This is a genomic window from Pseudomonas farris, assembly GCF_019145235.1.
In the GTDB taxonomy this organism is placed as follows: Bacteria; Pseudomonadota; Gammaproteobacteria; order Pseudomonadales; family Pseudomonadaceae; genus Aquipseudomonas; species Aquipseudomonas farris.
On record NZ_JAHSTV010000013.1, the window covers coordinates 1 to 57,671 of the forward strand.

The window sequence follows — 57,671 nt, forward strand, 5'->3', positions numbered from 1 at the left end:
TTTGATCTTTGTCGTACACAAAATCTGTGTTCGCTGAAGATCAAATGTGGGAGCGGGCTTGCTCGCGAAGGCGGCCTGACAGGCGCTAAAGAACTACTTGAAACGTCGCTCCACACCTTTCTCTACTAAAATCTTCGCCGAAATCTCTTCCACGGAGAAATGCGTGGAATTGATGTGGGCAATGTTCTCGCGGCGAAACAGATTCTCCACCTCGCGCACTTCGAATTCGCACTGGGCGTAGCTCGAATAGCGGCTGTTGGGCTTGCGCTCATTGCGGATGGCTGTAAGCCGGTCCGGGTCGATGGTCAGGCCGAACAGCTTGTGATGATGGGCGCGCAGGGCGGTTGGCAGTTGCAGGCGCTCCATGTCGTCTTCGGTCAGCGGATAGTTGGCCGCACGGATGCCGAATTGCATGGCCATGTACAGGCACGTCGGCGTCTTACCACATCGCGACACGCCCACTAGTATCAGGTCGGCCTTGTCGTAATAGTGCGTGCGGGCGCCATCGTCGTTGTCGAGGGCGAAGTTCACCGCCTCGATGCGCTCCATGTAATTGGAGTTGCCACCAATGGAATGGGATTTGCCGACGGTGTAGGAAGAATGCTCGGTCAGTTCCTGTTCCAGCGGGGCCAGGAAGGTCGAGAAAATGTCAATCATGAAACCATTTGACGTTGCGAGAATCTCACGAATGTCCTGATTGACAATGGTGTCGAAAATAATCGGACGAAAACCATCGTTTTCGGCGGCTTTGTTGATTTGTTGTACCATGGCCCGCGCTTTATCCGCGTTGTCGATGTAGGGCCGCGTGATTTTGCTGAAGGTAATGTTTTCGAACTGCGCCAACAGGCTTTGACCGAGGGTTTCGGCCGTAATGCCCGTGCCATCGGAGATAAAGAAAGCAGATCGTTTCATTTGCACCTTGGGCCTTAAGCTAGTGACGATTCTTGGATATAGTAGGCGCGATTTGTCGGCCGCCAGTGGCCTGCATTCTCACTTATTTTCCAGGTCCAGGCCATACAGCCGGCAAATGCTCCCCCGAGTCGCCGGCTTCTGAGCTTTTCCAACACAGTTAGTGGAGAGATCACCTTGGTAGAGTACGTAGTTTCCCTCGATAAGCTCGGCGTCCATGATGTAGAGCATGTGGGGGGCAAGAACGCATCCCTGGGCGAGATGATCAGTAACCTTGCAGGTGCCGGTGTATCGGTGCCCGGTGGCTTTGCCACGACAGCTCAGGCATATCGCGATTTCCTGGAACTGAGCGGTCTGAACGACCAGATCCACGCCGCCCTCGACGCGCTCGATGTCGACGATGTCAACGCCCTGGCCAAAACCGGTGCCCAGATCCGTCAATGGATCATGGAAGCCGAATTCCCCGAGAAGCTCAACGCCGAGATCCGCACCGCGTTCGCCACGCTGTCGGCCGGCAACCCTGACATGGCCGTTGCCGTGCGCTCTTCCGCTACCGCCGAAGACTTGCCGGACGCTTCCTTCGCCGGTCAGCAAGAAACCTTCCTGAACATCCGTGGTGTCGAAAACGTTATTCGCGCCGCCAAAGAGGTGTTCGCTTCCCTGTTCAACGACCGTGCGATTTCCTACCGCGTCCACCAGGGCTTCGACCACAAGCTGGTTGCCCTGTCGGCCGGCGTGCAGCGCATGGTCCGCTCCGAAACCGGCACCGCCGGCGTGATGTTCACCCTCGATACCGAATCGGGTTTCCGTGACGTGGTGTTCATCACCGGCGCTTACGGCCTGGGTGAAACCGTCGTACAAGGCGCGGTGAATCCGGATGAATTCTATGTCCACAAAGGCACGCTGGAAGCCGGTCGTCCGGCTATCCTGCGTCGCAACCTGGGCAGCAAAGCCATCAAGATGATCTACGGCGAAGTGGCCACGGCCGGTAAATCGGTCAAGACCATCGACGTGGACAAGGCTGATCGCGCACGTTTCTGCCTGAGCGACGCCGAAGTCAGCGAGCTGGCCAAGCAAGCGATGATCATCGAAAAGCACTACAAGTGCCCGATGGACATCGAATGGGCCAAAGACGGTGACGACGGCAAGCTCTACATCGTTCAGGCCCGTCCTGAAACCGTGAAGAGCCGCACTTCGGCCAATGTCATGGAACGTTACCTGTTGAAAGAAACCGGCACCGTGCTGGTGGAAGGTCGCGCCATCGGCCAGCGCATCGGCGCCGGCAAGGTGCGGATCATCAAGGACGTGTCCGAGATGGACAAAGTCCAGCCGGGCGACGTTCTGGTTTCCGACATGACCGACCCGGATTGGGAACCAGTCATGAAGCGCGCCAGCGCCATCGTCACCAACCGTGGCGGCCGTACCTGCCACGCGGCGATCATCGCTCGCGAGCTGGGCATCCCGGCCGTGGTCGGTTGCGGCAACGCCACTCAGCTGTTGAAAGACGGCCAGGGTGTGACCGTTTCTTGCGCTGAAGGCGACACCGGTTACATCTTCGAAGGCGAACTGGGCTTCGACATCAAGAAAAACTCCGTGGATGCCATGCCGGATCTGCCGTTCAAGATCATGATGAACGTCGGCAACCCGGACCGCGCCTTCGACTTCGCGCAACTGCCGAACGCCGGTGTGGGCCTGGCCCGTCTGGAATTCATCATCAACCGCATGATCGGTGTGCACCCGAAAGCGCTGTTGAACTACGACGGCTTGCCGCAAGAAATCAAGGACAGCGTCGACAAGCGCATCGCCGGTTACAACGACCCGGTCGGCTTCTATGTCGAGAAACTGGTCGAGGGCATCAGTACCCTGGCTGCAGCGTTCTGGCCGAAAAAGGTCATCGTGCGTCTGTCGGACTTCAAGTCCAACGAATACGCGAACCTGATCGGCGGCAAACTCTACGAGCCGGAAGAAGAGAACCCGATGCTGGGCTTCCGTGGTGCTTCGCGTTACATCAGCGAATCGTTCCGTGACTGCTTCGAGCTCGAGTGCCGCGCCCTCAAGCGCGTGCGCAACGAGATGGGCCTGACCAACGTCGAAATCATGGTGCCGTTCGTTCGGACCCTGGGCGAAGCGAGCCAGGTGGTCGATCTGCTGGCCGAAAACGGTCTGGCCCGTGGCGAAAACGGTCTGCGCGTGATCATGATGTGCGAACTGCCGTCCAACGCGATCCTGGCTGAAGAGTTCCTCGAGTTCTTCGATGGCTTCTCCATCGGCTCCAACGACCTGACTCAGCTGACACTGGGCCTGGACCGTGACTCCGGAATCATCGCGCACCTGTTCGACGAGCGTAATCCTGCGGTCAAGAAGCTGCTGGCCAATGCTATTCAGGCCTGCAACAAGGCTGGCAAATACATCGGCATCTGCGGTCAGGGGCCTTCGGACCACCCGGATCTGGCCAAGTGGCTGATGGAGCAGGGCATTGAAAGCGTTTCGCTGAACCCCGATTCCGTACTGGAAACCTGGTTCTTCCTGGCTGAAGGTCAGGCTTCGGTCTGATTCGTGAATGAAGCCTCGGTCCAGTGTTAGTGTGGGTCGAGGCTTTAAGACTCAAGTAGGGCGGGCTCCATCTGGATGCCGCCCTTTTTTGTGCAAGAGCATTATGCAAAGCAGCAGCAACCTATTTCCTGTCGCCCTGATCAGCGCCGAACGGCGCGGTGATTTGAGCGAAGACGTCTATCGTTTGAAACCCGGCAACAGCCCCGACGGCACCGTCGAACTGGCTGTGACACGCCTGGGGCTGGCCGATGAGCCGGCGGTGCGTGGCGTGCCGGTGATTCTGTTGCACGGCAGCTTTTCCAATCGACGATTCTGGTTCTCTCCCAAAGGTCTGGGGTTGGGGGCTTATCTGACGCGTCTGGGGTTCGATGTGTGGATTCCGGAAATGCGCGGTCATGGGCTTTCTCAGCGCAATCAGGATTATCGTAAAAACCGCGTCGCCGACTACGCGCGTTACGATTTGCCGGCCATTGGCGCGTTCGTGCGCGAACAAAGCGGCCAGGTCCCACACTGGATCGGTCACTCGCTGGGTGGTATTACGCTGGCGGCGGCGCTGGGTGGGGAATACATCGGCGAGCCTGTCGTCGCGTCTGCGGCGTTTTTTGGCACTCAGGTCAGCCGCACCTACTGGCCGTTGAAGTTTCCGCCGGTGGAGTGGAGCGGGCGCTTCATTCTCAAGCGCTTTGCCCAACTGTCAGGTTCACGGCTCAAGCGCGGCCCGGAGGACGAACCGATTGGCCTGGCCCTGGAAAGCATGCGCTGGTACGGGTTGTTCGGCCGTTTTGGCGATGCCGATAAGGACTGGTGGGCAGGTTTGGCCGAGGTTCAGTTGCCAGTGCTGGCCGTGAGCGCCGCGGGCGATCATCAAGACCCGACCTGGGCCTGCCGCAAGCTGTTCGATCAGGTTGGCTCCGAGCACAAGCAATTCATCACCCTTGGCCGCGAGCAAGGCTTTGGCGATAATTTCGGTCATGTGGAAATGCTTGTCAGCAAGGCTGCGCAGACTGAAGTCTGGCCGTTGGTGGCGCGTTGGCTGGCGGATCAGCAGACGCCGTTACCGGGTGGAAAGCCGGATTTGGCCGCGGCAGTTTGAGCCTGATGCTCTAACAAGGGCATTTCGCTCGGAACGGCTTGCGGCTAAGATATGACGCATTAAGCGGTTCTGGTCACTTTTGGTGATCGACTCGATCGGCGCGTTTGCAGCCGTTCAGCCTTGGCCCGCGTATGCTGCCTATTCGATTGTCTTCCTTCTTACAGGAGTTTCTCGATGAACCATTACATCACGCCTGATCTGTGCGACGCCTACCCGGAGCTGGTGCAGGTGCTGGAACCGATGTTCAGCAATTTCGGTGGCCGTGATTCTTTCGGTGGCGAAATCGTGACCATCAAATGTTTCGAAGATAATTCGCTGGTCAAGGAACAAGTCGCACTCAAGGGTAACGGTAAAGTGCTGGTTGTCGACGGTGGCGGTTCCCTGCGCCGCGCGCTGTTGGGCGACCTGCTGGCCGAGAAAGCCGCCAATAACGGGTGGGAAGGGCTGGTGATCTACGGTTGCATCCGTGACGTCGACGTCATCGCGCAAACTGATCTGGGGGTTCAGGCCCTGGCCAGTCACCCGATGAAAACCGACCGGCGCGGTGTTGGTGAGCTCAATATTGCCGTGACCTTCGCGGGTGTGACCTTCCACCCGGGTCACTATGTTTATGCGGACAACAACGGCGTGATCATTTCGCCAAGCCCGCTGAAGATGCCTGAATAAAGCGCGTTTCAATAAAGGGGTGAGGATGTTCGAGGAAGAAAACGCGCAGTGGGGGCTGGTGCATGCCCTGGTGCTGGACGGTAAAGGCGGTGCGCGTTCGATAGCCCGGACTGAACTCGATGACTTGCAGTTGCAGGCCCATGAAAGCCTGTGGTTGCACTGGGATCGTAGTCATCCGCAAACCCAGACCTGGCTGCGTAAATACAGTGGTCTGAGTGAATTTAGTTGCGACTTGTTGCTGGAAGAGAACACCCGGCCGCGCCTTTTGCCGCTGCCGGACTCCGAGCTGTTGCTGTTTCTGCGCGGGATCAACCTCAATCCAGGTGCCGAGCCGGAAGACATGGTCTCGGTGCGGATCTTCGGTTCGGCCCAGCGGGTGATCTCCCTGCGTCTGCGGCCGTTACGCGCCACCGATGAGTTGCTGGTGCAACTGGCCGAAGGAAAAGGGCCGAGAACCGCTTCCGAACTGATCCTTTATATGGCGCAATACCTCACTAACAAAGTGCAGGATCTGGTCGGCTGCCTCTCGGAAATCGTCGATGAGGAAGAAGAAAAGCTGGATACCGACGAACGGTATACACCGGAGCATGGGGCTGTTTTGCAGATCCGTCGCAGGGCGGCCGCACTGAAACGTTTTCTGGCACCGCAGCGGGATATTTTCGGTCAGCTGACGCGGATAAAACTGCCATGGTTCGTCGAAGACGATGGCGATTACTGGAACGAATTGAACAACAGCCTGACCCGTTATCTCGAGGAGCTGGAATTGACCCGGGAGCGCGTGGGGCTGGTCCTGGAGGCCGAAGACCGGCGTCTGAGCGTGCGTATGAATCGCACGATGTACCGCTTCGGGATCATCACCGGAATCTTTTTGCCGATGAGTTTTCTGACCGGTCTTTTGGGTATCAATGTCGGCGGTATTCCGTTCTCCACCAGCCCTTATGGCTTCCTGATCGCCTGCTTGCTGGCAGGCTCGGTAGCGCTGGGGCAGTGGTGGTTATTCCGACGTTTGCGCTGGTTCTGATGATGAGTCATGTGACCCGACCAAATTTAACCGCGTCTTTCACAGATATTACGAGAGGTGCGTATGCACGATCCGTTTGAACAGTCTTTGCGTGACATGCTCAAAGCTTCGCCGTCCAGCCGTGACGACGATGCCTGCCTGGGCCGCGTGCTGAAAACCGCCAACCGCCAGGTCGGTGCCGGCGATCTGTTCAGCCTGCTGGGCCGCTGGTTGCCCGCGCTGATGATCGCCCTGAATAACGGATCGGCCCATATCTCGCCGGTTTCCCGTCTTCGTAAACCTACCGCTCGCACTGCTGATAAGGCTGATTGAATATGGAACTTGATCTCTGGACTCAGAGCCTCGTCACTGCAATGACTGCGTTATGGACCAAGGTTGCAAACTTCATTCCGAACCTGTTTGGCGCACTGGTTGTGCTGCTGCTGGGTTTTGTCGTGGCCAAACTGCTGGACACGCTGCTCTCCAAATTGCTTGCCAAACTGGGCCTCGATCGCTTGATGGGCGGCACCGGGCTGACCAAGTTGCTGTCCCGCGCCGGCCTTCAGGTGCCTATCTCGACATTGATCGGCAAGATCGTTTATTGGTTCGTTCTGCTGATTTTTCTGGTTTCTGCCGCAGAATCCCTTGGACTTGAGCGAGTTTCGGCTACGCTGGACATGTTGGCGCTGTATTTACCGAAAGTATTTGGCGCTGCGCTGGTGCTGCTGGTAGGTGTCTTGCTGGCGCAACTGGCCAATGGGCTGGTGCGTGGCGCGGCAGAAGGTGTAGGGCTTGATTACGCCGCGGGCCTGGGGCGAATTGCCCAGGGCCTGGTGATCATCATCAGTATTTCGGTTGCGATCAGCCAGTTGGAGGTCAAGACTGACCTGCTAAACCATGTGATCGTGATCGTCCTGATTACCGTTGGTCTGGCGGTTGCGTTGGCCATGGGGTTGGGAAGCCGGGAAATTGCCGGGCAGATTCTTGCGGGAATCTATGTGCGTGAGTTGTATCAGGTTGGGCAACAAGTGCGAGTTGGCGAGGTCGAAGGTCAGATCGAAGAGATCGGCACGGTTAAAACCACCGTGCTGACCGACGAGGGTGAGCTAGTCTCTCTCTCGAATCGGATTCTCTTGGAGCAGCATGTGAGTAGCCGCTAACCCGGCAAATCCTGCTAATGTATGCCGCCGCAAAAATGCCCTGAAGGGCTGCGGCGGACATTGACCTGACTGTCGGCCAGACTTGTTTTGAATAAAGCTCAATCGCTCTCCACGCGCTACGACCCCCGCGAGCTCTCTGATGAGGAGTTGGTCGCGCGCTCGCATACCGAGCTGTTTCACGTAACACGCGCTTATGAAGAACTGATGCGGCGTTACCAGCGAACATTATTTAACGTTTGTGCACGGTATCTTGGGAACGATCGTGATGCAGACGATGTCTGTCAGGAAGTGATGTTGAAGGTGCTGTACGGCCTGAAGAACTTCGAGGGGAAATCGAAGTTCAAGACATGGCTATATAGCATCACGTACAACGAGTGCATCACGCAGTATCGGAAGGAACGGCGAAAGCGTCGCTTGATGGACGCTTTGAGTCTGGACCCCCTCGAGGAAGCGTCTGAAGAAAAGACGCCGAAACCCGAGGAGAAGGGCGGGCTTGATCGCTGGCTGGTGTATGTGAACCCGATCGACCGTGAAATTCTGGTGCTACGATTTGTCGCAGAGCTGGAATTTCAGGAGATCGCAGACATAATGCACATGGGTTTGAGTGCAACAAAAATGCGTTACAAACGCGCTCTAGACAAATTGCGTGAGAAATTTGCAGGCATTGCTGAAACTTAGTTCGGCGCAAATATCTCTTACGTGTAGGCAAGTTCTGATAGACTTGCCGCCGAGTTGTCCCCCGGTTTGCGGGACTGCTTCACAATCACCAGATGGGGATTTAACGGATGAAACTGAAAAACACCTTGGGCTTGGCCATTGGTTCTCTTATTGCTGCCACTTCGTTCGGCGCTCTGGCACAAGGCCAAGGCGCAGTTGAAATCGAAGGCTTCGCTAAGAAAGAACAATTCGACAGCGCTCGTAACTTCAAGAACAACGGCAACCTGTTCGGCGGTTCGATCGGTTACTTCCTGACCGACGACGTTGAACTGCGTCTGGCCTATGACGAAGTGCACAACGCACGTGCCGAAGACGGCCGTAACATCAAGGGCTCCAACACTGCTCTGGATGCTCTGTACCACTTCAACAACCCGGGCGACATGCTGCGTCCGTACGTATCGGCTGGCTTCTCCGACCAGAGCATCGGTCAGAACGGCTCCGGTGGTCGTAACGGTTCCACCTTCGCCAACGTTGGCGGCGGTGCCAAGCTGTACTTCACCGACAACTTCTACGCCCGTGCCGGCGTTGAAGCTCAGTACAACATCGACCAGGGCGACACCGAGTGGGCTCCTAGCGTTGGTATCGGTGTGAACTTCGGTGGCGGCTCCAAGCCTGCTGCTGCTCCAGTTCCAGCACCAGCTGAAGTCTGCGCCGACAGCGACAACGATGGCGTTTGCGACAACGTTGACAAGTGCCCGGACACCCCAGCCAACGTAACTGTTGACGCTGATGGCTGCCCAGCAGTTGCTGAAGTTGTTCGTGTTGAGCTGGACGTGAAATTCGACTTCGACAAGTCGGTAGTCAAGCCTAACAGCTACGGCGACATCAAAAACCTGGCTGACTTCATGAAGCAGTACCCATCCACCACTACTACTGTTGAAGGTCACACTGACTCCGTCGGTCCTGACGCTTACAACCAGAAACTGTCCGAGCGTCGTGCAAACGCCGTTAAGCAAGTTCTGACCAACCAGTACGGTGTTGAATCGTCCCGCGTTCAGTCTGTTGGCTACGGCGAATCCCGCCCAGTTGCTGACAACAAAACTGACGCTGGTCGCGCTGTAAACCGTCGCGTAGAAGCGCAGGTTGAAGCTAGCGCTAAGTAATTAGCTCGCAGCTCAGGAAAAGCCCGGCTTAGGCCGGGCTTTTCTTTGTCTGCGATTTGGGTTTCAGAGTTGGTTGTGCGCGGCTTCTAAAAGATCGCAGCCTGCGGCAGCTCCTACATGGATTTGGCATTTATCTCTGTAGGAGTTTCCGCAGGCTGCGATCTGTTAATCCCTACAAGGATGAACACCGAGCCAGTGCAGGAACTGCCGCAGGCTGCGATCTTTTGATTTCATCACAGGCCGCCACAGCACCGATCACCAGAATCGCCGGGCTTTTGAGCTGGAAGTCGCAGGCATCGTCTTCCATGGCTGCCAAGTCGCTGCGACATTCCCGTTGGTGCGGCAGGGAAGCATTTTCGATCATCGCCACAGGCGTATCGGCAGCCATTCCGCCGGCCAGCAGTTGCTCGCGAATTTCACTGAGCTTTGCCACGCCCATGTAGATCACCAGTGTGGTGCCTCCTTGAGCCAGGGCCTGCCAGTTCAGGCTGCTGTTATCCTGAGTGTGCGCCGTGACCAGTGTCACACCACGCGCGACACCTCTCAGCGTCAGCGGAATATCGCATTGGGTCGCACCGGCAAGACCCGCGGTGATGCCATTGACCAGCTCAACCTCGACGCCACGCTCACGTAGCCACTGCGCTTCTTCACCGCCGCGGCCGAAGATGCACGGATCGCCACCCTTGAGCCGCACCACGCATTTGCCGTGGCGGGTATAACGCAACATCAGACGATGAATGAAGGCTTGAGGCGTGGAGCGACAACCACCGCGCTTGCCCACAGGAATAATTCGAGCAGTCGGGCAATGCTCCAGCACCGCGTCATTGACCAGATCGTCGATCAACACCACGTCCGCTTCGCGCAACGCTCGAACCGCCTTGAGGGTCAGCAATTCAGGGTCGCCAGGACCCGCACCCACCAGCCAGACTTTTGCGCTCATAGTGTTTTCCTCACGAGATGACGGCGACTGGCTGCGCAGTGGCGGCCAGCAAACGCTTGATTTCCGGGACGCAGGAGCCGCATTGCGTGCCACAACCCAATTCTTGTTTCAAACCCTGCAAATCCAGACCACGGCTGATGCCAGCACAGACCGCGTTCTGGCTGACGTTCATGCAGTTGCACAGGGTTTTGGTACCCGATGCCGGACCGCCAGCGCTGCCCGGTGGCGCACTCAAAGGCGCCAGCAGCCAACGGCGTAGTTGTTCGTCGGCGCGACCTTCGAGCCACAGGCTTTGCAGCCAGTGTTGAGCGAGGGTTTCACCGGCCAGGCGAATCGCGGTGATCCGACCGTTCTCGATCCGTACCCGCTTGCCGATCGAGCGCCGAGGATCGTCGTAGGCCAATACTGGGCCGTCGTTGAGCCCCAGGCATTGATCGATATCACGCAACAGCTGCGGCTCTGGCGCGATGGCGCTGGCGGCGCGTATCAGCAGTGCAGGGCGCTCACGGCCGGTAAGGCTGAGGCTTGCGTAGGAAAACGCCTCGCAGAGCGGTCGTAGCGTCTCCAAGTGCTGTTGAACATCGCCCTCTATCAGGGCGAAAAGCTGCCAAGGCAATTGCACAGACTCGAGTCGTACGCCGCTGTGTTTGAGTTCCGGTTGCTTCGACAACGGGTCGAAGGCGGGAAGGGTGAGGGTATTCACACCGCCCTTGAGAAAGCGGTCGCCCCAGTGCATCGGCAGAAACGCCTGGCCCGGACGTACGTTGTCATCGCTGCTGACCGGCACGATCACCGAGCCCCGGCGACTTTTCAGATTGATCAGATCGCCCGGTTGCAGGCGATGCCGGCGCAGTTCATCCGGGTGCAGGCTCAACACGGCTTCGCTGACATGACCGAACAGCTGCGCGGCGGTGCCGGTGCGGCTCATGCCGTGCCATTGATCGCGCAGGCGGCCGGTAATCAGAGTCAGCGGGAAGCGCGCGTCGCGTTGCTCCTTGGCGGCGCGATACGGGTCGGTGACGAACTGTGCACGTCCGCTGGCGGTCGGGAAAACTCCGTCGAGGTACAGCCGCGCCGTGCCTTCGCGGGCGCCGGCGGGGAAGGGCCATTGCTGCGGACCGAGCTGGTCGATCAATTCATGACTGATCCCGCACAGGTCGAGGTCGCGGCCACGAGTCAGGTGTTTGTATTCGTCGAAGACCTGCGCCGGGGTTTCAAAGGCAAACAGACTGGTTGCTCCAGGGCGCAGATGTTTTTCCAGGCGCTGTGCGAAATCCACGGTGATCGCCCAGTCGGGCCGTGCTTCACCGGGTGCGCCGATGGCCTGACGGACGTGGGAAATGCGCCGTTCGGAGTTGGTGACCGTGCCGTCCTTTTCACCCCAACTGGCGGCGGGCAACAGCAGGTCGGCGAACGCGGCGGTTTCGGTGGTGCGAAAGGCTTCCTGCAACACCACGAACGGGCAGGCTTGCAGTGCCGCGCGCACAGCGGTTTGGTCCGGCAGCGATTGTGCAGGGTTGGTGCAGGCGATCCACAGGGCTTTGATCTTGCCGCTGCGCATCTGCTCGAACAGTTCGATGGCCGTCAGCCCGGTGTTCGCGGGCAGTTGATCAACGCCCCAGTAGTCGGCCACTTGTGCGCGGTGTTCGGCATTGGCCGCTTCGCGATGGCCTGGCAGCAGGTTCGACAAACTGCCGGTTTCCCGGCCGCCCATGGCATTCGGCTGACCCGTCAGCGAGAAAGGTCCTGCACCGGGCCGGCCGATTTGTCCGGTGGCCAAGTGCAGGTTGATCAGCGCGCTGTTTTTTGCGCTGCCGGCGGTGGACTGATTCAGTCCCATGCACCACAGCGACAGAAAGCTCGGTGAAGTGCCGACCCATTCCGCGCATTGATGCAGTTGCTCGACGCTGATGCCACAGAGTTGCGAAACCATTGTCGGGGTGTAATCACGCACCAGGTTTTTCAGCTCGGCGAGGCCATCGGTGTGGGCCTTGATGAAGTCGCGGTCGACCCAGTCTTCCCACAGCAACAGGTGCAAAATCCCATGGAACAAGGCGACATCGGTGCCGGGCAGAATCGCCAAATGCATGTCGGCCAAATCGCAGGTGTCGGTGCGCCGTGGGTCGATGACGATGACTTTCATCTGTGGGCGGCGGGATTTGGCTTCTTCCAGGCGACGAAAGAGGACCGGGTGGGCGTAGGCCATGTTGCTGCCGACGATCATCACGCAGTCGCTCAACTCCAGGTCTTCGTAGCTGCAAGGCGGAGCATCGGCGCCGAGGCTGCGCTTGTAGCCGACCACAGCAGAAGACATGCACAGCCGCGAATTGCTGTCGATGTTGTTGGTGCCCACCAGCGCCCGCGCCAGTTTGTTGAAGGCGTAGTAATCCTCGGTCAGCAATTGCCCGGAGATGTAGAACGCAACGCTGTCCGGGCCATGCTCGGCGATGGTTTCGGCGAAGACGCTGGCGGCGTGATCGAGAGCCGTGTCCCAGTCAGTGCGGCTGCGGGCCAGGCTTTTGCCGAGGCGCAATTCCGGGTACAACGCCCGTGCTGCCAAGTCGCCAGTCAGGTGCAGGGTCGAACCTTTACTGCACAATTTGCCGAAGTTGGCCGGGTGCGCAGGATCGCCGCTGACGCCGAGGATGCGCTCGCCGTCGTGTTCGATCAGCACGCCGCAGCCGACCCCGCAGTAGCAGCAGGTCGAGGCGGTGATTTGACGGTCCATCAGCTTGCTTCCCGTAGGGCCAGCAGCACGCGGCCGTTCTCGACCCGTGCCGAATGATGGTGGGCGCAGCCGATATCCGGGGCCTGGGCCTCGCCGGTTTCCAGGTCGATCTGCCAGTTGTGCAGCGGGCAGGCCACTCGTTTGCCGTAGATCAAACCCTGGGACAGCGGGCCGCCCTTGTGCGGGCAGCGATCGTCTAGGGCGAAAACCTCATCGTCGCTCGTACGAAAAATCGCGATGTCGCCTTTCGGGCCCGCGATGATCCGCGAGCCAAGGGTGTTGATCTCTTCCAGTGCGCAGATATCCAGCCAGTTCATACCGACACCTCCAGGTTCTTCACGGGAATGACCTCGAATTCTTTTTTCAGCAGCGGCTGTTCGAGGCGTTCCTTCCAGGGGTCCTGTTCGAACGACAGGGAAAATTGCAGGCGATCGTTCAATGCCTTGCGCCGCTCCGGGTCTTCCAGCACGGCTTTCTTGATGTGTTCCATGCCGACCCGTTGCAGGTAATGCACGGTGCGCTCGAGGTAGAAGGCTTCTTCGCGATACAACTGCAGGAACGCGCCGTTGTATTCGCGCACTTCTTCGGCGGTTTTCAGTTTGACGAAGAACTCCGCGACTTCGGTTTTGATCCCGCCATTGCCACCGATGTACATCTCCCAGCCGGAGTCCACGCCGATAATTCCGACGTCCTTGATCCCCGCTTCCGAGCAGTTGCGTGGGCAACCGGAGACGGCCAGTTTCACTTTGTGCGGCGACCACATGTTGAACAGGTCGTGCTCAAGCTCGATGCCCAGTTGCGTGGAGTTCTGGGTACCGAAGCGGCAGAACTCGCTGCCGACACAGGTTTTTACCGTGCGGATGGATTTTCCGTAGGCGTGACCGGACGGCATGTCCAGGTCTTTCCAGACGCCTGGCAGGTCCTGCTTTTTGATCCCCAGTAGGTCGATGCGCTGGCCGCCGGTGACCTTGACCATTGGCACGTTGTACTTGTCGGCCACGTCGGCAATGCGCCGCAGCTCTGAAGGATTGGTCACACCGCCCCACATCCGCGGGACTACAGAGTAAGTGCCGTCTTTCTGAATGTTGGCGTGGGCGCGTTCGTTGATCAGGCGCGATTGTGGATCGTCCTTGGCTTCGCCCGGCCAGGTGGAGATCAGGTAGTAGTTGAGCGCCGGACGGCACGTGGCGCAACCGTTCGGGGTACGCCAGTTCAGGTAGCTCATGGTGCCAGCGATGGTCAGCAGGTGCTGGTCGCGGATGGCCTGGCGGATTTGGCCGTGGTTGAGGTCGCTGCAACCGCAGATGGCTTTTTCGCTTTTCGGTTTGACGTCCGCCGCGCCACCCACGGTGTTGATCAGGATCTGCTCGACGAGACCGGCGCAGGAGCCGCAGGAACTGGCGGCCTTGGTGTGTTTCTTCACATCATCGACGCTGAACAGACCGTGTTCCTGGATGGCCTTGACGATGGTGCCTTTGCACACGCCATTGCAGCCGCAGACTTCGGCGGTGTCGGCCATGCTCATGGCTTTGTCCTGGCCCTGGTGTCCTACGTCACCGAGGGCGTTTTCGCCGAACATCAGGTGATCGCGGATCTCGCCGATGCCATGGTTCTCACGAATCTGCCGGAAATACCAACCGCCATCTGCCGTATCGCCGTACAGACAGGCCCCGACCAGCACGTCATCCTTGATCACCAGTTTTTTGTAGACCCCGCCGATCGGGTCGGAGAGGGTGATGGTCTCGGTGCCTTCGCCGCCCATGAAGTCGCCGGCGGAAAACAGGTCGATGCCGGTGACTTTCAATTTGGTCGACGTCACCGAACCCTTGTAGGTGGCGAAACCCAGTTGGGCGAGGTGGTTGGCGCATACCTTGGCCTGTTCGAACAGCGGCGCCACCAGACCGTAGGCGATACCACGGTGGCTGGCGCACTCGCCGATGGCGTAGACCCGAGGGTCGTAGGTTTGCATGGTGTCGTTGACCAGAATCCCGCGGTTGCACGGGATGCCGGATTTTTCCGCGAGTTCGGTGTTGGGGCGAATACCGGCGGCCATCACCACCAGATCGGCGGGGATGATGTCGCCGTTCTTGAACTGCACCGAGCCGACCCGGCCATTGCCGGCGTCGTGCAGAGCCTGGGTCTGTTCGCACAGACGGAAATGCAGGCCGCGGGCTTCCAGGGCGGTTTGCAGGAGTTGGCCACTGGTTTTGTCCAGTTGCCGTTCCAGCAGCCATTCGCCGATGTGCACCACGGTGACGTGCATGCCGCGCAGCATCAAGCCGTTGGCGGCTTCAAGACCCAGCAGACCGCCGCCGATGACCACGGCGTGCTTGTGGGTCTTGGCGGTGTCGATCATCGCCTGGGTGTCGGCAATGTCGCGGTAGCCGATTACGCCCTGCAAAGTATTACCTGGGATCGGCAGGATGAACGGGGTCGAACCGGTGGCAATCAGCAGGCGGTCGTATTCGGCCTCGGTGCCGTCTTCGGCGATGACCCGGCGTTTGACCCGGTCGATCTCCACCACTTTGCGGTTGAGCAGCAGCTTGATGTTGTTTTCCAGGTACCAGTCCAGATCGTTGAGCACGATCTCTTCGAACGTCTGTTCGCCGGCCAGTACAGGCGACAGGAGGATGCGGTTGTAGTTGGTATGGGGTTCGGCGCCGAAGACCGTGATGTCGTACAGCTCATTACTCAGCTTGAGCAGTTCTTCCAGGGTACGAACCCCGGCCATGCCGTTGCCGATCATCACTAGTTTTAGTTTTTTCATCAGGTTCTCCGGGGAGCTCGGGCCTGCCTCATCAGGGCATTCAGGCCTTGCTCGACAAAATTTTGCGCAAACAAAAAAAGGCGTCCCGCTAGTTAACTAGCGAGGACGCCTTTGTCCTTGTCCCGTTCTCTCGGGCAGCGCAGCCTTCCACGTTGAAGGTTGGGCTTTATGTATGTTGGGAAAGGTAATGCAGTGGTTGTGCCAAGTCGCACAAATGCCGAATTTATGGGCTCTCAGCGTGGGAGGAGGGTGTTTGCGTGCACCGGTTCAATGCGCTATGCCCGTTTTTGAAGCAGAAAAGTCAAAAGATCGCAGCCTGCGGTCATTCCTGCAGGAGATCGTGGGCACCCGTAGGGTTGCCGCAGGCTGCGATCTTTTGATCTTTTGGGTTCAGTGCAAAACTCAACCGTGAAACAGCAAAAACAGCAGCACCAGATTTACCAGCAACGACACCAGCGCCAACGTCCGCCAGACCTTCAGCGGTTCTCGCTCCAGCAACGGTCTGGGGCGCACGCTCAAACTGCGACGTTCTCCCTGTTCCAGTAGCAACAACCATTCTTCCGCCGTTTCAAAACGCTGATCCGGAGCCACCGCCACCGCGCGCTCCAGACTTTGCGCGATCCATTCCGGCAGGTCGGGCCGGTAGCGACTGGCGCTGACAGGCACACCAAACCGAGGGCGCTGGAACGCTTCGATTTCGCCGTAGGGATAATGCCCGGTCAGCAGGTAATACAAGGTTACGCCGACCGCATACAAATCCTGTTGCGGTGTAGGAGCGTCACCTCGAAAAGCTTCCGGTGCGATATAGCTGGGCGTTCCGGGCAGGGCGCAGGCTTGATCTTCGGACAGCCCGGGGCAGTAGGCGAGTCCGAAATCCAGCAGGCGCAACTCGCCGTCGTCCCCCAGCAGCAGGTTCTCCGGTTTGATATCGCGATGCAGAATCTGCCGTCGATGCAATATGCCGATTGCCCGCAGCAGGCGTTCGGCCAGGTCCAGCCATTGAGCCAATGGCAGCGTTGCGACACGCTCATGCAGCTCAGCCAGGGTCGAGCCGGAATATTCCCGCATCACGTAGTACAAATGCTGACGCTGACTGGCGGCATGGACTTCAGGAAAATGCCGCCCGGCCACACGCTTGAGAAACCATTCCTCCGACAACAACGCCTGCCCGGCCTGATGATCGTCACGGAGCGCACTGGGCAACGTTTTCAGCAGCCAGGGCTGTTGTTGTGCGTCGCGCACCCGGTAGAGCAGCGATTGCTGGCTCTGGCCGAGGATCCCTTCGACCTGCCAGCCTTCGAAAGTCTGACCCGGCTTCAGTGCGGGCGGGAGTGGCCATTGCTGCAGATGAATCAGTGCATCGCCAATGCTGGTTTCACCGAGGGCATCGACCCGCACCAGCAGGGCGCTGGCATTGTCCTGACTGCCAGCCAGGTGCGCCGCGCTGACCAGGGTCTGCGCGGCACTGTTCAGGTCAGGCTGATCGCGCAAAATGCCCGCAATGGCGGTGTCGCCCAGCACGGCCCAGATGCCGTCGCTGAGCAGCACGAAACTCTCATTCAGGCGCAGTTCGCCATCGAGAAAGTCCAGCACCAGGTGTTGATCCAGCCCAAGGGCCCGTTTGAGCACATGCTGCATGCCCGGCTGGTCCCAGACGTGATCCTCGCTCACCCGTTGCAGCGTGTCGGCGTGCCAGCGATAAACCCGGCAATCGCCGACATGCGCCAAGGTAAAACGCCGGCCGCGCATCACCAAGGCACTGACCGTGGTCAGCAGCGGTTGCCCGCCGCCGTTAGCCTGCAACCAGCGATTTTGCGCCAGTAGCAGACGGTCCAATGCCTGGGCGACACCCCAGGTTTCCGGGGTGGCGTAGTAGTCCAGCGCCAAGGCCTGCAACGTTGAGCGGGCTGCGAGTCCGCCATCGGCACATTGGCTGACGCCGTCGGCGATGGCGAACAGGTAACCCTTGCTTGCCGCCAGCGCCGGGGCCGGAGTGACCAGGCGCAGAGCGTCCTGGTTCTCCTCGCGGGGGCCGATGGCGCTGTGTTCGGCAAAACTCAGTTGCAGGCTCATTCAGTCCTCACACCCGTGCAGCGGTGACGGCTGCCGAACCCCAAGTGGTTCTCCAGCGGCGTTTCACACCGTGCAGACCGAACCAGGCAAGTACGCCAAGGCTGGCGAACAACCACAAGGCCAGCTGATAGCTGCCGGTGCTTTGCTTGATCGCGCCCATACCGGCCGCCAGTGCGAAGCCACCAATGCCGCCGGCCATACCGATCAGCCCGGTCATCACACCGATCTCCCGGCGAAAACGCTGCGGGACCAACTGGAATACTGCACCGTTACCTGCACCCAAACCGAGCATGGTGCAGACGAAAAGCGCCAATGCGGCGTAAGAACTCGGCAGATTGAAACCCACTGTCGCAATGCAAATCGCTGCCACGGTGTACATCGCCAGCAAAGTACGAATCCCGCCGAAGCGGTCCGCCAGTGCGCCGCCCAACGGACGCATCAGGCTGCCACCGAACACACAAGCAGCAGTGTAGTAGCCGGCGGTTACCGGGCTCAGGCCGTATTGGTCGTTGAAGTAGCCGGGCAGGGCGCTGGCCAGGCCGATGAAGCCGCCGAAGGTCACGCTGTAGAAAAACATGAACCACCAGCTGTCGCGGTCGCCCAAGGCCTTCAAGTAGTCGGACATGGACTTGGCTTTCGGGCGCTCAGGCGCATTCTTGGCCAGCCAGTAGAAGACGATCAGGGTCAGGATCAGCGGGATCAGGGCGAAGCCGAACACATTGCTCCAGCCAAATGCGGCAGCCAGCACTGGGGCGATCAGCGCAGCGAGCACGGTGCCCGAGTTACCGGCACCGGCGATGCCCATGGCTTTGCCTTGGTGCTGGGGCGGATACCATTGCGAGGCCAACGGCAGGGCTACGGCGAAGGATGCACCGGCCATGCCGAGGAACAGGCCCAGCAACAGCGCCTGCTCGTAACTGTGAATGCCGAGTTTCCAGGCGACTAACAGGGCGCAGATGACGATCACCTGGCCGATTATCCCGGCGGTCTTAGGCGACAGGCGATCAGCCAGCAGGCCCATCGCAAAGCGCAACACGGCCCCGGCCAGAATCGGCGTGGCCACCATTAGCCCGCGTTGTTGGGTGGTCAGGTGCAGGTCAGCGGCGATCTGCACTGCCATTGGGCCGAGCAGGTACCAGACCATGAAGCTCAGATCGAAATAGAGGAAGGCTGCGAACAGGGTCGGGGTATGGCCGGATTTCCAGAAGCTTGAATTCATCGCGCACCTCAGCTGTCAGGCGTATCAAGAAGGAGTCATGAGCTTGCAGGTGGGGCGCCGCAACGGCCGCACCACCAGCCCCGGTCTCTGGGGCCAAAACGGAAAAACGCCGCTACCCGATCCGCCAAGGGGGCGAATGAGGTAAGCGACGTCTTTGTCGTAGGTGGGGCAACCGCCGTTGGTTACCTTGCAGTGATTACCTAGCGAGATCTGTGCCAACAAGGGAGATCGAGTCGCGGCTATTCGCGAGCAAGCCCGCTCCCACAGGGGAGTTGTGTCGTTCACGACATTGAAGTTCGACACAAATCAAGTGTGGGAGCGGGCTTGCTCGCGAAGGCGATAGATCATTCACCGCAGGACTTCAGCCAAGCAGTTCACTCATGGCAATGATCTGCTCCGCCACCTGTATCAGCTTCTGCTGGCGGCTCATGGCCTGGCGGCGCATCAGGGTGTAGGCCTCTTCTTCGTTGCAGTCCTTCATCTTCATCAGCAGCCCCTTGGCCAGCTCGATGCGCTTGCGCTCGGCCAGTTGCTGGTCGCGGGCGTGCAGTTGCGCGCGCAGAGCCTGGTCGCTTTCAAAGCGCGCCATGGCCACGTCGAGAATCGGCTGCAAGCGTTGTGCGTGGATGCCTTCGACGATGTAGGCACTGACGCCGGACTTGATCGCGCGGCGCATCACGTCGGGATCGTGCTCGTCGGTGACTCGGTATCGATCAGGATCACGTCCGGGCGCACCGTTTCGACGCGCGCGGGCAGGTCAATGGTCAAGCCGGACTCGTCGATGACCTCGAACCCGGCTTCGGTCAGGGCCGCCTTCAGACGCCCGACTTTTTTCGCAGTGTCATTGATCAGCAGGATACGCAACATATTCGTAGGCTCCTGTCAGCGGCTGGCGAGAAGGGGAGCGCTGTCGCTCATGGCGTGCAGCGTGAAGCTGCGGGCATAGCCGGCCGGGTCCGAGCCGTCCCAGACTTTGCCGTCGATCAGTTGACTGCTGCGCATTTCCTGGCACCGGGCGGGCACACCGACAGCGGTGGCGGCCTCACGGTATAAGTCTAGTTGCTGGACCTGACGGGCCACGCCGAGGTAATCCGGGTCGTCACGCAACAAACCCCAGCGCCGGAACTGGGTCATGAACCACATACCGTCGGACAAATACGGAAAATTGACCTCGCCACCACCGTGGAAACGCACGGCGTGCGGGTCTTGCCAGCGATTACCCAGACCGTCGGCGTAGTCACCGAGCAAGCGCGGTTCGATGCACTCGAGCGGTGCATCCAGATACTCAGGCGCACTCAACAGTTGCGCGGTGCTGCGGCGATTTTCGCGGCTGGCTTCGATGAATCGGCTGGCTTCGAGGATCGCCATCACCAATGCCCGTGCGGTGTTGGGGTATTGCTCGACAAAGGCGCGGGTGCAGCCGAGGACTTTTTCCGGGTGATCGGGCCAGATCGTCTGGGTGGTGGCCATCGTAAACCCGAGATTTTGCTGTACTGCACTGGCCGCCCACGGCTCGCCGACACAGAAACCGTCGATGCGCCCGGCTTGCAGGTGCGCGACCATTTGCGGCGGCGGCACCACCACGCTGTCGACATCCTGCAATGGATGAATACCCTGGCTCGCGAGCCAGTAATACAGCCACATGGCGTGGGTGCCCGTAGGAAATGTCTGCGCGAAGGTCAGTTTTGGGCGACTTTGGTGCACATGTCGGTCCAGTGCTTCAGGACTGGTCACGTCCAGGGCCTGCAAACCGTGGGAGAGGTTGATGCTCTGGCCGTTCTGGTTCAGGCCCATGAGCACCGCCATGTCGGTGGAGGCTACGCCGCCGATCCCCAGATGCACGGCGTAAATCAGGCCGTACAGGCTGTGGGCGGCGTCGAGTTCGCCGCTGACCAGTTTGTCTCGCAGGTTGGCCCAGGACGATTGGCGCTTGAGGTTCAGGGTCAGACCGTACGGTTGGGCGAAGCCCTGAGTGGCCGCGACCACCACTGAGGCGCAGTCGCTCAAGGCCATGAAGCCGAGGTTGATTGCGGTTTTTTCCGGGGCATCGCTGCCATTGACCCAGGCCAGTGGGCCGGCTGATGGTTCGTTCATCGATTTCGCACCTTCCAAAAAAAAAGCGTCGTCCCAAGGCCCTTGCGTGGGCAAAGCCGGGTGACGACGCCATTGTCCTTCCACTCATCCCGCCGTTGGCATGAAGTGCTGATGCCTGTGACGGTGCAAGGCATATGCCATCGCTGGCTGATTTTGTTGCGCGCCTCGCGTGAAGCCCTGATGCGCGGCTATAATCGCCGCCTCTCATCGCCAACCGAGTCAAGCCTGCCCATGTACACCCTGGCCCGTCAGCTGCTGTTCAAACTTTCCCCGGAAACCTCCCACGATCTGTCCCTGGACCTGATCGGCGCGGGCGGGCGTTTGGGCCTCAACGGCTTGCTGTGCAAGGCACCGGCGAAACTGCCGGTAACGGTCATGGGCCTGGAGTTCCCGAACCCTGTGGGTTTGGCGGCCGGTCTGGACAAGAACGGCGCAGCGATCGATGGCTTTGCCCAATTGGGTTTCGGTTTCGTCGAAATCGGTACCATCACGCCGCGTCCACAACCGGGCAACCCGAAACCACGGATTTTCCGCTTGCCGGACGCCGAGGCGATCATCAACCGCATGGGTTTCAACAACCTCGGCGTCGATCACTTGCTCGCTCGCGTGGCGGCGGCCAAGTACAAGGGCGTGCTGGGCATCAACATCGGCAAGAATTTCGATACGCCGGTTGAACGTGCGGTCGACGATTACCTGATCTGCCTGGACAAGGTCTATGCCCACGCCAGCTACGTGACGGTCAACGTCAGTTCGCCGAACACCCCGGGCCTGCGCAGCCTGCAATTCGGCGATTCGCTCAAGCAATTGCTCGCCGACCTGGCCACCCGCCGGGCCGAACTGGCCCTGCGTCACGGCAAGCATGTTCCGCTGGCGATCAAGATCGCACCGGACATGACCGATGAAGAAACCGCTCAAGTCGCCCAAGCGTTGATCGAAACCGGGATGGACGCGGTGATCGCCACCAACACCACCCTGAGTCGCGTCGGTGTCGAAGGTATGGAACATGGTGACGAGGCGGGCGGTTTGTCCGGTGCACCGGTTCGCGACAAGAGCACTCACACGGTGAAGGTGCTGGCGGCGGAACTGGCCGGTCGCTTGCCAATCATCGCCGTGGGCGGGATCACCGAAGGCAAGCACGCGGCTGAGAAAATCGCCGCGGGTGCGAGTTTGGTGCAGCTCTACTCTGGCTTCATCTATAAAGGCCCGGCGTTGATTCGTGAATCGGTGGATGCCATCGCCGCGTTGCGTTGAACCCTGTGGGAGCGGGCTTGCTCGCGAAAGCGTTGGGTCAGTCAACATCATTCTTGAATGTTAAATCGCTTTCGCGAGCAAGCCCGCTCCCACAGGTAATGTGTTTGCAGTTCGAGATTGAGTTTCTGGCAGACATAAAAAAGGGCTCCTCGAAGGAGCCCCTGGGCCGAAGCCCGCCGTCCGGATGGGACGTGCGTGGTTAAGTCGTTGCGTAATCAGATTGTCGTGTCGGAGTGTGTGCCCTGTATTAGCCGACGGCGTGAAGTTCGTTGAGTCTGTGGATTCCCGCAGTGCCGGTCATACCGTCCCAGTTGTCGCCGCGTCCTTCTCGCCAGCCATTGATCCAGGCTTGGCGTACCGACGGTAGAGTAAAAGGGCAAAGCTCACGGGATTTACCACCAACGCCATATTGATATCCGCGCAAAAATGCTCTTTCCAACGGATCACGCTTAAGTCTTCTCATAGGGTGTTGCCCTCACTTGTTGACTGTATTTATCGCGTCGACCTCAATCGAGGTCAGGCAGAAAAATCCTGCCGTTGGCGGCTCGCTGCCGGCGTCGCGAGCCAAGGTGTTGACGCCGTTGCGACGTCAACCTGTGTTGAGTTCTAACCAATGCGTCACATCGAGGGAATGATCGTTTTGTCATAAGAACGTAACCATAAAGATGCTATGGCCATAAGTAACACGATATTTGTCCCGCGTTTATTGGCCAAACCCCGGTATGATCGGCCCTGCGCTGGATGAGAGGGGTGAGGCCTTTAACGAGAATGACACCCGTTCACTTGGGGACTATTCGACGAAGGGTCGACTTATGACATTTTGTTGCATCAACTTTTATATCTGTCCTGGCATCTAAGCTCTTTTAACCGGAGCAGTCAGGGTGGGACGGCACACCTTCGTGCCACGCGGGCGTTCTGTCAGAAAAACGCCTGATTGAAAACCGGATCGGCAATGCGTTGCCGATTCACTTAGCTAAAGGCTCTGGAATTACCATGTCCGATCGTTTCGAACTCTTCCTCACTTGCCCCAAAGGCCTTGAAGGCCTGCTCATCGAGGAAGCCGTCGGGCTTGGCCTTGAGGACGCACGTGAGCACACCTCGGCTGTGCGCGGCATGGCCACCATGGAAACCGCCTATCGCCTGTGCCTGTGGTCGCGTCTGGCGAACCGGGTACTGCTGGTGCTCAAGCGCTTCCCGATGAAGGACGCCGAAGACCTCTATCACGGCGTGCTGGATATCGAGTGGCAAGACCACATGCTCAACGATGGCACCCTGGCCGTCGAGTTCAGCGGTCACGGTTCGGGCATTGATAACACGCACTTCGGCGCCTTGAAGGTCAAGGATGCGATCGTCGATAAACTGCGCACCCCGCAGGGCGACCGTCCGTCCATCGACAAGCTCAACCCGGACCTGCGCATTCACCTGCGCCTGGACCGTGGCGAAGCGATTCTGTCCCTCGACCTGTCCGGTCACAGCCTGCACCAGCGCGGTTATCGTTTGCAGCAGGGCGCGGCGCCGCTGAAGGAAAACCTCGCGGCGGCGATTCTGATCCGTTCCGGCTGGCCACGGATTGCCGCCGATGGCGGCGCGCTGGCTGACCCGATGTGCGGTGTCGGTACGTTCCTGGTCGAAGCAGCGATGATCGCCGCCGACATGGCGCCGAACCTGCGTCGCGAGCAATGGGGCTTCACCGCCTGGCTCGGTCACGTGCCTGCGCTGTGGAAAAAGCTCCACGAAGAAGCCACCGAACGCGCCGCAGCCGGCCTGGCCAAGCCACCGCTGTGGATTCGCGGTTACGAAGCTGACCCACGCCTGATTCAACCGGGCCGCAATAACGTCGAACGTGCCGGCCTGAGCGAGTGGATCAAGATCTATCAGGGCGAAGTCGCGACATTCGAGCCGCGCCCGGACCAGAACCAGAAAGGCCTGGTGATCTGCAACCCTCCGTACGGCGAGCGTCTGGGCGATGAGGCGAGCCTGCTCTATCTCTACCAGAACCTCGGCGAACGTCTGCGTCAGGCGTGCCTGAACTGGGAAGCGGCGGTGTTCACCGGCGCCCCGGACCTGGGCAAGCGCATGGGTATCCGCAGCCACAAGCAGTATTCATTCTGGAACGGCGCCTTGCCGTGCAAATTGCTGCTGATCAAGGTCACGCCGGACCAGTTCGTCACCGGCGAGCGTCGTACTCCGGAACAGCGTCAGATCGAGCGCGAGCAAGCTGAAGTCGAAGTTCCCGACAACGATGTGGCACCGGGCAAGTACGAGAAGTACAACAAGAACGGTAACCCGATCAAACCGGCCCCGGTGGTGATCGAGCAACCGCGCTTGAGTGAAGGCGGGCAGATGTTTGCCAACCGTCTGCAAAAAAACCTCAAGGCGCTGGGCAAGTGGGTCAAGCGTGAAGGCATCGACTGCTACCGCGTCTACGATGCCGACATGCCGGAATATTCCATGGCCATCGACCTGTATCACGACTGGGTCCACGTTCAGGAATACGCCGCACCGAAATCCATCGATCCGGAAAAAGCCTCGGCGCGGATGTTCGATGCTCTGGCGGCGATCCCGCAAGCGTTGAACATCGACAAGAACCGCGTGGTGGTCAAACGTCGCGAGCGTCAGAGTGGCACCAAGCAGTACGAACGCCAGAGCGCACAGGGCAAGTTCAATGAGGTCAACGAAGGCGGCGTGAAGCTGCTGGTGAACCTCACCGACTACCTCGACACCGGGCTGTTCCTCGACCACCGGCCGATGCGCATGCGGATTCAGAAAGAGGCGGCCGGCAAGCGCTTCCTCAACCTGTATTGCTACACCGCGACCGCCAGCGTTCATGCGGCCAAGGGTGGCGCGCGCAGCACCACCAGCGTCGACCTGTCGAAAACCTACCTGGATTGGGCGCGTCGCAACCTGTCGCTGAACGGTTTCTCCGACAAGAACCGTCTGGAGCAGGGCGATGTGATGGCCTGGCTCGATGCCTGCCGTGACGAGTACGACCTGATCTTCATCGACCCGCCGACTTTCTCCAACTCCAAGCGCATGGAAGGGATATTCGACGTGCAGCGTGATCAGGTGCAGTTGATCGATCTGGCCATGGCGCGTCTGGCGCCGGGCGGGGTGTTGTACTTCTCCAACAACTTCCGCAAGTTCCAGCTCGAGGAAAACCTCACCGAGCGTTATGCCGTTGAAGAAATCACCGCCCAGACCATCGATCCGGATTTTGCCCGTAATGGCAAGATCCACCGTGCCTGGAAGATCACTGCTCGCTGACACTTGAGCCTGATTGGATCCACAGAGCCTTGATTTTTAAAGGCTCTTGGGTTCTTTCAGTGCTGGTCAAATTAGTGGCTAATAGCTATAACTCAACGCATGGCCAATGGGCTTTTCCGGCACCTGGCGTTTTGAGTTGTATCTATGTCGCTGCACGCCGTGCGCCCCAAGATCCTGGGTTTTATCCGCGAAGATGTTTCGGCCTGGCTGGTCGCGCTGCTGGCGTTGCTCGTCGGCGGGATTCTCACGGGATTGCTGGCTTGGGCGACGTTCAATCAATTTCATCAGCAATTGCGGCAACGTTTCCAGCTGCTCGCCAGTGAACGTTACAGCCGCATCGAAGAACGCTTCGAAGATCAGGAGCAGCGCCTCGACGGCCTGCGCCGGTTCTTCGTCAATTCCGGATCGGTGTCCCGCGAGGAATTCGACGGTTACGCCAAACCTCTTTTGCGTCGCACCCAGGCCTACTCCTGGGCTCCCCGGGTTTCCCGCGCCGAACGTCCTCTGCTTGAACGCGTGGTGCGAGAAGAAGGCTTGAGCGGTTTCACCTTTCGCGAACTTACCGCCGACGGCCAGTTGCAACCTGCCGTAGAGCGCGACGAGTACGTACCGGTGCTCTACACCCAAACCCAAAGCCGGCTGCCCGCGCCGCTGGGTTACGACCTGCTGACCCAACCCCTGCGTCGTTCGACTCTGGAACGGGCTGATCGCAATGGCCGTATGGCCGTGTCGCAGCCGCTGCATCTGGTAGGCATCGAGCCGGCCTATTCGCGGGGCGTGTTGCTAGTGGCTCCGGTCATCTATCAGAACCTCCCGAATGCCGCGCCCGCCGGGTATGTCATGGCGGTGATCAGCATGCGCCAGCTGTTGGCGGACGGGCTGCCGGAAGAGAATCATGATTCTCTCTCGGTGCGTATTCTCGACTTGTCCACCGAGGATCAACACGAAGTGTTGTACGAGTCGACCAACACGGCGGGGGCCAGTGACTTGTCCTCCACGCGATTGCTACGTCTGGCCGACCATGATTACCAAGTGGATATGCGCCCCAGCGCCGCGTTCCTGAAAGCCAACCATTCCTCGGTGACCAGCCTGGTGGTGCTCGGCGGTTTGCTCAGCCTGCTGCTCAGTGTGTTTCTCTATGTGCTGGTCAGCCAGCGCCAGCGGGCGCTGAAAATGGTGGCGCAGCGGACCCAGGAACTTCACGACCGTGAGCAAGAGTTGCGCGGCACGCATAGCCAGTTGCGCGGTGTGCTGGATGCCGCGACTCAGGTGGCGATCATTGCCACCGACCTGCGCGGAATCATCTGCACCTTCAACGCTGGGGCAGAGCAGATGCTTGGTTACTTCAGTGCGCAGGTTGTGGGCCACATGACCCTGGAAAATCTGCACCTGCCCCGGGAACTCGACGCGCGCTCGGCGGAGTTGAGCACGCGCTATGGCAAGCCGATCCCGACGTGTCAGGCAATGCTGGTCGAAGGCGGGGAAGAGGGCGGTCACGAAGCCCGGGAGTGGACGCTGGTGCGTCACGACGGCAGTCATTTGACGGTGAACATGCTGGCGACCCCGGTACTCGACGAGCAAGGCTTGTGGGTCGGGCACCTGGCGATTTGTATCGACATCACCGAGCGCAAGCGCGTCCACGAAGCCCTGGCGGCACGGGACCTGTTGTTGAAGAAACTCAGCGCCCATGTGCCCGGCGGGATCTACCAGTTCAAGATGGAATTCGATGGGCGCTTCAGTGTGATCTACGCCAGCGACGGTATGCGCGATATCTACGAACTCGAGCCGGACGTGCTGTTGCTCAACGCCGAAGCGGTGTTCGCGCGGATTCATCCCCAGGACGCACGTCGGGTCCGCGCTTCGATCCTGGCCTCGGCTGACACCCTCAGCCCTTGGCGTGAAGAGTACCGCGTGCAATTACCGCAGCGTGGTCTGCGCTGGGTCCGCGGTGAAGCGACGCCTGAAGAACTGCCCGGTGGCGGTGTGCTATGGCATGGTTTCATCTCGGACATCTCCGACCTCAAGCGGGTGGAAGAGGAGTTGCGCGCACTGTCGGTGACCGATTCCCTGACCGGGATCCATAACCGTCGCTACTTCCAGGAGCGCCTGACCACCGAAATGGCCCGGGTCGAGCGCGGCGGTGGCGAGTTGTCGGTGATCATGCTCGACATCGATCACTTCAAGCGCATCAACGATCAGCACGGTCATGCCGTGGGTGATCGGGTATTGCAGGCCGTGTGCGAGCGCATTGGCGGTCGCTTGCGGTGCACTGATGTATTTTGTCGCCTGGGCGGCGAAGAGTTTATGGTGCTCTGTCCGGATATCAACGGCGAACAGGCTCATGTGCTGGCCGTGGAGTTGTGGCAGGGGTTGCGCAGTGCGCCGATCGACGAGGTCGGGATTGTCACCGCGAGTTTCGGGATTGCCAGCTGGCGGGCCGGAGAAGGCGCGGATGCGCTGCTGTTGCGGGCAGACTCAGGGGTGTATGCGGCGAAACAGGCGGGAAGGGATCGGGTTGAGGGGCAGATGAGTTAACCCAGGCTGCATGCAAACCCTGTGGACTGATCGCAATGCTGTGCTTTGACCCAAATCAATGTGGGAGCGGGCTTGCTCGCGAAGGCGGTGTGTCAGGCAACATTAATGTCGACTGACACGCCCTCTTCGCGAGCAAGCCCGCTCCCACATTTGATCTCCAGTGTCTGGACGATCGGGTTACAACACCGAAGCCGTTTCCGGCAGTTTCGGCTGGCGATACAGATCCAGCAGCACCTGATCCAGCACCGAGGAGGCGCCAAACGGTGCCTTGTCGTTGAGGATCGCCACCACCGCCCAGGTATTGCCATTGATGTCGCGGCTGTAGCCGGAAATGGCGCGCACGGTGTTCAGAGTGCCGGTCTTGACGTGGGCTTCACCGCGCATCGCGGTGGTCTTCAGGCGTTTGCGCATGGTGCCGTCGGTGCCGGCGATTGGCATCGAGCTGATGAACTCGGCGGAATACGGGCTGCGCCAGGCGGCTTGCAGCATCGCGGCCATTTCACGGGCACTCACTCGCTCGGCACGGGACAGGCCGGAGCCGTTCTCCATCACCAAGTGCGGCGCAGTGATGCCTTTTCTCGCCAGCCACTGACGCACCACGCGCTGGGCGGCCTTGGCGTCGTCACCGTCGGCATCGGTGCGGAACTTCTGGCCCAGGCTCAGGAACAACTGCTGAGCCATGGTGTTGTTACTGTATTTGTTGATGTCGCGAATGATTTCCGCCAAGTCTGGCGAGTAGGCCCGGGCCAGCACCTTGGCGTTGCTCGGCGTCGGTGCCAGACGATCCTGGCCCTGGATGCTGCCGCCCAATTCCTTCCAGATCGCTCGCACGGCGCCGGCGGTGTAGGTCGCATGATCGAGTAGCGACAGGTAGGTCTGGGAGCTGCAACCTTCGCCCAACTGGCCGCCAACGGTCACGGTGACGCTGCCATCAGCCTGGGGCACCGGGTTGTAACGTACGCCACCGGTGCATTGCTTGGAGTTGAGCGCCTTGACCTGATTGTCGATGCGGATGCTGGCAATCGGCGGCTCGACCGACACCAGGACCTTGCCCGAGTCGTTGCGGGCCACGAAGCGCAGGGCCTTGAGGTTGACCAGCAGCGCGTCGGGTTTGACCAGGAACGGTTTGTTCTCGTCATTGCCGTCGTCGTTGAATTCAGGCAGTTGCGGTTGCACGAAGAAGCCGCGGTCCAGCACCAGGTCGCCGGTGATCTGGGTCACGCCGTTGGCGCGCAAATCGCGCATCAGCAGCCAGAGTTTTTCCATGTTCAGCTTTGGATCGCCGCCACCCTTGAGGTAGAGGTTGCCGTTGAGGATGCCACCGCTGAGGGTGCCGTCGGTGTAGAACTCGGTTTTCCACTGGTGGTTCGGGCCGAGCATTTCCAGCGCGGCGTACGTGGTCACCAGCTTCATGGTCGAGGCCGGGTTAACCGAAACGTCAGCGTTATGAATGGTTGGGGTGCCCGGGCCATTGAGCGGGATCATCACCAGCGACAGGGCACTGTCCTGCAGCTTGCTGGCCTTGAGAGCCTTTTCGACGTTGGGCGACAGGGCGGTGTTGATCGAAGCGGCGGAAACGGGAAGGGCCAGGGGCAGAAAAAGGCTGGCCAGCAGCAATGGACGCAAAGATTTGATCATCTGAAATAAAACCCTACAGCCGAGGGGGAAAAAGACGAGGGCATGGAGATAAATTCCCTCAGCGGTCATGAAAGTGTCGGCATTATGCCCCAAGGTGCAACAGCTTGTGCCGTACCCCGGTCGTCTAATCCGCTATTTTTTTACCGACGGTAGGCGTAGCGCCGTTCTGAGACGGGTAATCGGCGCCTTAAACTGCTAAAGTGCGGCCCGTTATTACTTATGAGGATTGTTCCAATGGCGACTAACCGTTCCCAGCGTCTGCGCAAAAAATTGTGCGTCGATGAATTTCAAGAGCTGGGTTTCGAACTGAACCTGGATTTCAAAGAAGATTTGGCTGATGAAGCCATTGATGCTTTCCTCGACGCGTTCCTGAAAGAAGCCATGGAAGCCAACGGTCTGGGCTATGTTGGCGGCGACGACTTCGGTCTGGTGTGCCTGCAGAAGCGTGGCTCGGTTTCCGAAGAGCAGCGTGCCGCTGTTGAAGCCTGGCTCAAAGGCCGCAGCGAACTGACCGAAGCAACCGTCAGCCCGCTGATCGACGTCTGGTACCCGGAAAAGCCGATCAATCCGGTAGCTTGATGTTCTAAAAAACGGCGACCCAAGGGTCGCCGTTTTTTTTGTGAAGATCTTTCAGCTTTTACGCCAGTTCAAGATCAGCAAGGTCAACACCCCCGCGACAATCCCCCAAAACGCCGAACCGATGGAAAACAGCGTCAACCCCGACGCCGTCACCATAAAGGTAATCAGCGCTGCTTCCCGTTCCTGCACTTGCGCCATGGCAATGCTCAACCCATTAATGATCGAGCCGAATAGCGCCAGCGCGGCAATCGACAGCACCAGCTCTTTAGGCAATGCGGCGAACAACGCTGCCAGCGTCGCGCCGAACACCCCGGCAATCCCGTAGAAAATCCCGCACCAGACGGCTGCGGTGTAGCGCTTGTTGCGATCCTCATGGGCATGCGGCCCGGTGCAGATAGCCGCGCTGATGGCGGCCAGATTGATCCCATGGGAGCCGAACGGCGCCAACAGCAACGAGGCGATGCCGGTGGTGGTGATCAGTGGTGAGGCCGGCACGTTGTAGCCGTCGGCGCGCAATACGGCGATGCCCGGCATGTTTTGCGAGGTCATCGCCACCACGAACAGTGGAATGCCGATGCTGATGGTCGCGGCCAGGGAGAATTGGGGCGTGGTCCAGACCGGCATCGCGACTTCGAGGTGGAAGCCACTGAAATCCAGCAAACCCATAAACCCCGACAGCGCGGTGCCGATCAACAGCGCGGCGAGCACGGCGTAGCGGGGCGACAGGCGTTTGACCACCAGATACGTGAAGAACATTCCCAGCACCAGCGCAGTGCGGTGCTGGGCGGCGACGAAAATCTCGCTGCCGATCTTGAACAGAATCCCCGCCAGCAACGCCGCCGCCAATGAGGCCGGAATCTTTTTCACCAGCCGTTCGAAACTGCCGGTCAGGCCGCAAATGGTCACCAGCACAGCGCAAGTGATGTAGGCGCCGATGGCCTCGCCATAGCTGACACCACCCAGGCTGGTGATCAGCAACGCCGCGCCGGGGGTAGACCAGGCGATGGTGATCGGCGTGCGGTAGCGCAGGGACAAGCCGATCGAGCACACCGCCATGCCGATAGAGATCGCCCAGATCCACGACGAAATCTGCCCGCTGGTCAGACCCGCCGCTTGCCCGGCCTGGAACATCAGCACCAGTGAACTGGTGTAGCCGGTCATCATGGCGATGAACCCGGCGACGATGGCCGAGGGTGATGTGTCAGTCAGGGGGCGAAGCTGCGTGTGCGTGGCGTCGGTCATGACGGCGGTGTTCCTTGTTCTGATAAAGATGTCCGTAGCAACTCTGAACCCTGTGGGAGCGGGCTTGCTCGCGAAGGCGGTGTGCCAGACAACATTGATGTCGACTGACACGCCCTCTTCGCGAGCAAGCCCGCTCCCACAGGGGATTGTGTTCAGGCGGCGGATTCTGCGTTCAAGCCTAAACTGAAAAGTAACCGGTCGTTGCAATACAGCGAGGGCGACAAACAGCCGTACAGTCGTGTTGCCACCGTCCATTGTGTACAATCGCGGTGTTTTTTACGCGATACTTGCCAGCGACCCACTGTGCCGTATTACAGTCACGGTCAATTCGCCGCAGTTCTCCCGACTCGAGTGCCCATGAACGAACAGTTGCAACCCCTCAAGAAACAACCGCGAGCAGGCAAAGCCGGCCGCAGCGGTACCCAGGACGATATTGTCTACGCGCATATCTTCGAGGCCATCCTCGAACAGCGTCTGGCGCCCGGCACCAAGTTGAGCGAAGAAGCGCTGGGGGAAATTTTCGGGGTCAGCCGCACCATCATTCGCCGTGCGCTGTCGCGTCTGGCCCATGAAGGCGTGGTGTTGCTGCGACCGAATCGCGGCGCTGTCGTCGCCAGCCCGATTGTCGAAGAGGCCCGTCAGGTATTTATGGCGCGGCGTCTGGTGGAGCGGGCGATCACTGAATTGGCGGTTCAGCACGCCACCGCCGAGCAACTTCTCGAACTGCGGCAGATGGTCAACGACGAGCGCGACAGCTTTTCCCGTGGCGATCGTGGGGCCGGTATCCGCCTGTCCGGCGAGTTCCATTTGAAACTGGCCGAAGCGGCGAAAAACGCGCCGCTGATCAGCTTCCAGCGCAGCCTGGTGTCCCAGACTTCGTTGATCATCGCCCAGTATGAGAGCGGCAACCGTTCGCACTGTTCCTACGATGAGCACACACAGTTGATCGACGCGATCGAAGCGCGGGACGCGACGCTGGCGGTGGACCTGATGATGCATCACATGGACCACATCGACAGCAAACTCAACCTCGACGAAGAAAGCGCGTCGGATGATTTGCATGCGGTGTTTTCGCATTTGTTGCAGACCAAGAAGCCTGGGCGGCCAGCGGTCAAGCTCTGATACCGCGGTGCGCCCTTCGCGAGCAAGCCCGCTCCCACATTAGATCTGTGGCATACACAAATATCGTGTTAACGGAGATTTAAATGTGGGAGCGGGCTTGCTCGCGAAGGCGGTCTGACAGGCATAAAAAAATCCCCCGCAACCAACGATTGCGGGGGATTTTTTATGCCCGGAAGACCTTAGCGCTGATGCACTAGATTCCCCGCCGCATAGGTCTGCAACACCGTCCGGTCATCCCCCAGCGTCATCAATACAAACAGCGTTTCGGCAATGTTATTGGCCTGCTTCAGGCGATAGCTGAGCAGTGGCGTGGCGTTGTAGTCCAGCACCAGGAAGTCCGCGTCGGTGCCCGGTTGCAAGGTACCGATCTTGTCTTCCAGGCGCAGGGCGCGGGCGCCGCCGAGGGTGGCCAGGTACAGCGATTTGAACGGGCTCAGCCGCGCACCTTGCAGTTGCATGACTTTGTAGGCTTCGTTCAGGGTTTGCAGCAGCGAGAAACTGGTACCGCCACCGACGTCGGTACCGAGGCCGACATTGAGTTTGTGTTTCTCGGCCATCGGCAGATTGAACAGGCCGCTACCGAGAAACAGGTTCGAGGTCGGGCAGAACGCAATCGCTGAACCCGTCTGCGCCAGTCGCGCACATTCGTCGTCGCACAGGTGCACGCCGTGGGCGAACACTGAGCGCTCGCCGAGCAATTGGTAGTGATCGTAGACATCCAGGTAGCCCCTGCGCTCCGGGAACAGCGCCTTGACCCACTCGACTTCCTTGAGGTTTTCGCTGATGTGGGTCTGCATGTACAGATCCGGATATTCGCTGAGCAACTGGCCGGCGAGGGTCAGTTGTTCCGGGGTGCTGGTCGGGGCGAAGCGTGGGGTGACCGCATAGTGCAGGCGACCCTTGCCGTGCCAGCGCTCAATCAGCGCCTTGCTTTCGACGTAGCTCGATTCGGCGGTGTCGGTCAGGTAGTCCGGCGCGTTGCGGTCCATCATCACCTTGCCGGCGATCATCCGCAGGTCCAGCTGTTCGGCGGCCTCGAAGAACGAGTTCACCGATTGCGGATGTACGCTGCCGAACACCAGTGCGGTGGTGGTGCCGTTGCGCAGCAGTTCCTTGATGAAAATATCCGCGACTTCGTCAGCGTGGGCCTTGTCGGCGAACTGGCTTTCGCAAGGGAAGGTGTAGGTGTTCAGCCAGTCCAGAAGCTGTTCGCCATAGGCGCCGACCATGCCGGTTTGCGGCAGGTGGATGTGGGTGTCGATGAAGCCTGGGGTGATCAGTGCGTCCTGATAATGGGTGATCTCGATGTCGGCCGGCAGGGTCGGCAGCAATTCGCTGGCGTGGCCGATGGCGCTGATCTGGCCGTTATCGACCACCAGCAGGCCGTCTTCGAAATACTCGTACGAGGCTTCGATACCCACTTCGGCGGGATCGGCGATGCTGTGCAGGAGGGCGGCGCGGTAGGCTTTGCGAGTCAGAGGCATGTGAGTTCTCAATTAGTTCGAAGCTTTTCAGTTCGAAGCTTTCAGTTCAAAGCCTGGCTGCGGCGTGAAGCAGGCAGCAGTTTGGCGATCGATGATCCGGCGCTGGCGGTGTGCTGGCCGAAATTCGCGTTATAGGTGGCAATGATTTCGCCGGCGATGGAGATGGCGATTTCCACAGGCAACTTGCCTTTGACTTCGCCGATGCCCATCGGGCAACGCATGCGTTGCAGCACGCTGCTGTCGAAACCTCGATCACGCAGGCGGTGTTCGAACTTCACCCGTTTGGTCTTCGAACCAATCAGGCCGAAGTAGGCGAAGTCGTTGCGCTTGAGGATCGCGGCGGTGAGTTCGAGGTCGAGTTGGTGATTGTGGGTCATGACGATGCAGTAGCTGCCGGCGGGCAGGTCATCGACTTCATCCACCGGTTCTTCGGTGACGATTTTGCGCACGCCGTGGGGGATCTGTTCGGGGAATTCAGCTTCCCGTGAATCGATCCAGCGCACCCGGCAGGGCAGGCTGGCGAGCAGCGGTACCAGCGCCCGACCGACGTGGCCGGCGCCGAACACCGCAATCTGCGCCTGGACCTGGCCCATCGGTTCGAACAGCAATACGGTCACGCCACCGCAGCACTGGCCCAGGCTGGCGCCGAGGCTGAAGCGCTCCAGATGGGTGTCCTGTCGGCCGCTGGCGAGCATCTCGCGGCCGATCTGCATGGCCTTGTATTCCAGATGCCCGCCACCGATGGTGTCGAACGTTTGTGTGGCGCTGATGACCATTTTCGAGCCGGCATTACGCGGCGTCGAGCCGAGCTCTTCGATGATAGTCACCAACACACAGGGTTCACCCCGAGTTTGCAGGTCGGCGAGGGCGTCGATCCAGTTGTACATGTTTCACCTCAACATCTCTGTTGTCTGTTCGGCCGTCTTCGCGAGCAAGCCCGCTCCCACATTTGGAATGCATTTCAATGTGGGAGCGGGCTTGCTCGCGAAGGCCGCGCCTCGGTCTAGAGCGAAGCCAACTCGGGCTCAGCTTCGGCAGCCTTCGCCACCTTCAACTGGCGCATCTGCTCACAGCCCCACAACACCCGTTCAGGGGTCGCCGGTGCGTCGATTTTCGGTTGATGCTGGTAGTCGCCCAAACTGGCCACGGCGTCCTTGATCGCGCACCACGCCGCGATACCAAGCATGAACGGCGGCTCGCCTACAGCCTTGGAATGGAACACCGTGTCTTCCGGGTTCTTGCGGTTTTCAACCAGCTTCACCCGCAGGTCCAATGGCATGTCTGCCACCGCCGGGATCTTGTAGCTGGCCGGGCCGTTGGTCATCAGTTTGCCTTTGTCGTTCCACACCAGCTCTTCCATGGTCAGCCAACCCATGCCCTGGATGAAACCACCTTCGACCTGACCGATGTCGATCGCCGGGTTCAGCGAGTCGCCGACGTCGTGAAGGATGTCGGTGCGCAGCATCTTGTACTCACCGGTCAAAGTGTCGACGATCACCTCGGCACAGGCTGCACCGAAGGCGTAGTAGTAGAACGGCCGACCACGGGCCTGGCTACGGTCGTAGTAGATTTTCGGGGTCTTGTAGAAGCCGGTGCTCGACAGCGACACCTGAGCGAAATACGCCTGCTGGATCAGCGATTCGAAGGTGAGAATGTGATCGCGAACCCGCACGTGACCGTTGTGGAATTCCACGTCTTCTTCGCTGACCTTGTATTGCCGCGCGGCGAATTCCACCAGGCGCTTCTTGATGATTTCAGCTGCGTTTTGCGCCGCTTTACCATTGAGGTCGGCGCCGCTCGAAGCAGCGGTTGGCGAAGTGTTCGGGACCTTATCGGTGTTGGTCGCGGTGATCTGCACGCGGTCCATTTCCACCTGGAACACCTCAGCCACGACTTGCGCAACCTTGGTGTTCAAACCTTGGCCCATTTCGGTGCCGCCGTGGTTCAGGTGGATGCTGCCGTCGGTGTAGATGTGGATCAGTGCACCGGCCTGATTGAGGAAGCTGGCGGTGAAGGAAATACCGAATTTCACCGGGGTCAGCGCCAGGCCTTTTTTCAGGATCGGGCTGTTGGCGTTGTAGCGACGAATCGCTTCGCGACGCTCGGCGTACTGGCTGCTTTCTTCCAGTTCGGCGGTCATTTCCTCGAGCATGTTGTGCTCGACGGTCTGGTAGTAATGGGTGATGTTGCGCTCGGTCTTGCCGTAGTAGTTGGCCTTGCGTACGGCCAGTGGATCGAGGCCCAGATGGCGGGCAATCGCGTCCATCACTTCTTCGATGGCAACCATGCCTTGTGGGCCGCCGAAACCCCGGTAAGCGGTGTTCGACGCGGTGTTGGTCTTGCAGCGGTGACCGTTGATGGTCGCGTCGCCCAAGTAGTACGAGTTGTCGGCATGGAACATCGCACGGTCGACAATCGATGCCGACAAATCCGGTGAGCAACCGCAGTTGCCGGCCAGTTCCAGCGCAATGCCATGCAGGCGGCCGGTGCTGTCGAAGCCCACGTCGTACTCGACGTAGAACGGGTGACGCTTGCCGGTCATCAGCATGTCTTCGACCCGCGGAAGGCGCATTTTGGTCGGCTGACCGGTCAGGTGCGCAATCACCGCGCACAGGCACGCCGGGCTTGCCGCTTGGGTTTCCTTGCCGCCGAAACCACCGCCCATGCGGCGCATGTCGACGACGATTTTGTTCATCGACACGTCCAGCACTTCGGCCACCAGTTTCTGTACTTCAGTGGGGTTCTGGGTCGAGCAGTAAACGATCATGCCGCCGTCTTCGGTCGGCATCACCGAAGAGATCTGGGTTTCCAGATAAAAGTGTTCCTGGCCGCCGATGTGCAGTGTGCCTTGAATGCGATGCTCTGCAGTAGAAAGCGCAGTGGCCGAATCTCCGCGCTGATGCGTGTGGCTATCGAGCACGAAATGGCGTTTACGCAGGGCTTCGACCACGTCCAGAACCGGTTCGAGATCTTCGTATTCGATGATCGCGGCCATGGCCGCTTTGCGTGCGGTTTCCAGGTCTTTCGCCGCCACGGCCAACACCGGTTGACCGACGAATTGCACGTCATCGATGGCGAGCAACGGGTCGCCCGGCAACAGTGGGCCGATGTCTTTCAGGCCCGGCACATCTTCGTGGGTAATGACGATGCGCACGCCTTCGAAGGCGTAACAAGGCTGGGTGTCGATGCTGATGATTTTCGCGTGGGCACGGTCCGACAGTCGTGCGTAAACGTGCAGCTGATTGGGGAATTCCAGCCGATCGTCGATGTACTGCGCTTCACCGGACACATGCTTGTCGGCGCTGTCGTGCTTGACGCTGCGGCCGACTCCGGTGGTCAGGTCCTTGGCGAACAATTCAGCCAGTTCGGCTTGGGTCTTCTCTACAGCGTGATGATTAGACATAAGCGGTCACCCGAGTCTCGATGTGCGGTGTTTGCAGTTCGATGAAGTATTTACGCAGCAGATTCTGCGCGCTGAGCAGACGGTATTCCTTGCTGGCGCGGAAGTCCGAGAGTGGCGTGAAGTCTTCGGCCAATGCAGCGCAGGCGCGTTCGAGGGTGGCGTTGTTGAACGGCGCTCCCAGCAGGGCGGCTTCGCAGTTTTTGGCGCGTTTTGGAATGGCCGCCATGCCGCCGAAAGCAACGCGGGCGTCGGCGATCACGCCAGTGTCGATGCGCAGGTTGAACGCGGCACAAACGGCGGAAATGTCATCGTCCAGACGCTTGGACACCTTGTAGGCGCGGAACAGCTGTTCAACGCTGGCGCGCGGCACGATGATCTTTTCGATGAACTCGCTTTCCTGACGTGCGGTGACCCGGTAATCAATGAAGTAATCTTCCAGTGCCATGGTGCGGCGGGCTTCGCCTTTGCACAGGACGATCTGCGCGCCGAGGGCGATCAGTAGTGGTGGCGAGTCACCGATCGGCGAGGCGTTGCCGATGTTGCCGCCGAGGGTGCCCTGGTTGCGGATCTGCAAGGAGGCAAAGCGCTGCAGCAACTCACCGAAGTCCGGGTACTCGGCCTTCAACGCGTCGTAGCAGTCGGAGAGGGCGGTGGCGGCGCCGATTTCCAGACGATCGTCGAAGCGTTCGATGCGTTTCATTTCAGCGACGTTGCCGACGTAGATCATCACCGGCAAGGTGCGGTGGAACTGGGTGACTTCCAGCGCCAGATCGGTGCCGCCGGCCAGCAGGCGGGCCTGTGGATAAGCGTCGTAGAGGTCGGCCAGATCGGCCACGGTCAACGGCACCAGACAGCGTTTGTCGCCACTGTTGAGTTCACCGATGTCGGTGGGCGCGATGGCTTTCAGGCGAGCGATGGTGTCCGCTTCGCGAGCATCGAATTGGTCGGGTTGTTTGCCGCAGCAAGATTGCTCGGCAGCAGCCAGGATCGGCCGATAACCGGTGCAGCGGCAGAGGTTGCCGGCCAGGGCTTCGTGGGCTTTATGAGAATCGGGTGCGTCGCTATTCTTTTGCAGTGCGAACAGCGACATCACGAAGCCCGGCGTGCAGAAACCGCATTGCGAGCCGTGGCACTCAACCATGGCTTTTTGCACGCTGTGCAGCTCGCCTTGGTGCTTGAGGTCCTCGACGCTGATCAGTTGCTTGCCGTGCAAGGAGGAGACGAACGTCAGGCACGAGTTGAGGCTGCGATAGCGAATATGTTCGCGACCATCGTCGTCCGTCTGCAACTCGCCGACCACCACGGTGCAGGCGCCACAGTCGCCGCTGGCGCAGCCTTCTTTGGTGCCGGGTTTGCCCACATGTTCGCGCAGGTAATTGAGCACGGTCAGGTTCGGGTCCAGGGCGTGCTCGCTACGGAGTTCCTGGTTTAGTAAAAACTGGATCACGGAAGGCCTCGCAAACTCATTATTGTTGTTAACCGACATGAGCCGAATTTATCAGGTCTGACTATTCGGTCAATGATTTTCTGACTTAAAGGTCAGGAAATGGCGTTTTGTCGATCAACGACTCGTTCCTTCATTATTGACCCTCACGGGATAGCTTGCCTTTTGCTTGAATCGTGCCAAAAACCGCTGGGTGGGCACTCCGCCATGACCCATCAATTGCGCTACACTGCGCCGCTTGTGCAGATCGAAGAGATTGAAGGACAACCATGACGTTCAAGGCGCCGGACAGCCTCGCCGAGCAAATCGCTCACCACCTCGCCGAACGTATCATTCGCGGCGAAATGAAGCCGGGGGAGCGCATTCAGGAACAGAAGGTCACGCTGGCGCTCAATGTCAGCCGCGGTTCCGTCCGTGAGGCCTTGCTGATTCTCGAGCGCCGCCACTTGATCGCGATTTTGCCGCGACGTGGCGCCCACGTGACCGAACTCACGGCGCACAAGGTGCAGAGCCTGTGCACGTTGATGAGCGAGTTGTACATTCTACTCGGCAACGCCGTGGCCAGCGGCTGGCAAGTCCAGGCCGACATGGCGCCGTTCGTGCAGATCCAGCAGCGCCTGACCGACAGCTACGAACGCCAGGACATCCGCACGTTCGTCGACGACAGCTTCAGTGTGATGCGTGCCGCCTATCCGTTCGCGAACAACCCGTACTTGCAGGAAACCGTCGAGAATCTGCAGCCGGCCATGAGCCGCGCGTATTTCCTTGCGCTGGATCAGCGCAAGGCCTCGATGAGTGAGTTCCTCGAGCTGTTCGAACGCTTGCTCGCTGCCGTGCTGGCTCGTGACTTTCCTCAGATCCGCGTGGTGCTGACGGCGTATGCCCAGCGCAGCTGCGATCTGGTGGTCTCTGCCCTGACGGTCGCTTAAGCGTGCGGCTCAAGTGCATCAAACTGGCGGGGTTCAAATCCTTCGTCGATCCGACCACGGTAAACTTCCCCAGTAACATGGCGGCTGTGGTCGGGCCCAATGGCTGCGGCAAGTCGAACATCATTGACGCCGTGCGATGGGTGATGGGCGAGAGCTCGGCCAAGAACTTGCGCGGCGAGTCGATGACCGACGTCATCTTCAACGGCTCGACCAGCCGTAAACCGGTGAGCCAGGCCAGCATTGAGCTGGTGTTCGATAACTCCGACGGCACCCTGCTCGGCGAATGGGCTGCCTATGCGGAAATTTCCATTCGCCGCAAAGTGACCCGCGACAGCCAGACCACCTATTACCTCAACGGCACCAAATGCCGTCGCCGCGATATCACCGACATCTTTCTGGGGACCGGCCTCGGCCCGCGCAGCTATTCGATTATCGAGCAGGGGATGATCTCCAAGCTGATCGAGTCCAAGCCCGAAGACCTGCGCAATTTCATCGAAGAAGCCGCCGGTATTTCCAAGTACAAGGAACGTCGGCGCGAGACTGAAAACCGTATCCGCCGCACCCACGAAAACCTTGCCCGCCTGACCGACCTGCGCGAAGAGCTCGAGCGTCAGCTTGAACGCTTGCACCGCCAGGCCGAGGCCGCCAAGAAGTATCAGGAATACAAAGGCGAAGAGCGCCAGCTCAAGGCCCAGCTGTCGGCCCTGCGCTGGCAGGCGTTGAACGAACAGGTTGGCCAGCGCGAGTCGATCATCGGCACTCAGGAGGTCACCTTCGAAGCCCTGGTGGCCGAGCAACGCAATGCCGACGCAGCCATCGAGCGCCTGCGTGACGGTCATCACGATCTGTCCGAACGCTTCAATCTGGTGCAGGGGCGGTTTTATTCGGTCGGCGGCGACATCGCCCGGGTCGAGCAGAGCATCCAGCACGGTCAGCAGCGTTTGCGTCAGTTGCAGGATGACCTGAAAGAAGCCGAGCGCGCGCGGCTGGAAACCGAGTCTCACTTGGGCCACGACCGCACCTTGCTGCTGACCTTGGGCGAAGAGCTGGACATGCTCACGCCGGAACAGGAAGTCACCAGCGCTGCCGCCGAAGAAGCTGCTGCCGCGCTCGAGGAATCCGAAACCACCATGCACGGCTGGCAGGAGCAGTGGGACACCTTCAACCTCACCGCCGCCGAGCCACGCCGTCAGTCTGAAGTTCAGCAGTCGCGAATCCAGCAGCTGGAAACCAGCATGGAGCGTTTGGCCGATCGCCAGAAACGCCTTGGCGAAGAACGTGCGTTGCTGTCGGCGGATCCGGAAGACGCGGCGATCATGGAACTCAGCGAGCAGTTGGCCGCGTCCGAGGCCACGCTCGAAGACTTGCAGGCCAGTGAAGAGGCTCAGGTCGAACGCCTCGAGCAACTGCGTCAGGAGCTGCAGCAAGCCCTTTCGGCGCAGCAGCAAGCCCAAGGTGATTTGCAGCGGCTCAACGGTCGACTGGCGTCGTTGGAAGCCTTGCAGCAAGCCGCGCTCGATCCTGGCACCGGCACCGCCGAATGGCTGCGCGAACAGCATCTGGCGGATCGTCCGCGTCTGGCCGAAGGCCTGAAGGTCGAGGCCGGTTGGGAGCTGGCGGTGGAAACCGTGCTCGGCGCCGACCTGCAGGCGGTGCTGGTGGATGACTTCGGTGATTTCGATCTGGCCGGGTTTACCCAAGGCGATTTGCGTCTGCTCAGCCCGGCCACCGATGGCGTGCGCATGCCTGGCAGTTTGCTCGACAAGGTCGAGGCGCAGATTGATTTGTCGCCATGGCTGGGGCAGGTCAAACCGGTCGACAGCCTTGAGCAGGCCTTGGCCTTGCGCGGGCAATTGGCCGCCGGCCAAAGCCTGATCAGCCGTGACGGTTACTGGGTCGGCCGACACTTTTTACGTGTGCGCCGGGCCAGCGAAGCGGAAAGCGGTGTACTCGCCCGTGGCCAGGAAATCCAGCGCTTGGGCCTTGAACGCGAAGAGCGCGAAGCCACGGTGGAAACTCTGGAAACCCAACTTCAGAATCTCAGGGCGCAACAGCGTCAGCAGGAAAACGGTCGCGAACATTTGCGCCGTTTGCTGCAAGACGAAGCCCGTCAGCAAGGCGAATTGAAAGCCCAGTTGTCCGCCGGCAAAGCCAAGGTCGAGCAGTTGACCCTGCGCCGCACCCGTCTCGATGAAGAACTCACCGAGCTGAGCGAACAGCGCGCCCTGGAGCACGAAAGCATCGGCGAAGCGTGCCTGCATTTGCAGGAAGCTCTCGACAGCATGGCGCTGGACACCGAGCAGCGTGAGTTGCTTTTGGCCCAGCGCGACAGCCTGCGCGAACGCCTCGACCGGGTGCGTCAGGAAGCCCGGCAGCACAAGGATCATGCGCATCAATTGGCGGTGCGCCTCGGTTCGCTAAAGGCGCAACACGATTCCACTCGTCAGGCCCTTGAGCGGCTGGAAATGCAGTCCGAGCGCCTGACCGAGAAGCGCGAACAGTTGAGCCTCAACCTCGAAGAGGGCGAGGCGCCGCTGGAAGAGCTACGGTTGAAACTCGAAGAGCTGCTCGACAAGCGCATGACCGTCGACGAAGAACTCAAGACCGCGCAAATCGCCATGGAAGACGCCGACCGCGAACTGCGTGATGCCGAAAAGCGCCGCACTCAGGCCGAGCAGCAATCCCAGTTGATTCGCAGCCAGCTCGAACAGCAGCGCATGGAATGGCAAGCACTGACGGTGCGGCGCAAGACTTTGCAGGATCAATTGCTCGAGGACGGCTACGATCTCAACGGCGTGCTCGCCACGCTGCTGGCCGGGGCCAACGAGAAAGACGCCGAAGAAGAAATCGAGCGCATTGCCGCGCGGATTCAGCGCCTCGGCGCGATCAACCTCGCGGCCATCGACGAATACCAGCAACAATCCGAGCGTAAACGTTATCTGGATGCTCAGAACGACGATTTGGTGGAAGCGCTGGACACGCTCGAGAACGTGATCCGCAAGATCGACAAGGAAACCCGAAACCGCTTCAAAGATACCTTTGATCAGATCAATGGCGGTTTACAGGCCCTTTTCCCAAAAGTTTTTGGTGGAGGACGCGCGTATTTGGAACTGACGGGCGAAGATCTACTCGATACAGGGGTAACGATCATGGCGCAGCCGCCAGGAAAGAAGAACAGCACCATCCATTTGCTCTCCGGTGGCGAAAAAGCCCTGACCGCATTGGCTCTGGTATTTGCCATCTTCAAGTTGAATCCGGCGCCGTTCTGCATGCTCGATGAGGTTGACGCGCCATTGGATGACGCTAACGTTGGACGCTACGCACGGCTGGTCAAAGAGATGTCGCAGACGGTGCAGTTCATCTATATCACCCACAACAAGATCGCCATGGAAATGGCCGATCAATTGATGGGGGTGACGATGCACGAACCCGGTTGCTCGCGTCTGGTGGCAGTGGATGTGGAGGAGGCGATGGCAATGGTGGATGCCTGAATCATTGCTTGTAGGGCAGGTATTTTTGAGCTGTAGGGCTTTTTACTTGCCTTGACTTGCTGGCCAATCGACATAATTCGCGCAAGCCACTGTGACAGACGGTGTAAAGTTGCCTTTGGTCGTGCTAGTTTAATGTCAATTTTTCGTATACGTGGGCAAAACGCCTGTCAGAACATAGAGTTGGCGCCACGTTTTAAAGCGGTTTACACAATGTAAACCCCTTATTTTTCAGCATTTTTTATAGAGGCACGGGATTACATGGAAATCGGTCTGCGCGAGTGGCTGATCGTCATCGGCATTATTGTCATTGCCGGTATTCTTTTTGATGGCTGGCGTCGCATGCGCGGCGGCAAGGGAAAACTGAAATTCCGTCTTGACCGAAGTTTGTCCAATCTGCCGGACGAGGACACCAGCGCCGAGCTGTTGGGCCCGCCCCGTGTGCTGGATAACCATAAAGAACCGCAACTCGACGAGCATGATCTGCCGTCGGTGAGCATGCCTGCCCGTGAACCCCGCGAGTCGGGTTCCAAGCGTGGCAAGCGTGGCCATGGCGAACCCTCGCAGGGTGACTTGAACCTCAACCTGGACCTGGATGGCGGCCCGAGCTTCAATAGCCGTGACGATTTCCCGGATGACACCAAGCCCGCCAGCTCGGCCGAGAAAGATCAGCCACAAGCCGAAGAAGTGCTGGTGATCAGCGTGATCTGCCGCGACCCGGCCGGCTTCAAGGGCCCGGCGTTGTTGCAGAACATTCTGGAAAGCGGTCTGCGTTTCGGCGAGATGGACATTTTCCACCGTCACGAAAGCATGGCCGGTAACGGCGAAGTCCTGTTCTCCATGGCCAACGCGGTCAAGCCGGGCGTCTTCGATCTGGATGACATCGATCATTTCAGCACCCCGGCAGTGAGCTTCTTCCTCGGTCTGCCAGGCCCGCGTCATCCGAAGCAAGCCTTCGACGTGATGGTGGCTGCGGCACGCAAACTGTCCCAGGAGCTGAACGGCGAACTGAAAGACGACCAGCGCAGCGTGCTGACCGCCCAAACGATCGAGCACTACCGTCAGCGCATCGTCGAGTTCGAGCGTCGCGCTTTGACCCAGAAGCGCTGATCTTGTAGGAGCCAGGCTTGCTGGCGAAGGCGATCTCACGTATGCCTTCGCCGGCAAGCCTGGCTCCTACAATGATTTGTACAGCATCAACAGATTGAGCAGCCTCGGCTGCTCTTTTGCTTTATGAGAGAACACCCATGACCGCCGCCAAAAACCGCATTCTAGAGCTGCGTGCCGAGCTCGATCAGCACAACTATCGTTACCACGTGCTGGACGAGCCGAGCATTCCGGACGCCGAATACGATCGCCTGTTCCACGAGCTCAAGGCCCTCGAAGCGGCCCATCCCGAATTGATCACCAGCGACTCGCCGACCCAGCGTGTCGGCAGCGCGGCACTGTCGGCGTTCACCCAGGTGCGTCATGAAGTGCCGATGCTCAGCCTGGGCAACGCCTTCGAAGAAACCGACATGCGCGAATTCGATCGCCGGGTGACGGAAGGGCTGGATCTGCCGGTCGGCGACTTGTTTGGCAGTGGCGCAGCGGTGGAGTACAGCTGCGAACCCAAGCTCGATGGCCTGGCGGTCAGTCTGTTGTACCAGGACGGTGTGCTGGTGCGCGGCGCGACCCGCGGCGATGGCACCACTGGCGAAGACATCAGCGTCAACGTGCGCACCGTGCGCAATATTCCGCTCAAGCTGCATGGCACCGGCTGGCCGGCGACCCTGGAAGTGCGTGGCGAAGTGTTCATGTCCAAGGCCGGTTTCGAACGGCTCAATGCCACGCAGATGGAAGTGGGCGGCAAGACCTTCGCCAACCCGCGTAACGCGGCGGCGGGCAGTTTGCGGCAGCTGGATTCGAAGATCACCGCCAACCGTCCGCTGGAATTCTGCTGCTACGGCATCGGCCAGATTTCGGCCGATATTGCCGACACGCACATTGGCAATCTGAAGCAACTTCAAGCCTGGGGGCTGCCGATCAGTCATGAGCTGAAACTGGCGCACGGCATCGAAGAATGCCTGGATTACTACCGCGACATCGGTGAGCGTCGCAATGCGCTCCAGTATGAAATCGACGGCGTGGTGTTCAAGGTCAACAGCATCGCTTCCCAGCGTGAACTGGGTTTTCGCGCTCGCGAACCGCGTTGGGCGATTGCCCACAAATTTCCGGCGATGGAAGAACTCACCGAACTGCTCGACGTGGAATTCCAGGTCGGTCGCACCGGTGCCGTGACACCGGTAGCGCGCTTGAAACCGGTCAGGGTCGCGGGTGTCACCGTGGCTAATGCGACCTTGCACAACATGGATGAAGTTGCGCGGCTGGGCCTGATGATTGGCGACACCGTGATCATTCGTCGCGCTGGTGATGTGATTCCGCAGGTGGTGCAAGTGGTCACCGAACGCCGCCCGGAGAATGCCCGGCCGGTGCAGATTCCCGAGCAGTGCCCGGTTTGCGGTTCCCATGTCGAGCGCACGCAACTGGTCAAGCGCAGCAAGGGGCGCGAGACCATCAGCGAGGGCGCGGTGTATCGCTGCGTCGGGCGTCTGGCCTGTGGTGCGCAACTCAAGCAAGCGATCATTCACTTCGTTTCGCGCCGCGCCATGGACATTGAAGGTCTGGGCGAGAAGAGCGTCGAGCAACTGGTGGACGAAGGCCTGGTGAGTTCGCCGGCCGACCTCTACGCCCTGACGTTCGAGCAGATCGTTGACCTGGAAGGCTTTGCCGAACTGTCGAGCAAGAACCTGCTCGGCGCTATCGAAGACAGCAAGCAGCCGAGTCTGGCGCGGTTCATCTACGCCTTGGGCATTCCCGATGTCGGCGAAGAGACGGCCAAGGTCCTCGCACGTTCTCTCGGCTCTCTGGAGCGGGTTCAGCAGGCGTTGCCGCAAGTACTCACGTACTTGCCGGATGTCGGGCTGGAAGTGGCTCACGAGATTCACAGCTTCTTTGAAGACACGCATAACCAGCAGGTGATCAAGGATCTGCTCAAGCACGGCCTGCAGATTCAGGATCAGGGCGAGCTGGGTGCCGAATTTGCCGCCAGTACCACGTTGGGCGGTTTCCTCGACAAGTTGCACATTCCCTCGGTCGGGCCGGGCGGGGCGCAGAAGCTTGCGGACAAGTTCGGCTCGCTCGAAGCGGTGATGAGTGCTGATTGGCTGGACATGCGTCAGGCATTGCCGGAGAAGCAGGCGACTTCGGTTCGCGAGTTCTTTGCGGGGACCGAAAATCGTCAACTCGCCGAGGCCGCCGAAAAGCAGCTGCGTGATTTCGGCATGCATTGGCAGAGCGAGAAAAAGGTCGTCGAAGGGTTGCCGCTGGCCGGGCAGACTTGGGTGCTGACCGGTTCGCTGGAGCTGATGAGTCGCGATGTCGCCAAGGACAAACTTGAAAGCCTCGGCGCCAAGGTGGCCGGTTCCGTGTCGGCCAAGACCCATTGCGTGGTCGCCGGCCCGGGCGCGGGATCGAAGCTGGCCAAGGCCAATGAGCTGGGGTTGAAGGTGCTGGATGAAGAGGCGTTTGTGGCTCGGCTGAAGGAATACAACATCTCGATCTAACAGAGACCTGTGGCGAGGGGGCTTGCCCCCGTTCGGCGGCGAAGCCGTCGCAAAACCTGCTTGCACGGTATGCCTGAAAAATGCGGTTGGCGGTTTTGGGGCCGCTGCGCAGCCCAACGGGGGGCAAGCCCCCTCGCCACAAAAGCTCGGCCCCACACAGGTGTGTTCATTTGTGGGAACGATCACGGTGTGGGAATGATCTAGTCTTGGCAGGCCCCAGGGAGAGATCGCCATGTACCGCTTCTTCGAACAGCTCAGTTCACGCATCGCCGCGCCCTTCATGGGCGAGCGTTCGCGCAACAGCAAGGTCTGGCATTGTCGCTGCGGGCAGTCACTGTTCTTCCGCAACAGTCAGTGCCTGGCCTGTTCGGCAGCGCTGGGCTATCAGCCGCAGCAGAGTCGCTTGTCTTCGCTGCAACCCGGCCCGCAAGCGGATACCTGGTTGCTCGACGCCGATCCTGACGCGGGGGTGTTCCGCCGCTGCGCCAATCTCGATTCTCCAGCCGCATGCAACTGGCTGCTGCCGGCCAATGATCACGATGCGTTATGCATTGCGTGTAGCCTGAATCGCACCATCCCTGACCTGTCGATCCCCGAGAACCACGAGCGCTGGCGCAAAGTGGAAGTCGCCAAGCGTCGTCTGGTGGCGCAGTTGATCAGCCTGGGCTTGTCGGTCATTCCGAAATCCATGGACGAAGACATCGGTCTGGCCTTCGACTTCATCGGTATCGACCTCGAAGGCAAGCCGCCGACCACCGGGCATGCCAACGGTCTGATCACCCTCGATATCAAGGAAGCCGACGACGCCCATCGCGAGCAAGTTCGCGTGCAGATGCACGAACCTTATCGCACGCTGCTCGGGCACTTTCGTCACGAGGTAGGGCATTACTACTGGGACCGCTTGGTCGCCAACAGTCATTGGCTGGAACCGTTCCGCGATCTGTTTGGTGACGAGCAAACAAGCTACACCGACGCCCTTGAGCGGCATTATCAGCAAGGCGCGCCGCTCGACTGGCAGCAACATTACGTCAGCGCCTACGCGACCATGCACCCTTGGGAAGACTGGGCCGAAACCTGGGCTCACTACCTGCACATGATGGATGCAGTGGACACCGCCCTGGGTTTTGGCATGAGTGCGCAGGAAATGGATTTCGACTACCAGCCGTTTCCGCCGAGCACGCTATTCGACCCGCAGCACCCCGGAGGCCCGGCGTTCCTGTCGTTCGTCAACGCATGGATCGAGCTGGCTGGCATGCTCAACGAATTGTCACGCAGCATGGGCCAACCGGATTTCTATCCGTTCGTCCTGCCGCCGGCGGTGATTGCCAAGCTGCACTTCATTCACTTGGTGATCCAGCAAGAGGGCGGCAGGGCGGATGAGGTGTTGGCGCAATAGGATCAAAAGGATCGCAGCCTTCGGCAGCTCCTACGCGCCTGTGGGTGCCGCCGCAGGCTGCGATCTTTTAAAGGCCAGCGCATGTCCTTGAAGCGGCTCATATTTTTTAATCCACCCGAACGGTTGTAACTTCGTCTCAGATAGGTACAATGGCGCGGCTCGCCGTCAGGTGAGCGTCGTTATGGTGACCCCATCGGTCCCCCCGCAACGATTACCCGTGAACCTGGTCAGACCCGGAAGGGAGCAGCCACAGCGGGAACATTGTGTGCCGGGGTGTGGCTGGTGGGGTTGCCTCCATAACGCAACACGAACCCTCTTTCGTGTTTTCTATCTAAAAATACTGTTTTGTTTTCCCTGCCATGGAGCTCATCCAGGGCGGTGTTTCGTTGTTTCCGAATTAAAGCGCGGAATACAAAAAGGAGGCCGATCTGTCGCATTCGACAGATCGGCCTCTTTTTTTATTTACTGGCACTAGGCTTGGACAAGGCCTGGTCAACCGCTGCGATCAGCTTTCCCAGATCCTTCGGGGTGGCTTTGTGTATGACGCTGAACAGGTACGCCCGCTGTTCATCTTCGTCTTCCAGATCTGCGAAAAAGGCTTTCAGCTTCACGCCCAGCACGTCGGCAAGCAAAAACAATGCTTCCACGCTGGGGGTGTAGGTGCCGGTTTCGAAACGGCTGATGGTTTTGGGGTCAAAACCGGTTTTTTCGCCGAGTTCAGCCTGAGTAAGCCCTGCGACCTTACGGTAGCGTCGGATGGCTGGACCCAAACTTGAAATTTGCATCGCTCAATTCCCATTTAGAATCAAGAACTTAACGATAGATTTTTGCATTAGGCAACTGCATGATCCATCACCTTGCTTTGCAAAATGTGATGCATTTCGTAGAATCGCCGCTTCGAAGGGTTTGGGGTGATCTGCTTTCTGAAGTTTAGGCGATATGAAAAAGCCAGCATTGCGCTCCCTGCCGGGTATGCGCAGAGACCGCTGACGGTCTGAAGCCTCGCGAAATATTACCAGAGTCGGTGTTGCTACTTTGCCCTGGATCTTCGGCGGTCCGGGGCCATCAAATGCTGTTCATGGAGTGATAACGTGTCTCTGCGCAGTACGTCTCAAAACACCTCTTCCGGGCATCCTGCGCTGGTCGAGCGGTACCACCGCTAGCGACAGTGAGCCTGACTCATGGATGAGAAATACCGCAGGGCCGTGGATGCAGCCGCCATTTTTTCCGAGACCGATCTGAACGGTCGGATTACCTATGTTAACGATCAATTCTGTGCGGTGTCCGGCTACAGCCGCGAGGAACTGCTGGGGCAAAACCATCGCCTGCTGAACTCCGGCCTGCATTCCGCCGATTTCTTCGCCGCCATGTGGCGCACCATCGCCCTGGGTAATATCTGGAAGGGCGAAATCTGCAATCGCGCCAAGGATGGCAGCCTGTATTGGGTCGACAGCACCATGGTGCCGGTGCTCGATGATGCCACCGGGCGCGTTCACCGATACCTGTCGATTCGTTTCGACATCAGCGAAAAACGCAAACTATTGCAATCCTTGCAATGGCGGGTCGGGCACGACGTGCTGACCGGGCTGCCCAATCGCGCCTTCCTGTCGGATTTACTGGATCAAGCGCTGGAATTCTCCCGGCATGAAAACATTCCGTTGGCGGTGTGCATGCTTGACCTCGACGGGTTCAAGGCGGTCAACGACGGTTACGGTCACGCCAGTGGCGATATGTTGCTGGTGGAAGTGGCCAAGCGTTTGCGCGACATTGTGCGCGGCGAAGACGTGGTGGCCCGACTGGCCGGTGACGAGTTCGTGCTGGTGCTGCGTTATGTGCGTGATCTGCAGGAGTTGCGCGCGGCGCTGAATCGCGTGTTGGGGGCGATTTCGGCGCCTTACACACTGCACGGCAAGGACATCAATGTGTTTGCCAGTATCGGCGTCACCCTGTTTCCCCATGACAACGAAGATGCCGAAACCTTGCTGCGTCATGCCGATCAGGCGATGTACGTGGCCAAGCAGAGCGGGCGAAACCGTTTTCATCTATTCGATGTCTCTCGGGATCAGGAGGTCAAGGCCACGCACCAGACCGTCGAGCGGGTGCGTCAGGCGCTGGTCGCCGGTGAGTTACGCCTGCATTTTCAGCCCAAGGTGAACATGCGTCGTGGTGTGGTCGTCGGTTTCGAGGCATTGTTGCGTTGGGAGCACCCGCAAAACGGCATGGTGCCACCTCGGGAGTTTTTGCCGTTGGTGGAGGACACCGACCTGATCATCGATATCGGCGAATGGGTGATGGATCAGGTTCTGTCGCAGTTGCACCACTGGCAGCAAGCGGGGCAGGGCTGGCCGGTCAGTATCAATATCGCGGCGCGACATTTTCAGCGCGCTGACTTCGTCGACCGGCTCAGGCAGGTACTCGCTCGACATGCCCAGGTTGCCCCGCAGATGCTCGATCTGGAAATCGTCGAGTCGGTGGCGATCGAGAATATCCAGCATGTCAGTGCCTGTTTGCAGGCCTGTCAGGCGTTGGGGGTGCAGTTCTCGTTGGGTGACTTTGGCACGGGTTACTCATCCCTGAGTTACCTCAAGCGTTTACGTACCCAAACCATCAAAATCGATAAGTCGTTCGTGCGTGACATTCTGAATGATCACGACGACCTGGCTCTGACCACGGCGGTGATTGGCCTGGCCCGCGCGTTCGGCCGGCAGGTGATTGCCGAGGGGCTGGAAAGCGTTGAGCACGGTGAATTGCTGTTGCGGCTAGGATGCGAAGTCGCTCAAGGCTATTTCATCGCCCGCCCGATGCCTCCCGGTGAGGTGCCGGGATGGGTGGCAGGGTTTGTCGCCCCGTCGCAATGGCAGACGCTCAGCCAGACAGCCTGAGACATCATGCAGCTGCTACTGGTTGGCAGCAGGGTTACCGGTATAGAGCCGGATAATGTCATCAATCTCCCCGGACGTTTTCATTTGCAGCAACGTGTCCAGAATGCGTTGCACAGGCACCTTGGGGTCATTGCGCACATAACAGCCGACGGTTTGTTCGTGTACCAGTGCTACGCTTTGCAGTTGTCGGTCGGGTAGCAGGCGCTGGTTGAACCAGTCCAGGGTCCATTGGCTGCTCACGGCATAGCGGTAGCGTCCGGCCAGGAGTTTATCCAGCACCTGTTCCTGATTGCGCGCGTCATCGCGGTGCAGGCGGTCGGCATCGAACAGCGGTTGCAGGGTCGGGTAGCTATAGCCGAGCACTGTGCCGATCGACTGCGGCGGCAGCTCTGCCGGGTTGACCGTGTCGGGTGAGCCTCGCCGGCCAATCAGCAAGTCGCGCTGAACCAGCAGTGGAACGCTCCAGATATAGTTGTCGGACAGGTTCGGCAGCCAGGTTTTTGAGACATAACAGCGCACATCGACTTCGCCGTGTTCCATGGCGTTTTGCACCCGTGCCCGAGGCAAGACATGAAATTGCGCCGGCATGCCGACCTGTGTCGCCAGGCTGAGCATGATGTCGTGCAGAATGCCCTGGGTCGGTCGGCCGCCGCGCTCCATTTGCGCCATGGGCATGGCCCAGCTGTCGGACACGACAAAGCGCAACGGCGCCTCGGCGGCTGCGACGCTCAGGCTGACCAACAGCAGTGCCCCCAAGGCAAAACGCATAAACGCTCCGGTACGGCTCAAACCTGAGCCAATAAAAGCCCCTTAAAGTGCAGCTTAGCCAGAATAGACGAGCGCACCGGATGCAATTTTGGCCTTGCTCCGCTAGCATTAGCCGCTTCTGTTCCTTCGTTGCGACGGTTTTCGATGAGTTATCAGGTTCTTGCACGTAAATGGCGTCCGCGCTCGTTCGGCGAAATGGTCGGCCAGACCCATGTGCTCAAGGCTCTGATCAATGCCTTGGACAGCCAGCGGCTGCACCACGCGTACCTTTTTACCGGTACCCGCGGGGTTGGCAAGACCACCATCGCGCGGATCATCGCCAAATGCCTGAACTGTGAAACAGGTATCACTTCGACCCCCTGTGGCGAGTGCTCGGTGTGCCGCGAAATCGATGAAGGCCGCTTCGTCGACCTGATCGAGATCGACGCCGCGAGCCGGACCAAGGTCGAAGACACCCGCGAACTGCTCGACAACGTGCAGTACGCACCGAGCCGCGGGCGCTTCAAGGTCTACCTGATCGACGAAGTGCACATGCTCTCCAGCCATTCCTTTAATGCGCTGTTGAAAACCCTTGAAGAGCCGCCGCCTTACGTCAAGTTCATCCTGGCGACCACCGATCCCCAGAAACTTCCTGCAACGATTCTGTCGCGTTGCCTGCAGTTCTCCCTGAAGAACATGACCCCGGAACGGGTGGTCGAGCATTTGACCCACGTGCTGAGCGTCGAGAACGTGCCGTTCGAAGACGACGCGCTGTGGCTGCTGGGCCGCGCCGCCGACGGTTCGATGCGCGATGCCATGAGCCTGACCGATCAGGCCATTGCTTTCGGTGAAGGCAAGGTCATGGCCGCCGACGTGCGGGCCATGCTCGGTACTCTCGATCACGGCCAGGTCTACGACGTCCTGCATGCGCTGATCGAAGGCGACGCCAAGGCATTGCTCGAAGCCGTGCGACATCTGGCCGAACAAGGCCCGGACTGGAACGGCGTGCTCTCGGAAATTCTCAATGTGCTGCACCGTGTCGCCATCGCCCAGGCCCTGCCTGAAGGCGTCGACAACGGTCATGGCGACCGTGATCGCGTATTGGCTCTGGCCCAGGCATTGCCGGCTGAAGACGTGCAGTTCTATTACCAGATGGGCCTGATCGGTCGCCGGGACTTGCCGCTGGCGCCGGACCCGCGCGGCGGCTTCGAAATGGTCCTGCTGCGAATGCTCGCGTTCCGGCCGGCAGACACTGCGGACGCGCCGAGGCAACCGCTAAAGACAGTGGGGATCAGCCAGGCCACAGTTGATTCCGCAAATTCAGTGGCTGCCGCGCGGGTTGTTGCGCCGGTAGTCGCTACGGCCGTTACACCGGCTCCTGTTGCGCCCGTGGTGGCGCCAGCCCCTGTCCCGGTAGCTGCGCCTGAGCGGGTCGGGCCTGTGGCTGTGCCCGTGGTCGCGCCTGAGCCTGTTGCCGAACCCGTAGCGGTCGAAGAAGTCGTTGATCTACCGTGGAACGACCCGGTAGAGCCGGAAGTTGTCCAGCAGCCCGCCGTCGAGCCGGTGCTGGAAACGGCTGGCGAACAACCCGAATTACCCCCGATGCCCATGCCGACGCCGGACAGCGTAGTGCCGGACGCGCCGGAATGGGCTGCTGCCCCGATTCCGGAACCGTCCACGGCCGAAGTCGATGCCGCTACGCCAGGCATGGATCAGGACGACGAGCCGCCGCTGGACGAGGACTACATCGAGCCGGACATGGATTCGGCCTATAGCTATCTCGACGAACTGGCCAGCGAGCACACCGCCGAACCTGCGCCGGAACCCGAGCCAGAACCGGCCGCGATGCCGGCCACGGGTCTGGCCCTGCAATGGCTGGAGGTGTTCCCGAAACTGCCGGTGTCCGGCATGACCGCCAGCATCGCCGCCAACTGCACGCTGATCGCCGTCGATGGCGACAATTGGTTGTTGCACCTGGACCCGGCTCACAGCGCCTTGTTCAACGCGACACAGCAACGTCGCCTCAACGATGCACTGAACCAGTTCCACGGGCGCACGCTGACCCTGAGCATGGAGCTGATCAAGCCCGAGCAGGAAACCCCGGCTCAGGCCTCATCCCGCCGGCGTGCCAACCGTCAACGCGAGGCCGAGGAATCGATCCACGGCGATCCGTTCATCCAGCAAATGATGCAGCAGTTCGGGGCGGTGGTCCGTCACGATACTATTGAACCTGTCGAGGCCCTGGTCAGTCAGGACTAATAACTGAAGGCGCTTGGCCGCATTCGCCGGGCGCTGTTTTTATCCAAGTACTTTTGAGGTGATTCCCATGATGAAAGGTGGCATGGCCGGCCTGATGAAGCAGGCGCAGCAGATGCAGGAAAAAATGGCCAAGATGCAGGAAGAACTGGCCAACGCCGAAGTCACCGGTAAAGCCGGCGGCGACATGGTCACCGTGGTGATGACCGGTCGTCACGACGTCAAGCGCGTGACCATCGACCCAAGCCTGGTCGAAGGCCTGAGCGAAGACGACAAGGAAATGCTGGAGGCGGTATTCGCCGCAGCCGTAAACGACGCCGTGCGCAAGATCGAAGCCAACAGCCAGGACAAAATGTCCGGCGTGACCGCTGGCATGCAATTGCCACCGGGTATGAAACTGCCATTCTGATTCGCCAACGCGCATCGGATGGGTTACAAAAAAATGCCAGGCATCGCGCCTGGCATTTTTGTTTCTGTCTGTTGGAAGTATGGTGCCGGTGAGGCAGCCTTCGCGGGCAAGCCCGCTCCCACAGTGATCACCTGAATCCTGTGGGAGCGTGGCTTGCCCGCGATGAAATCACCTCGGTACAACTGACGAAACTTCGAACCCGACACCGCCACAAATGTCTGCTCCCTATACCGCTGAAATTCATCGATCAAGGAGACGCTCACATGCCACAAGCATTGACCCTCAACCAACGAATCGTTCTGGTGTCCCGCCCGGTGGGCGCGCCGACGCCAGAGAATTTCCGCCTGGAACGGGTAGCACTGCCAGACCTGGCCGACGGTCAGGTGTTGCTCAAGACGCTTTATCTGTCGCTCGATCCCTACATGCGCGGTCGTATGAGCGACGCGCAGTCCTACGCTGCACCGATAGAAATCGACGAGGTGATGACCGGTGGGGCTGTCAGTCGTGTCGAACGCTCGCTGCATCCGAAATTCCATGAGGGTGATCTGGTGGTCGGCGTCACGGGGTGGCAAAGCCACAGCATCAGCGACGGGCGCAACATCATTCCGATCCCGTCCGGGCTGCAGAGTCCTTCGATGGCCCTGGGTGTACTGGGCATGCCCGGTATGACCGCCTACATGGGGTTGATGGACATCGGCCAGCCCAAGGAGGGCGAAACCCTGGTGGTAGCGGCTGCGTCCGGCGCGGTGGGTTCGGTGGTCGGCCAAGTGGCGAAGATCAAGGGCTTGCGAGTGGTCGGTGTGGCCGGTGGTGCGGACAAATGCCGCTACGTGGTCGAGGAGCTGGGCTTCGATGCCTGCATCGACCACAAGCGCCCGGATTTCGCCGAAGAGTTGGCGCTGGCCTGCTTAAAAGGCGTCGATATCTACTTTGAAAACGTCGGTGGCAAGGTGTTCGATGCGGTGCTGCCGCTGCTCAACCCCAAGGCGCGGATTCCTCTTTGCGGTCTGATTGCGTCCTACAACGCCAATGAAGCGCCTAGCGGGCCGGATCGCTTGCCTCAGTTGCAACGCACACTGCTGACCAAGCGCGTACGGATTCAGGGCTTCATTGTGTTCGATGACTACGGTGATCGTCAGCCGGAGTTCATCAGCGCCATGGCCCCGTGGGTGCGGGACGGCAAGGTGAAATTCCGTGAAGACGTGGTCGACGGTCTGGAGAACGCGCCCCAGGCATTCATCGGTCTGCTGGAGGGACGCAACTTCGGCAAACTGGTGGTGCGGGTCGCGCAGACTGAGTAATTGACGGTGCTATTTGACGCTAAACAGAGGCGCGGGTATAAACCGCGTCTCGTTGTTATGTCGGACTTTTTCCCATGAGCTTCAGCCCTTTGATTCGCCAACTGATCGACGCCCTGCGAATTTTGCCGGGTGTGGGTCAGAAAACTGCCCAGCGCATGGCGTTGCAACTGCTTGAGCGTGATCGCAGCGGCGGTTCGCGACTGGCCCAGGCGCTGAGCCAGGCCATGGAAGGAGTGGGCCACTGCCGCTTGTGCCGCACGCTGACCGAAGACGATCTGTGCCCGCAATGCGCTGATCCTCGCCGCGACGACACCTTGCTGTGTGTGGTGGAAGGTCCGATGGACGTTTACGCCGTGGAGCAGACCGGTTTTCGCGGTCGCTACTTCGTGCTCAAAGGCCATCTGTCGCCCCTCGACGGGTTGGGGCCGGACGCCATCGGCATTCCACAATTGATGGCGCGGATCGAAGAGGCGGGTACGTTTGCCGAAGTCATCCTCGCCACCAACCCGACGGTGGAAGGCGAAGCCACGGCGCATTACATCGCCCAGTTGCTCAGCAACAAAGGCCTGATCGCCTCGCGCATCGCCCATGGTGTGCCGTTGGGTGGCGAGCTGGAACTGGTGGACGGCGGGACATTGGCGCATTCGTTTGCCGGGCGTAAGCCGATCTCGCTGTAACCGCATCAAAATCAAAAGATCGCAGCCTTCGGCGGCGCCCACAGGCGCGTAGGAGCTGCCGAAGGCTGCGATCTTTTGATCTTCCGCGACTCCTTCTATTGAAAACCAAGCAAGCGCTCGGTTAACTTCGCTGAACCTTCAGTGGAGCTCGCCGATGCCTGCCTTTCAGGAATACTTCGATCCCAGCCACCAATTGGTCCGCGACAGCGTCAGACGTTTCGTCGAGCGCGAGATTCTTCCGGACATCGACCAGTGGGAAGAAGCCGAAAGCTTCCCCCGTGAGCTCTACCTGAAGGCCGGCGCGGCGGGGATTTTGGGCATTGGTTATCCAGAAGCCTTGGGTGGCAGTCACGAAGGTGATGTGTTCGCCAAAATCGCTGCCAGTGAAGAGCTGATGCGCTGCGGTTCCGGTGGTCTGGTCGCGGGGCTGGGCTCGCTGGACATTGGTTTGCCGCCGATCCTCAAGTGGGCCAGGTCCGAAGTCCGCGATCGCGTTGTGCCTCAGGTGCTCGCAGGCGAGAAGATCAGCGCCCTGGCCGTCACCGAGCCCAGCGGCGGCTCCGACGTCGCCAACCTGCAAACCCGCGCCATACGTGACGGCGACTTTTACCGGGTCAGCGGCAGCAAAACCTTCATTACCAGCGGCGTTCGTGCGGATTTCTACACCGTCGCGGTGCGCACCGGCGAGCCGGGGTTTGGCGGCATCAGTTTGTTGCTGATCGAGAAGGGCACGCCCGGGTTCACCGTCGGTCGTCAGTTGAAAAAAATGGGCTGGTGGGCGTCGGACACCGCCGAACTGTTTTTCGATGATTGCCGAGTACCGGCGGGCCATCTGATCGGGGCCGAGAACATGGGCTTCGCCTGCATCATGGGCAACTTCCAGAGCGAGCGTCTGGCCGTGGCGCTGATGGCCAACATGACCGCGCAGTTGGCGCTGGAGGAGAGCCTGAAGTGGGCCCGTCAGCGTGAAGCCTTCGGCAAACCTATCGGCAAGTTC

The 57,671-nt window shown here is 59.7% G+C and carries 41 protein-coding genes, 1 other RNA gene and 1 pseudogene (1 of these 43 running past the window's edge); 25 read left to right on the forward strand and 18 right to left on the reverse strand.

The window, feature by feature from the left end:
• Positions 1–93: 93 nt before the first annotated feature.
• The gene (gene ppsR, locus KVG95_RS24430; RefSeq protein ID WP_007902088.1) at positions 94–912 is read right to left on the reverse strand and encodes a posphoenolpyruvate synthetase regulatory kinase/phosphorylase PpsR; all 819 of its coding nucleotides are present in this window, start codon (positions 910–912) and stop codon (positions 94–96) included.
• 174 nt (positions 913–1,086) lie between these two features.
• Between ppsR and ppsA the strand changes: the two genes are divergently transcribed.
• The 8 genes from ppsA to KVG95_RS24470 all read left to right on the forward strand — a co-directional run bounded on the left by ppsA (position 1,087) and on the right by KVG95_RS24470 (position 9,201).
• Entirely contained in the window at positions 1,087–3,462 is a 2,376-nt protein-coding gene (gene ppsA / locus KVG95_RS24435; protein ID WP_038979908.1) for a phosphoenolpyruvate synthase, read from the forward strand.
• A gap of 103 nt (positions 3,463–3,565) precedes the next feature.
• Positions 3,566–4,555 carry an alpha/beta fold hydrolase gene (locus tag KVG95_RS24440; protein ID WP_217858228.1) on the forward strand — a complete coding sequence of 330 codons (990 nt, stop codon included), beginning with the start codon at positions 3,566–3,568 and terminating at the stop codon, positions 4,553–4,555.
• A 174-nt stretch (positions 4,556–4,729) separates the two neighbouring features.
• On the forward strand, positions 4,730–5,221 hold the full coding sequence (rraA, locus tag KVG95_RS24445; RefSeq protein WP_038979910.1) for a ribonuclease E activity regulator RraA: 492 nt from the start codon (positions 4,730–4,732) through the stop codon (positions 5,219–5,221).
• 25 nt (positions 5,222–5,246) lie between these two features.
• A complete protein-coding gene (cmaX, locus tag KVG95_RS24450; protein WP_217858229.1) occupies positions 5,247–6,242 on the forward strand; it encodes a divalent cation transporter CmaX in 996 nt (331 codons plus the stop codon).
• 63 nt (positions 6,243–6,305) lie between these two features.
• Positions 6,306–6,554: a hypothetical protein gene (locus KVG95_RS24455; protein ID WP_007902080.1), complete on the forward strand. Its 249-nt coding sequence runs from the start codon at positions 6,306–6,308 to the stop codon at positions 6,552–6,554.
• Between the two features lie 2 nt (positions 6,555–6,556).
• Entirely contained in the window at positions 6,557–7,381 is an 825-nt protein-coding gene (locus KVG95_RS24460) for a mechanosensitive ion channel family protein (RefSeq protein WP_007902078.1), read from the forward strand.
• An 87-nt stretch (positions 7,382–7,468) separates the two neighbouring features.
• Complete coding sequence (sigX, locus tag KVG95_RS24465) at positions 7,469–8,059, forward strand: RNA polymerase sigma factor SigX (protein WP_032834987.1); 591 nt, start codon at positions 7,469–7,471, stop codon at positions 8,057–8,059.
• Between the two features lie 107 nt (positions 8,060–8,166).
• The gene (locus KVG95_RS24470; RefSeq protein ID WP_217858230.1) at positions 8,167–9,201 is read left to right on the forward strand and encodes an OmpA family protein; all 1,035 of its coding nucleotides are present in this window, start codon (positions 8,167–8,169) and stop codon (positions 9,199–9,201) included.
• Between the two features lie 172 nt (positions 9,202–9,373).
• On the opposite strand, the gene cobA is transcribed toward KVG95_RS24470, so the two are convergent.
• From cobA to KVG95_RS24510, 8 genes and pseudogenes are all read right to left on the reverse strand, one after another.
• Positions 9,374–10,141, reverse strand: a complete 768-nt coding sequence (gene cobA, locus KVG95_RS24475; RefSeq protein ID WP_217858231.1) for a uroporphyrinogen-III C-methyltransferase — start codon at positions 10,139–10,141, stop codon at positions 9,374–9,376.
• Positions 10,142–10,151: 10 nt separating this feature from the next.
• The gene (locus KVG95_RS24480; RefSeq protein WP_217858232.1) at positions 10,152–12,869 is read right to left on the reverse strand and encodes a nitrate reductase; all 2,718 of its coding nucleotides are present in this window, start codon (positions 12,867–12,869) and stop codon (positions 10,152–10,154) included.
• Positions 12,869–13,186: a nitrite reductase small subunit NirD gene (nirD, locus tag KVG95_RS24485; protein ID WP_007902067.1), complete on the reverse strand. Its 318-nt coding sequence runs from the start codon at positions 13,184–13,186 to the stop codon at positions 12,869–12,871. Before nirD ends, KVG95_RS24480 begins: the two co-directional genes overlap by 1 nt.
• Entirely contained in the window at positions 13,183–15,636 is a 2,454-nt protein-coding gene (gene nirB / locus KVG95_RS24490) for a nitrite reductase large subunit NirB (protein ID WP_052965412.1), read from the reverse strand. The genes nirD and nirB overlap by 4 nt, the downstream gene beginning before the upstream one ends.
• 402 nt (positions 15,637–16,038) lie before the next feature.
• Positions 16,039–17,709 carry a bifunctional protein-serine/threonine kinase/phosphatase gene (locus KVG95_RS24495; protein WP_217858233.1) on the reverse strand — a complete coding sequence of 557 codons (1,671 nt, stop codon included), beginning with the start codon at positions 17,707–17,709 and terminating at the stop codon, positions 16,039–16,041.
• A 7-nt stretch (positions 17,710–17,716) separates the two neighbouring features.
• A complete protein-coding gene (locus KVG95_RS24500) occupies positions 17,717–18,928 on the reverse strand; it encodes a nitrate/nitrite transporter (protein WP_217858234.1) in 1,212 nt (403 codons plus the stop codon).
• Between the two features lie 361 nt (positions 18,929–19,289).
• Positions 19,290–19,795: pseudogene (locus tag KVG95_RS24505) on the reverse strand (ANTAR domain-containing response regulator).
• A 15-nt stretch (positions 19,796–19,810) separates the two neighbouring features.
• On the reverse strand, positions 19,811–21,022 hold the full coding sequence (locus tag KVG95_RS24510) for a CmpA/NrtA family ABC transporter substrate-binding protein (RefSeq protein WP_217858235.1): 1,212 nt from the start codon (positions 21,020–21,022) through the stop codon (positions 19,811–19,813).
• 231 nt (positions 21,023–21,253) lie between these two features.
• Here KVG95_RS24510 and KVG95_RS24515 point away from each other — a divergent pair, with 231 nt between their 5' ends.
• Positions 21,254–22,273, forward strand: a complete 1,020-nt coding sequence (locus KVG95_RS24515) for a quinone-dependent dihydroorotate dehydrogenase (protein ID WP_038980250.1) — start codon at positions 21,254–21,256, stop codon at positions 22,271–22,273.
• Between the two features lie 247 nt (positions 22,274–22,520).
• Here the strand turns inward: KVG95_RS24515 and rmf are convergent, their stop codons facing one another.
• Positions 22,521–22,736, reverse strand: coding sequence for a ribosome modulation factor (rmf, locus tag KVG95_RS24520; RefSeq protein ID WP_003223300.1), 216 nt, complete (start codon positions 22,734–22,736; stop codon positions 22,521–22,523).
• Positions 22,737–23,266: 530 nt separating this feature from the next.
• Between rmf and rlmKL the strand changes: the two genes are divergently transcribed.
• Complete coding sequence (rlmKL, locus tag KVG95_RS24525; RefSeq protein WP_217858236.1) at positions 23,267–25,537, forward strand: bifunctional 23S rRNA (guanine(2069)-N(7))-methyltransferase RlmK/23S rRNA (guanine(2445)-N(2))-methyltransferase RlmL; 2,271 nt, start codon at positions 23,267–23,269, stop codon at positions 25,535–25,537.
• Positions 25,538–25,681: 144 nt separating this feature from the next.
• A complete protein-coding gene (locus KVG95_RS24530) occupies positions 25,682–28,072 on the forward strand; it encodes a sensor domain-containing diguanylate cyclase (protein ID WP_217858237.1) in 2,391 nt (796 codons plus the stop codon).
• A gap of 177 nt (positions 28,073–28,249) precedes the next feature.
• Here the strand turns inward: KVG95_RS24530 and dacB are convergent, their stop codons facing one another.
• Positions 28,250–29,710, reverse strand: a complete 1,461-nt coding sequence (dacB, locus tag KVG95_RS24535; protein ID WP_217858238.1) for a D-alanyl-D-alanine carboxypeptidase/D-alanyl-D-alanine endopeptidase — start codon at positions 29,708–29,710, stop codon at positions 28,250–28,252.
• 234 nt (positions 29,711–29,944) lie between these two features.
• Here dacB and KVG95_RS24540 point away from each other — a divergent pair, with 234 nt between their 5' ends.
• A complete protein-coding gene (locus tag KVG95_RS24540; protein WP_007896965.1) occupies positions 29,945–30,289 on the forward strand; it encodes a YggL family protein in 345 nt (114 codons plus the stop codon).
• Positions 30,290–30,340: 51 nt separating this feature from the next.
• Here KVG95_RS24540 and KVG95_RS24545 read toward each other — a convergent pair whose 3' ends face one another.
• Complete coding sequence (locus KVG95_RS24545; protein ID WP_217858239.1) at positions 30,341–31,531, reverse strand: benzoate/H(+) symporter BenE family transporter; 1,191 nt, start codon at positions 31,529–31,531, stop codon at positions 30,341–30,343.
• A 357-nt stretch (positions 31,532–31,888) separates the two neighbouring features.
• Between KVG95_RS24545 and KVG95_RS24550 the strand changes: the two genes are divergently transcribed.
• A complete protein-coding gene (locus KVG95_RS24550; RefSeq protein WP_217858240.1) occupies positions 31,889–32,653 on the forward strand; it encodes a GntR family transcriptional regulator in 765 nt (254 codons plus the stop codon).
• Positions 32,654–32,832: 179 nt separating this feature from the next.
• Here the strand turns inward: KVG95_RS24550 and guaD are convergent, their stop codons facing one another.
• From guaD to xdhA, 4 genes are all read right to left on the reverse strand, one after another.
• The gene (guaD, locus tag KVG95_RS24555; protein WP_123720842.1) at positions 32,833–34,137 is read right to left on the reverse strand and encodes a guanine deaminase; all 1,305 of its coding nucleotides are present in this window, start codon (positions 34,135–34,137) and stop codon (positions 32,833–32,835) included.
• Positions 34,138–34,178: 41 nt separating this feature from the next.
• Positions 34,179–35,024, reverse strand: coding sequence for a xanthine dehydrogenase accessory protein XdhC (gene xdhC / locus KVG95_RS24560; protein WP_123360034.1), 846 nt, complete (start codon positions 35,022–35,024; stop codon positions 34,179–34,181).
• A 116-nt stretch (positions 35,025–35,140) separates the two neighbouring features.
• The gene (gene xdhB, locus KVG95_RS24565) at positions 35,141–37,540 is read right to left on the reverse strand and encodes a xanthine dehydrogenase molybdopterin binding subunit (RefSeq protein WP_217858241.1); all 2,400 of its coding nucleotides are present in this window, start codon (positions 37,538–37,540) and stop codon (positions 35,141–35,143) included.
• Complete coding sequence (gene xdhA, locus KVG95_RS24570) at positions 37,533–38,987, reverse strand: xanthine dehydrogenase small subunit (RefSeq protein ID WP_217858242.1); 1,455 nt, start codon at positions 38,985–38,987, stop codon at positions 37,533–37,535. The genes xdhB and xdhA overlap by 8 nt, the downstream gene beginning before the upstream one ends.
• 266 nt (positions 38,988–39,253) lie before the next feature.
• Here xdhA and KVG95_RS24575 point away from each other — a divergent pair, with 266 nt between their 5' ends.
• The 6 genes from KVG95_RS24575 (at position 39,254) to ffs (ending at position 48,690) form a co-directional block, all read left to right on the forward strand.
• Entirely contained in the window at positions 39,254–39,913 is a 660-nt protein-coding gene (locus tag KVG95_RS24575) for a GntR family transcriptional regulator (protein WP_123720845.1), read from the forward strand.
• A gap of 2 nt (positions 39,914–39,915) precedes the next feature.
• Positions 39,916–43,404, forward strand: a complete 3,489-nt coding sequence (gene smc / locus KVG95_RS24580; RefSeq protein WP_217858243.1) for a chromosome segregation protein SMC — start codon at positions 39,916–39,918, stop codon at positions 43,402–43,404.
• Positions 43,405–43,662: 258 nt separating this feature from the next.
• A complete protein-coding gene (zipA, locus tag KVG95_RS24585) occupies positions 43,663–44,511 on the forward strand; it encodes a cell division protein ZipA (RefSeq protein WP_217858244.1) in 849 nt (282 codons plus the stop codon).
• 137 nt (positions 44,512–44,648) lie between these two features.
• Entirely contained in the window at positions 44,649–47,006 is a 2,358-nt protein-coding gene (gene ligA / locus KVG95_RS24590; protein ID WP_217858245.1) for an NAD-dependent DNA ligase LigA, read from the forward strand.
• 232 nt (positions 47,007–47,238) lie between these two features.
• On the forward strand, positions 47,239–48,402 hold the full coding sequence (locus KVG95_RS24595; protein ID WP_217858246.1) for a zinc-binding metallopeptidase family protein: 1,164 nt from the start codon (positions 47,239–47,241) through the stop codon (positions 48,400–48,402).
• Positions 48,403–48,593: 191 nt separating this feature from the next.
• Positions 48,594–48,690: signal recognition particle sRNA small type (ffs, locus tag KVG95_RS24600), an RNA gene on the forward strand.
• 170 nt (positions 48,691–48,860) lie between these two features.
• On the opposite strand, the gene KVG95_RS24605 is transcribed toward ffs, so the two are convergent.
• Entirely contained in the window at positions 48,861–49,187 is a 327-nt protein-coding gene (locus tag KVG95_RS24605) for a helix-turn-helix domain-containing protein (protein WP_007905395.1), read from the reverse strand.
• A 396-nt stretch (positions 49,188–49,583) separates the two neighbouring features.
• Between KVG95_RS24605 and KVG95_RS24610 the strand changes: the two genes are divergently transcribed.
• Complete coding sequence (locus tag KVG95_RS24610; RefSeq protein WP_217858247.1) at positions 49,584–51,284, forward strand: putative bifunctional diguanylate cyclase/phosphodiesterase; 1,701 nt, start codon at positions 49,584–49,586, stop codon at positions 51,282–51,284.
• A gap of 15 nt (positions 51,285–51,299) precedes the next feature.
• Here KVG95_RS24610 and KVG95_RS24615 read toward each other — a convergent pair whose 3' ends face one another.
• The gene (locus KVG95_RS24615; RefSeq protein WP_217858248.1) at positions 51,300–52,052 is read right to left on the reverse strand and encodes a substrate-binding periplasmic protein; all 753 of its coding nucleotides are present in this window, start codon (positions 52,050–52,052) and stop codon (positions 51,300–51,302) included.
• A 144-nt stretch (positions 52,053–52,196) separates the two neighbouring features.
• On the opposite strand from KVG95_RS24615, the gene dnaX reads away from it, so the two are divergent.
• From dnaX to KVG95_RS24640, 5 genes are all read left to right on the forward strand, one after another.
• Complete coding sequence (gene dnaX, locus KVG95_RS24620; protein WP_217858249.1) at positions 52,197–54,290, forward strand: DNA polymerase III subunit gamma/tau; 2,094 nt, start codon at positions 52,197–52,199, stop codon at positions 54,288–54,290.
• 67 nt (positions 54,291–54,357) lie between these two features.
• Complete coding sequence (locus KVG95_RS24625; RefSeq protein ID WP_007905413.1) at positions 54,358–54,696, forward strand: YbaB/EbfC family nucleoid-associated protein; 339 nt, start codon at positions 54,358–54,360, stop codon at positions 54,694–54,696.
• A 263-nt stretch (positions 54,697–54,959) separates the two neighbouring features.
• The gene (curA, locus tag KVG95_RS24630) at positions 54,960–55,997 is read left to right on the forward strand and encodes an NADPH-dependent curcumin/dihydrocurcumin reductase (protein ID WP_217858250.1); all 1,038 of its coding nucleotides are present in this window, start codon (positions 54,960–54,962) and stop codon (positions 55,995–55,997) included.
• Positions 55,998–56,071: 74 nt separating this feature from the next.
• Positions 56,072–56,674: a recombination mediator RecR gene (recR, locus tag KVG95_RS24635; RefSeq protein WP_008075173.1), complete on the forward strand. Its 603-nt coding sequence runs from the start codon at positions 56,072–56,074 to the stop codon at positions 56,672–56,674.
• Between the two features lie 154 nt (positions 56,675–56,828).
• A protein-coding gene (locus KVG95_RS24640; RefSeq protein WP_217858251.1) for an acyl-CoA dehydrogenase family protein crosses the window boundary here: on the forward strand, positions 56,829–57,671 show its 5' portion. The gene runs 306 nt beyond the window's last position; 843 of the gene's 1,149 nt are visible here — the first part of the coding sequence; the start codon lies at positions 56,829–56,831; the stop codon falls past the right edge of the window.

Coding starts and splice junctions, on each gene's coding strand:
- ppsR (WP_007902088.1), bottom strand. CDS start 912: ATGAAACGATCTGCTTTCTTTATCTCCGATGGCACGGGCATTACGGCC.
- KVG95_RS24440 (WP_217858228.1), top strand. CDS start 3,566: ATGCAAAGCAGCAGCAACCTATTTCCTGTCGCCCTGATCAGCGCCGAA.
- rraA (WP_038979910.1), top strand. CDS start 4,730: ATGAACCATTACATCACGCCTGATCTGTGCGACGCCTACCCGGAGCTG.
- cmaX (WP_217858229.1), top strand. CDS start 5,247: ATGTTCGAGGAAGAAAACGCGCAGTGGGGGCTGGTGCATGCCCTGGTG.
- KVG95_RS24455 (WP_007902080.1), top strand. CDS start 6,306: ATGCACGATCCGTTTGAACAGTCTTTGCGTGACATGCTCAAAGCTTCG.
- KVG95_RS24460 (WP_007902078.1), top strand. CDS start 6,557: ATGGAACTTGATCTCTGGACTCAGAGCCTCGTCACTGCAATGACTGCG.
- KVG95_RS24470 (WP_217858230.1), top strand. CDS start 8,167: ATGAAACTGAAAAACACCTTGGGCTTGGCCATTGGTTCTCTTATTGCT.
- cobA (WP_217858231.1), bottom strand. CDS start 10,141: ATGAGCGCAAAAGTCTGGCTGGTGGGTGCGGGTCCTGGCGACCCTGAA.
- KVG95_RS24480 (WP_217858232.1), bottom strand. CDS start 12,869: ATGGACCGTCAAATCACCGCCTCGACCTGCTGCTACTGCGGGGTCGGC.
- nirD (WP_007902067.1), bottom strand. CDS start 13,186: ATGAACTGGCTGGATATCTGCGCACTGGAAGAGATCAACACCCTTGGC.
- nirB (WP_052965412.1), bottom strand. CDS start 15,636: ATGAAAAAACTAAAACTAGTGATGATCGGCAACGGCATGGCCGGGGTT.
- KVG95_RS24495 (WP_217858233.1), bottom strand. CDS start 17,709: ATGAGCCTGCAACTGAGTTTTGCCGAACACAGCGCCATCGGCCCCCGC.
- KVG95_RS24500 (WP_217858234.1), bottom strand. CDS start 18,928: ATGAATTCAAGCTTCTGGAAATCCGGCCATACCCCGACCCTGTTCGCA.
- KVG95_RS24510 (WP_217858235.1), bottom strand. CDS start 21,022: ATGAACGAACCATCAGCCGGCCCACTGGCCTGGGTCAATGGCAGCGAT.
- KVG95_RS24515 (WP_038980250.1), top strand. CDS start 21,254: ATGTACACCCTGGCCCGTCAGCTGCTGTTCAAACTTTCCCCGGAAACC.
- rmf (WP_003223300.1), bottom strand. CDS start 22,736: ATGAGAAGACTTAAGCGTGATCCGTTGGAAAGAGCATTTTTGCGCGGA.
- rlmKL (WP_217858236.1), top strand. CDS start 23,267: ATGTCCGATCGTTTCGAACTCTTCCTCACTTGCCCCAAAGGCCTTGAA.
- KVG95_RS24530 (WP_217858237.1), top strand. CDS start 25,682: ATGTCGCTGCACGCCGTGCGCCCCAAGATCCTGGGTTTTATCCGCGAA.
- dacB (WP_217858238.1), bottom strand. CDS start 29,710: ATGATCAAATCTTTGCGTCCATTGCTGCTGGCCAGCCTTTTTCTGCCC.
- KVG95_RS24540 (WP_007896965.1), top strand. CDS start 29,945: ATGGCGACTAACCGTTCCCAGCGTCTGCGCAAAAAATTGTGCGTCGAT.
- KVG95_RS24545 (WP_217858239.1), bottom strand. CDS start 31,531: ATGACCGACGCCACGCACACGCAGCTTCGCCCCCTGACTGACACATCA.
- KVG95_RS24550 (WP_217858240.1), top strand. CDS start 31,889: ATGAACGAACAGTTGCAACCCCTCAAGAAACAACCGCGAGCAGGCAAA.
- guaD (WP_123720842.1), bottom strand. CDS start 34,137: ATGCCTCTGACTCGCAAAGCCTACCGCGCCGCCCTCCTGCACAGCATC.
- xdhC (WP_123360034.1), bottom strand. CDS start 35,024: ATGTACAACTGGATCGACGCCCTCGCCGACCTGCAAACTCGGGGTGAA.
- xdhB (WP_217858241.1), bottom strand. CDS start 37,540: ATGTCTAATCATCACGCTGTAGAGAAGACCCAAGCCGAACTGGCTGAA.
- KVG95_RS24575 (WP_123720845.1), top strand. CDS start 39,254: ATGACGTTCAAGGCGCCGGACAGCCTCGCCGAGCAAATCGCTCACCAC.
- zipA (WP_217858244.1), top strand. CDS start 43,663: ATGGAAATCGGTCTGCGCGAGTGGCTGATCGTCATCGGCATTATTGTC.
- ligA (WP_217858245.1), top strand. CDS start 44,649: ATGACCGCCGCCAAAAACCGCATTCTAGAGCTGCGTGCCGAGCTCGAT.
- KVG95_RS24595 (WP_217858246.1), top strand. CDS start 47,239: ATGTACCGCTTCTTCGAACAGCTCAGTTCACGCATCGCCGCGCCCTTC.
- KVG95_RS24605 (WP_007905395.1), bottom strand. CDS start 49,187: ATGCAAATTTCAAGTTTGGGTCCAGCCATCCGACGCTACCGTAAGGTC.
- KVG95_RS24610 (WP_217858247.1), top strand. CDS start 49,584: ATGGATGAGAAATACCGCAGGGCCGTGGATGCAGCCGCCATTTTTTCC.
- KVG95_RS24615 (WP_217858248.1), bottom strand. CDS start 52,052: ATGCGTTTTGCCTTGGGGGCACTGCTGTTGGTCAGCCTGAGCGTCGCA.
- dnaX (WP_217858249.1), top strand. CDS start 52,197: ATGAGTTATCAGGTTCTTGCACGTAAATGGCGTCCGCGCTCGTTCGGC.
- KVG95_RS24625 (WP_007905413.1), top strand. CDS start 54,358: ATGATGAAAGGTGGCATGGCCGGCCTGATGAAGCAGGCGCAGCAGATG.
- curA (WP_217858250.1), top strand. CDS start 54,960: ATGCCACAAGCATTGACCCTCAACCAACGAATCGTTCTGGTGTCCCGC.
- recR (WP_008075173.1), top strand. CDS start 56,072: ATGAGCTTCAGCCCTTTGATTCGCCAACTGATCGACGCCCTGCGAATT.